The organism is Pseudomonas sp. 22526, from assembly GCF_052044735.1.
Lineage (GTDB): Bacteria > Pseudomonadota > Gammaproteobacteria > Pseudomonadales > Pseudomonadaceae > Aquipseudomonas > Aquipseudomonas piscium.
Window position 1 is genome coordinate 1 of sequence record NZ_JBQENK010000010.1, and the last position, 57,091, is coordinate 57,091.

Here is a 57,091-nt window from a genome sequence, read left to right on the forward strand (position 1 = left end):
CGGTCCGGGCACGGGGTGCCGAGCTGGAACCGGTAGGCGTTGCCCTGGATGCCGTGCTCTTCGAGGATCAGGGCGATGATTTTCGGCGCCGACAGCTGCTGGTAGATGCGCTGGTTGGTACGGTGTTCGAGGTAGGCCAGCTGCGGCACCAGCGACACCTTGTAGCGGGTCAGGCGCTTGCCGGCATCACCCTGGGCCACGCGGTAGATCTGGCCGTGGATGCCACTGCCTTGCGGATCAAACGCTAGAAAAGCCTGCTTGTGCAGCAGTGTCTCCAGGTCCAGGTCGGGGTTCTCGCTGACCAGTTCCAGATCGAAACGGAACGGCTGGCTGATGCCTTCGATCCCTTCGAAAGACAGCACCTGCAAGTCACCCTGGAAGTCGTCGACCGTCAGGCTGAAGTGGGTTTCATTGGAAGGATTGAACATAGCTTGCTCCCTGTTCGATGGTCATCCGTTACGCCGATGGAACCAGCGTTGCAGCCAGGACGAATCCGCGCGCATGGCGTCGCGCAATGCTTGGGCGCAGATGCTGCGTTGCGCCACGTCGAAGGCCAGCGCCGCGCGCAGGGCTGGCCAACAATGTCTGGGAAGATGCCTGGGCGCCTGCAGCGAGCGGTCCAGGCGTTCGTCGCGGGCCTGGGTCGACGGCAACCGGCGATACGGGTGCTTGCCGCAGGCCAGTTCGTAGATCACACAGGCCACCGCGTACAGATCGGCGCTGGCCGACAAGGCGCCGCCCTCCAGCAATTCGGGGGCGGCATAGCCGGGCGTCCAGGCGTTGAAACGGCTGCGGCTCAGCTGCGGCAGGCCGGGCAGCACGCCCTCCTCGGCCTGGCTCAGGCCGAAGTCGAACAACCGCACGCCGTCTTCGCAGAGCATCACGTTGCTCGGCTTCAGGTCGCCGTGCAGCACACCGCGAGCGTGGCTGTACGCCAGGGCATCGAGCAGTGGCCGCACCACATCGCGCAGCTCTTTCCACGGCAGGCCGGTAGGCCGTTCGCAGAGCAGTTTGTCCAGGGTCAGGCCGCGCATCAGCTCCATGGTGATGAAGGCGCGCTGGCACTGGGTGTCCACCTCGAAGCTGTGCAAGCGCACGACGTTCGGGTGGCGCAGGCGTCGGGTCAGGGCGAACTCGCTGTAGAGCAAGGCGCTGGCATCCGGCGTCTCGGAGAATTCTTCGCTCATGACTTTGAGCGCTATGTAAGGGTCGGGGTCGCCGAACTGCTCATGCAGCAGGTCCCGCGCGCGGTAGACCGCGCCCATGCCACCGGCCCCGAGCAGGCGCTCGAGGCGGTAACGTCCAGCCAGCACATCCGGCAGCCCGCCCACAGGGGCCACGGCCTGGGCCTTGGCGCGGGAGCGGTTCCTCGAACGATTGCGGCCCTTGCCCTTGGCCTTGGGCGCCACGGGACGCGGCGCCTCATTGGCTTTGGCGAAGGCGAAATAGGTCAGGTTGCTGGCCTCTTCCTCGCTCATCAGGATGTTATCCAGACCGGATTTGAGATCACTCATTGGCGGATCACCACGGCTGTCAGGTTGTCCCGCGCCGAGCCACGCAGGGCGCCGTCGAACAGACGCTCCAGCGCCACCTGCGGCGAGGCCAGGCTCAAGGCGTTGCCCAGCGCGTCGCTGGTCAGCCCCTGGTACAGGCCGTCGCTGCATAGCAGGAAGGCATCGCCGGGGTAGACCTGCAACTCCAGCACATCCAGGGTCAGTTGCTCGCTGGCGCCCACCGCCCGGGTCAGGGCATTGGCCGCCGGATGGGCCCGCGCCTGCTCGACGCTCATCTGCTGCTCGTCGATCAGTTGCTGTTGCAGCGAATGGTCCTTGGACAGCTGATACAGACGCTGCCCGCGCCACAGGTAACAGCGGCTGTCGCCAGCCCAGATGCACGCCGCGCGGTCGCCTTCCAGCAACAGCGCGACCACGGTACTGCCCATGATGCTGTCGTGGCGTTCGGCAGTGACGGTCAACTCCTGGCCCAGGCGCCGGTTGAGCCAGTGCAGGCACTGGCGCAGGCCCTTGAGCCGCTCGTCGAAACTGTCCTGCGCCGGCAACTCGGCCAGGCTGGCGACGATCAACTGGCTGGCGATGTCGCCACCCTGATGCCCGCCCATGCCATCCGCGACCACCCAGAGCCCCTGCTCCGGACAATCGAGGAAGGCATCTTCGTTGCGCGCCCGAACCTTACCCGGATCGGTGCGCGCAGCGCTGCGCCAGGTACTGGCAACCAGCATCAGAGCTGCACCGGCATGCGGAAGGTGCGCAGCACGCCCATGTCGAACGGGTTCGGCGTGCGCTGGCTCATCAGCAGGTAGTTGGCGCGCAGGCCGCCCAGGTCGGCCTTGAGCACCAGCACGTCACGGCCGGTCAGGTACTCGGTCTGCATCAGGTCGAACAGACGGAACAGCGACCAGGGGCCGGTGTTCTTTTCGATCCCCACCGGGCGCCCGGCCATCTTGTCCAGCACCAGGCTGGTGCGGCCGTCTTCGGCATCGGTCGGCCACTTGAAGGACACCGGCACGATCGGGCCGTGGCGGTACTCCATGGTCTTGTCGCCGAAACGGAACTCGGAACGGCTCACCGCCGGGTCCAGAGTGTAGGGCTCCAGCTTGAACTGCACCTGCGGCTCCGCCGGGTTCTCCGAGAAGAAGCTCTGGCGGATCACCTGGGCCGCGGCCATCTGGTCGAGGTAGACCTTGGACATCGGCAGGCTGTGGCCGTCGATGCTGCGCAGGCGGTAGTTGCCCGGATCGCCGCTGACGAAAGGCCGCATGTAGGTTTCGAAGAAGCGATCGGCGATGCCCTGGGCCTTGAAGAACTCGCGGAAGTCGCTGATGGCGACATCGCTGGTGCTATGGGCGCTGAACGGATAACGCTTGCTGATGGCCTTGCCGTAGAAGCTGTACAGCTCGCTCTGATAACGCTGGTTGAGGTACTGGTAGGAGTCGTTGAGCACCAGGCGCCAGGTGTCTTCCGCCAGCACGTTGAACCACACGCTCACCGGACGCGGCAGGCGCACCGAGGCGTTGCGCAGGTTGCTCAGGGCATCGCGCTGACCGCTCATGCGGGTCTTGGCCATTTCGAACGCTGCCTGCTCGGGCGCGCTGGCACGGGCCAGGCCGGCCAGTTGCAGCTGCAGGTCGTTCAGCGCTTGCAGCGCCGGGGTCAGGTCGGCGGCCGGGCCGTTGTTGTCGTCCAGCAGGCGGTGCAGCGGCTCGAAGCGCCGTTGCAGGGACTTCTTCGCGGTGTCCGGCAGGTTCTTGGCCAGGGCTTCCTGGGCCTTGCCCGCGGCAGCCGCCGCGACCTTGCCCAGCGCCCCACCCTTCTCGGCAGCCTTGTCCGCCGCGGCGGTCACGTCTTCGGCGCTTTCGGCGATGGCCTGGAAGCGGGTGTTTTCACGCACCTCCACCAACAGTTGCAGCACTGGCGAGTTGGCCGAGGTCAGGCCGGCGACCTGATCGGCGCCTTCGCCGGCATCGTTGAACGGCTGCAGGCCGACCTGGCCGACCGCTTCGCTCCAGAAGTTGGCGTAGTCGCGGAAGTACAGCTGCTCCAGCTCCACCATCAGCCGGCGCAGGTCCATGCCGCTGATGCCGCTGCCTTCGCCCAGCACCCAGTTGTCACGCAGGATATCGGTGACCAGCGCCGTGCCCTGGACCGAGAAATACTGCTGGTAACCCTGCTGGGTGTAGAAACCCGGGATCGCGTAGTCGGTGCCGACGAACAGGCTGCCCTGCGGCCCCAGGTGCTGGCTCAGACGGTACTCCGGCAGGCTCCGCGCCTGTTCGCGCAGTACGCGATAGACCACGTTGGCCAGTGACTCGCTGCGCAGCACCTGGCGCGCCTGGGCCACCAGGGTGTCGTTGAGCGGGTAGCTGAACGGCAGCTTGAGCAGGCGTTCGAAGTGCGCGCCCAGGCCGTTCTGCACCGCGGTGTTGCCGGCGTAGCGCGTCGACCAGTCGGTGGCTACCCAATCCTTGAGCCAGGACGGATCGCGACGGTCCTGCATGTTCAGCATCAGGTACGCCCGCAGGCTGTTGAGCAGGCGGTCGCGGTCGCGCATGTTGCTGCGGATCTGCCCTTCCAGCATTTGCGCCACCCGTGGCAGCAGCTGCGCTTGCAGCTCACGCTCGTAGGCACTGAGCACCACCGGGTTGCTTTCCTCGCCCTGGTACAGGCCGAGACGTTCGTGCAGCGATGCATCGTCCTTGGCCGGGAACACCTTGGTGGCTTCGAAGCTGGTGTCGAGGGTCTTGAGCGCCGCCATCGCGTCGTCACGGGCGGTCAGGGCCATGCGCTGCTGGTTCCAGTTCTGCGCCAGGGAGCGCAGGTTTTCCAGGCGCTCGTAGTTGGCGGAGAAACCGCCGGCCCAGAGCAGGCCGAACAAGGCCAGGGCCACCAGCGCGCCAACGTAGAGCGCACGCTGGCCCCAATGGATGCGATTGCGCTCGCGCTTGTCCAGGCCCGCCAGGTCGGCTTCGGGGAAAATCACCCGGCTCAGCAGGTGGTGAATGAAGCGCGAACGACCGCTGCGCAGGGTCGGCAGCACGCCGGCCGCCATGCCCAGGCTGGCGCCGATGCTGGCGGTATCGGGGTCGAGCTTTTCCGTCAGGTGCGGCGCGCTGGTCAGGTAGAAGCCGCGCAGCTGGCTGGCACGCTGGTAGCGGTTGCCTGTGAACGCCATGTCGACGAACAGGCACAGGCGCTCGCCGATCTGGCCCAACTGGTGCGGGAAGTCGAGGATGCGGCCACGGCGCTGGGTGTCGCGCTCCTGGTGCATGCGCATGATCACCTGGCTGTTCAGACGGCGCAGCAGCTCTTCGAACTCCTGGCGCAGCACGGCGACGTCGGTGCCGTTCTGCTCCTTGCGGAAGCTGGTGCCGAGCACCTGATCGCTTTCCTCGCGGCTCAGCTGATCGAAGAACTCGTCGAAGCCCAGCAACTGGTCGGCCTTGCTCAGCACCAGGTACACCGGCACATCGACGTGCAGCTTCTGGTGCACGTCCTGCAAGCGCGCACGTACCTGGCGCGCCAGGGTGTCGAGGTCCTGCTCGTTGCCGCTCAGCAGCAGTTCCACCGGAATGGTCACCAGCACGCCGTTGAGCGGACGCCCGCGACGGCGCTTGCGCAGCAGGTTGAGCAAGGTGCTCCAGGCGCTGCCGTCGACTTCCGCATCGGGCTGGGTCAGGTAGCGGCCAGCGGTGTCGATCAGCACGCCGTGGTCGGCGAAGTACCAGTCGCAGTGCCGGGTGCCGATGGTGTCGCGGGTCAGCTTGCGGTCGATCTTGTTGATCGGGAACTCAAGGCCCGAGAAGTCCAGCAGGCTGGTCTTGCCGCTGCTCTGCGGGCCGATCAGCAGATACCAGGGCAGGTCGTTGCGCCAGCGCTCGCTGCGCCCGCGGTACAGGCTCGAGGTCTTGAGGGTGCGCATGGCTTCCTTGAAGCGGCTGCGCAGCTCTTTCTGTTCCTCGTCGATCAGCTCTTCACGGCGCAGGCGTTCCTGGCCGTCTTCGCTGTCTTCCATTTCTTTCTTGCGGATCCCGGCGCGCCAGCTGACGAAGACCATGGTCAGGCCCCAGATCAGGAACAGCACGCTGATGGTCAGCAGGCGCGAGGTCGCGCTTTCCCAGAATTTATAGTCGTTGACCGCCAGCAGCGGCCCGACGAACCACACCAGCAGTGCCACGAACAGCACCAGCAACAGCGTCCAGACCCACGTCTTGCGCAGGAAGGCGCCGACTTTCTTGAAGAAGTTTTTCATCACACGTCCCTGTATTACTGCTGGGGCTGGACCACGGCCGGGTCAAGCTGCTGATAAGGTTGCAGAACGGTCTCGCGCTGCTCGCCCAGAACCCAGGCGAACCCCGAATACATCACCACCAGGCAGACCACCGTGAACAGCGCGACCATCCACCACGGCACGATGCGCACCAGGCTGCGGCGCTTGTCGTGCAGGCCTTCCCAATGCGGCGACAGCTCGCGCGGCACGTCGCCGCGCAGCTGACGGATCTGCCGGTACAACGCATCGCGGATGCCTTCGAGTTCGAGCATGCCGCGGGCCATGACCCGGTACTTGCCCTCGAAGCCCAGCGACAGGCACAGGTACATCAGCTCCAGCATCGGCAGGTGCTTGACCGGGTTCTTCGACAGCCGATCCAGCAGCTGGAAGAACTTCTCGCCACCAAAGGTCTCGTTGTGGAAGCTGCTGAGCAGGCTCATCTGCGACCACTCGCTTTCATTGCCCCAGGGGGTGGTGACCACTGCCTCATCGACCACGGTGCACAGCACGTAGCGGGCGGCCATGACCTGGCTGCTTTCGGCGCCGTTGTGCAGGGCGCGCACCTCGAACAGTTTCAGGCCCGCGGTCAGCCGCTCGTTGAGCGCGTACAGGTCTTCGCGGGTGTCGCTGTGCTTGAGGCGCACCACTTCCGACAACAGATCGGAGGCCGCCGCCACCAGCGCGTTCAGGCTGATGTTGAAGGCCTCGGCCGGGCGCAGGCGCGCGGCGTAGATCATCCGTTCTTCCAGTTGCTCGAAGCGCGGCGGCGCGGCGAAATCGGTCAGCGGACTCTGCGCCGGGCCATGGCCCTGGCGATCGAGCAGGACGGTCTTGTCGTCCTGGTTGTGTTCCATGTCCTTGATCATGTCGGTCAGTTCCTGATGGCCCAGAATTTCAGTTCAAGCTCGGCGAATTCGCCGGACACGTGGAAGGCGAAACCGCCGGAACGCTCCAGTTGCGCCAGGTCTTCGGAACTGAGTTCGAGGATGAAATAGGTTTTGTTGGAGTGGAACGCGATCTGCCGTGGCGCCACCGGCAAGGGTTTGACCTTGATCCCCGGCAGGTGCAGGTTGACCAGCTGGCGAATGCGCTCCACCGGGCCGACCTTGAGGTGCGCCGGCAAGCGATGGCGCAGTTCTTCGGAGTCGCAGTTGGCGCTGGCGGCCAGCACGAACGAGGCCGAGCCCAGCAGCTTGTGGTCATGCAACGGCGACACGATGATCCCGTACTGGCGTGCCTGCAGCACCAGCTCGATGGCGTGCTGTTCGAGCACCATCGACAGCACCTGGCGGATCGCGTCCATCAACTTGCGGAAGCTCGCGCCCTGGTCGCTGTGCTGGTAGCGGCTGTCCAGGCGCGGCCGCTTGCTGTCGCTGGCGAAGGTCGCCAGATCGCCGAGCATAGTCAGCAGCGTGCGGTACAGCTCTTCCGGATGCACCTGCTCCAGGCCCAGGTAATGGCGCAGCAGCAGTTCGGTGCGGTTGATCAGTTGCAGCATCATGAAGTCGCCGACTTCGGCACCGCCGACCTTGCCGTTGGAACGGATCCGATCGGCAATGGTGTCGCCGCGGTGGCTGAGCATGCTGATCACTTCCTTCAGGCACGACAGCAGGTAGCTCGAGGCATGGGCGTGGATGAAGGTCGGCACGAAGTCCGGGTCGAGGCTGATCACCCCGTCGGGCGTGGTATCGAGGACTTCGCAGAGCTTGAGCTTCACATAGGCCTGGTCGCTCTGTTGCTCGCCGAGCAGCAGGCGGAAGTCCGGCCGGGCGCAACTGACCTGACTGCTGGAATCGTCGCCGGCGTTGGAGTCGGCCACTTCCGCCTCGTAGGCGGTGTAGCGCGCCAGGACGTCGGACTGCTCCGGACGGCGCGACTCGATGTGGTTGCCGGTCACCAGCGGCAAGGCCAGGTAGACCGGGGTATTACCGGTGTTCGGCGGCACGTCGAGGGCCAGCGGCTCGGTGTTGCCACCCAGCTCGAACAGGCTGCCGTCGGGCAGGATGCCGGAGGCCTGGCTGATCACCAGCTTGCCCATGTTGAGGAACTGCAGGTCGATCTCCAGGCTCAGGAAACCCCAGGAATAACTGCCCAGCAACTGGGTGCGGGTTTTCATCTGGTAGTCGTAGTAGCGATCGTTGTGCTGGAAGTGCTGCGGGCGCAGTAACATGCCTTCCTGCCAAATGACTTTATGCACGTTCATGATTACTTGTCCGCCTTGGCGAGCGTTGCGTTGCTGGTGCGGATACCGGCCTGGTCGAGGGTCAGGTCGGCTTCGGTCAGCTCCACCGGAGTGAGCTGCACCACATAGCGCCACTGGGCTTCGGAGATATCGCGGTAGGCCGCCAGCACGCCAACGTAGCGGCTGCCTTCTTCGACGCTGAGCTTGAGTTCCACGGTTTCACCCGGGCGCAGTTCCAGCTCTTCGCTGGCCACCATGTCCGGCGCCAGGGATTCCTTGGCGCGCTCGTAGAGGCTGAAGAAATCGGCGTTCTCGAAGGCCACCGGATGCTTGAGCTCGATCAGCCGCACCACGATCGGCGACGGACGACCGTTGAGGTCCGGATTGAGCTGGTCGCTGGCGGTCAGCTTGAGGTTGAGCTTGGTCATGGTCGAGTACGGCGACAGCGACGAGCAGCCGGCCAGCAACACCAGGGCGGTCAGCGCAGCCAGCGTCTTGAGTAACAGGGTCGAGCAGCGAGACATGCGCATCATCCTTGGTGTTCGGTGTGAAGGGTGGAGATCAGGCGAATCTGTTCTTCATAGGCCTGGGCGAAGTCACGGGCCAACAGGCGTTCGCTCCAGTCATCGTCCTGACGCAGGGCCTGGTGATAGCGGTTGTAGGCTCTCCAGCGGCTGCCGGACGTGGCCAGCAACGGCTTGTTGTCGCGCTCGAAACGCAGGGTCAGCTGCTGCGGCGAGAAATGCTCGAGGGTGCCGCGCACGGCCGCGCGGCTGGCGGTCAGCAGCGCCACCTGGTGCGCCTGCAGATCGCGGAAAGCCCGAGAGATCGCCTGCTCTGCCGGCAACTGGCCGGGCTTGTTGCCCTGCAGCAGGATGCCCAGCGCTTCGCTGGCGTCCACAGCGAATTTCAGTGGGTTCTTGCTGCCGCCCTGGGCGGTGGTCAGGGCCAGGCGCAGTTCGTTTTTCAGCTCGCTGCGGGTGCGCAAGCTCTGCTGCAGGCCGCCGATGCTTTGCTTGAGCAGGCGCGCGGCATCGATCGCCAGGGCTTCGCGGGCGTCGTGATCGAGACCTTTGAGGTCCACCCCCAGCGCCGCGCCGAAATGCTCCCAGAAGCCTTCGCGCTGGCGCTCCACCGGGGCCGGCTCGACGGCGACCGGCGCCTCGGGCTGCGCCACCAGTTCCGGCACCAGCAGGCTTTCCATGTCGATCCGCGCATAGTCCGCGCGCTGCCGTGGTTCCTGGCGCGGCGTGTTGAGCGCAGTCAGCTCGTCGATTTCCGAATACACCCGCTCCTGCTGGTCCAGCGCATTGAGCGGGTCGAGGTCGAGGAATGCGTCATCGGGAATGATGCTGCCAGCGGCTTGCGGACGCCCGACTTCGGTGTCGAAGGTCGCCGGGTCGCGCACCAGGCGCGCGCGGATCTCGAAATCCCCCAGCACATAGACGCTGCCGTGCTCGATACGCTGCGGCTCGCCCTTGCGCAGGCGCGCGCCGCTGTCGCTGGCCTGGATACCGTTGCTGCTGGTATCGGTGAGGAAAAACGTACCGTCGCGGTAGCTGACGATCGCGTGGTGATTGGACAGGTGACGCTTGCGGTCCGGAATGATCCAGTCGCAATCCTCGCCCCGCCCGATCACCCCGCCGGCCTGCTTGAAGGTTTTGCTGCTCAACTCCGTGGGCACGAACTGCTTGGTGTTCAGCATTTCGAAAACCAGTTCCATGATGATGCTCCTTGCGGTCACTTGCCGCGATTGACCGCCTGCGGATCACCCAATGGGCGATAGGTGTTGTCGTTGAATTTGTAATTGCCGCTACAGCCGCCGAGGCCGCTGAGAACGATCAGAGCCAGCAGGGCGGCTTGCCAGTGACGAACAGACATCAGAGGGTCTCCATGGGTAGACAATGCACAAAGCGCCGACCCTTGCGGGCGACGCTTGGCGAAACGAAAAAGGCGCTGGGGGAAGTCATGTCGCGCTAACCCTCGAAGTCGCCAAGATTGATGTTCAGCCGCCCGAGGCGGTACAGCAGCGTGCGCCTGGGCAGCCCCAGTTCGCGGGCCGCCAGGGTCTGGTTGCCGTCGTTCTTGCGCAGGCAATCGAGCAGCAGGTGACGCTCGACCTTCTCCAGGCGTTCGCGCAGGTTCAGGCCGGGCTCTTCCGGCAGCGCTTCGCTGCTCAGGGAGAAATGCTCGGCCAGCAGCTCGCCGCCTTCGCACAGCAGCACCGCCCGTTCCACCAGGCCCTTGAGCTCGCGCACGTTGCCCGGGAAGGTGTAGCCCGAGAGGTGATTGAGGGCGGTTTCCGACCAGCTCACCGGGTCGCGCTGCAGAAAGGCGCAGGCCTTGTCGGCGAAGTGCCGGGCCAGATCGAGGATGTCGCCTTCGCGCTGGCGCAGGGCCGGCAACTCGATCGGGAACTGCGCCAGGCGGTAGTACAGGTCCTCGCGGAACTTGCCTTCGCTGACCAGCACCGCCAGGTCGCGGTGGGTCGCGGCGATGATGCGCACGTCGATCTTGTGGGTGTCGTTGGAACCCAGCGGACGGATCTCGCCCTCCTGCAGCACGCGCAGCAACTTGGCTTGCAGGGACAGCGGCATGTCGCCGATTTCGTCCAGCAACAGGGTGCCGCCATTGGCCGCGTCGAACAGCCCCGGACGGTCGCGATCGGCGCCGGTGAAGGCGCCCTTGCGGTAGCCGAACAGCTCGCTCTCCAGCAGGTTCTCCGGGAACGCCGCGCAGTTCTGCACGATGAACGCCTGGGAGCGCCGCGGGCCGTAGTCGTGGATGGCCCGCGCCACCACTTCCTTGCCGGTGCCGGTCTCGCCGCGCAGCAATACGGTGTAGGGGCTGTGCAGCACCTTGCTGATCAACTGGTAGGTCTGGCGCATGGCTGTGCTGTTGCCGATCAGCCCATAGCCGCTGGCGCTGACCGGGGTGCTGGCCACGGGTGCCGCGTCGCCCACCGGACGACGCAGGCGTTGCAGCAGATGCAATTGCCCGAGTACGAACGAGCCCAGCTGGCCCATGGAATCGGCGAAGCCCTGCAGGTCGATATGTTCGCGACTGGCGCACAGCAGCAGGCCCTCGACAGCCTTTTGCGTGTTCACCAGCGGTACGCACAGCAGCGACTGCCAGGGAGTCTCACGGGCCGGCAGGAAGCTGGTTTCGTGCAGGCTGCCGCTCAGGCCAACCAGGCTCACCACGCGGTTCTGGCACAGGGCGAACTGCAGCAGCTGCTCACCGTTGTAGTCCGCCGGCAGGCTCGCCGCTTCCCGCGGCTGCAGGATGCCGCTCAGGCATTCGGCGCTGAGACCGAGCCGGGTATGGGTGGCATCCAGCAGGTACAGCTGGCTCAGCTCGCAACCGCTGAGCCCGGCCACGCCGCGCACGAAATCGCCCAGCAGCGCGCCACCGTCGGCCGCCCGCGACAGGCTGGCGAACTGCGCCAGCAGCGCCTCGGCGTAGATCAGCGGTTGCGGTACACGAGTGAACATCACACCCACCTCAGGCGAACTCGCAGGTCACACCGCCGCTGCTGTCGAGCGTCGCGTGCACGCGCTTGAGGTTCTCGCCGGTGGCCATGGCCTCCAGCAGACGGTCGGCCACCAGTGGCAGTACGTGCAGGTCGAGCAAGTGGTCGATCAGGCGTGCGCCGCTTTCGCTCTGGGTGCAACGCTCGGCCAAGTGGTCGACCAGGTTCTGGCAGTGAGTGAAATCCAGCTGGCGCCGGTTCAGGCGCTCGCCCAGGCGGCCCAGCTTGATCTCGATCAGCTCGCGCAGCACCGGGCCACCCACCGGGTAGTAGGGCACCACGCGCATGCGCGCCAGCAGCGCCGGCTTGAAGTGCTTGCTCAGGACTGGGCGGATGGTCTCTTCCAGGGTCTCGGCGCTCGGTCGCTCGCCGTTCTCGCACAGCGCGCTGATGCGGTCGCTGGCCAGGTTCGAGGTCATCAGGATCAGCGTGTTGCGGAAGTCGATCTCGCGCCCTTCGCCGTCGTTGGCCACGCCCTTGTCGAAGATCTGATAGAACAGGTTGAGCACGTCCGGGTCGGCTTTCTCGACCTCGTCGAGCAGAATCACCGAATAGGGTTTCTGCCGCACCGCCTCGGTGAGCATGCCGCCTTCGCCGTAGCCGACGTAGCCTGGCGGCGCGCCGATCAGGCGCGACACGGTGTGCTTCTCCTGGAACTCGGACATGTTGATGGTGGTGATGAAACGATCGCCGCCGTACAGCAGGTCGGCCAGGGCCAGGGCGGTTTCGGTCTTGCCGACGCCGCTCGGGCCCACCAGCAGGAACACACCCACCGGGGCATCCGGCTTGTTCAGCCCAGCAGCGGTGGCCCGCATCGAACGATCCAGCGCATGCACCGCCTGTTCCTGACCGCGAATGCGCGCACGCAGGTCGGTGGCGAAGCTCGCCACCTTGGCGTTGTGTTCACGGGCCAGTTGCGTCAGCGGCACACCGGTCCAGGCGCTGATCACTTCGGCCACCAGGCGCGGGCAGACTTCGAAGCTGACCAGGCGTTCCTGGCTCTGGGCATCGCTCAGGGCGCGATGGGTTTCGTTGAGGGCAGCTTCCAGCGCCTCGACGCTCTGCCCCTCTTCCACTTCGGCGGCGAGGGTTTCGATCACCGTGCCTTCGGCGTCTTCTTCCACCGACACCAGCGGCGGCTGGTTCGCCGCGTCGCGGGCCTTGGCCAGTTGCTGGCGCAGTTCGAGCAGACGTTCGGCCAGGGTGCGTTGTTCGCTCCACAGGGTTTCCAGGGCTTGCTGCTCGGCCTCGGCTTCGGCCAGACGGGCCTCCAGCGCGTCCAGGGCTTCCTGGTCGATCGCCAAGCCAGCTTCAGCATCGCGGCGCAGCGCCTGGCGCTGACGGCCACCTTCGGCCAGTTCGCCACGCAGGCGCTCCAGGCTCTCCGGCGCTGCCGCCAGGCTGATGCGCACCCGGGCACAGGCGGTGTCGAGCACGTCCACCGCCTTGTCCGGCAGCTGGCGGCCAGCCAGATAGCGGGCCGACAGTTCGGCCGCAGCCACCACCGCGTCGTCACGCAGGTAGATGCCGTGGCTCTTCTCGTAGACCTGGGCCAGGCCACGCAGGATGGTCACCGCCTCGCTGACGGTCGGTTCGTGCAGCTGCACCGGCTGGAAGCGCCGGGCCAGGGCCGGGTCTTTCTCGAAGTATTTCTTGTACTCGGCCCAGGTAGTGGCGGCGATGGTCCGCAGCTCGCCACGGGCCAGGGCTGGCTTGAGCAGGTTGGCCGCGTCGGAACCGCCCGCGTTGCCGCCGGCGCCGATCAGGGTGTGGGCTTCGTCGATAAATAGAATGATCGGCTTCGGCGAAGCCTTGACCTCGTCGATCACGCCCTTGAGGCGGCGCTCGAACTCGCCCTTCACGCTGGCGCCCGCCTGCAGCAGGCCCATGTCCAGCGACAGCAGTTCGACGCCCTTGAGCACCTGTGGCACTTCACCGGCGGCGATGCGCGAGGCCAGGCCTTCGACCACCGCGGTTTTACCGACGCCGGCTTCGCCGACCACGATTGGATTGTTCTTGCGGCGACGGGCGAGGATATCGACCATCTGGCGGATCGCGCCATCGCGGCACAGCACCGGGTCGAGCTTGCCCTCGCGGGCCTGCTGGGTCAGGTTGTGGGTGAAGCGCTGCAACAGCGATTCGCCCGGCGCCGCTGGCTTGCCGCTGGCCGGCTCTTCCTTCTGCGACAGGGCGAAATCCTTCAGGCGCTCGATATTCAGCTTGGCCAGCAGCGGCTGGTAACGGCTACCGGCGTAGCGCATCGGGTTACGCAGCAGGGCGAGGATCAGCGCCGCCTGCTCGACCTGGCTCTGGCCCAGTTCGAGGTTAGCCACCAGCAAGGCGTCCTGCAGCCACTGCACCAGCTCCGGGGCGAACACCGGGTTGCGCGAAGCACTGTGCTCGACCCGCGATTGCAGTGCCGCGCTCAGCTCGCCGGCATCCACTTCGGCATCCTGCAACGCGCGGGCGAGCAGGCCTTGCGGACGCTCCAGCAGGCCCAGCAACAGGTCTTCAACCAGGATCTTGCTGCCGCCACGGGCGACACAGCGTTCGGCGGAGCTTTCCAGGTCGCGGCGGGTTTCGGCGTCCAGCGCCTGGATCAGTTGCTGCAGGTCTACGTTGATCATGTCATCTGTCCTTAATGAATTTTGCTGCCCAGGGTCACCACGCCGTCCGCGCGTTCGCGGCCGAGCCAACTGGTCCACCCGAGGCGACAGGCGTTCTGCTCACCGATGCGCAGTTCGCGGATTTCTTCCTGGCGCAGGACCAGGCGAATGTCGTAGTCCAGCGGGTCACGCAGGGTGAACCGCACCAGCGCGCACAGCGGCTGGTAGCCGAAACCGATCGGCAGGAATTCGTGGAAGCGTTGCCAGTCGAGCTGGCGGATATGGATGCGGAACTTGCCACTGCGATCGCGCACCCGCTCGCCCAGCACCAGGTCTTCGCCGAGCTGGCTGTTGGCGCGGCCCAGGCGGTTGCGTTGCTCTTCGAGGATCTCCACCCGACGCTCGATGCACTGCTCGATCACCAGGTCCGCATGCTTGAAGTAGTAACGCAGCACGGCCTCGATCAGCGCCGCCGAGTGGGCCCGCAGGCTGAGCAGGCCGAGGTACGGCAGCAGGCGCTTCCAGTTCAGTTCCTTGGCCTTGCGGATGTCTTCGCCGCCGAGGCCGATCAGGGCGAACAGCTGGGCGGAAAACGGGTCGAGCGCGCCGCTCTTGAAGCTGGCGCGGTAGCGGTACTTGCGCCAGATCGGCAGCATCAGCCGCTGCAGGCGATGGTGGAACAGGTCGAGGAAGTTGCGGGTCGGGTTGCCGTCTTCGCTGTCGCCCAGGGCCTGCTCACCGTAGAACGCCGGCAGCGGCGAGCCGGAGCCGAACAGCCCGATCAGGTTGAACCGCAGGCGCGCGCGCATCTGCCCGTGCTCTTCGAAAAACTCCACGCGATCGACGTCGCTGCCAGGGAAACCCAGGCTCGGATTGGCCTGGAATTCCAGCTGGTCGTAGAGATCCTCTTCGCTCAGGCCCGGATGGGAGTCGCGCAGCCGGTCCACCACCAGCAGCACGGCCTGAAACAGCGAGTACTCGCGGATGACCCGGGTCAGCCCGCTTAAAGCAGGGGCTGCAGACCCATACGTGGTGTCCATTGGTACACCTCTCCCTGTGTACTTTTTACCCGCAGCTCGTGGTACGAGTTGAGACTGGCGTAAAGAGCGAAAAACTCGTTGAGAACCGAAGCGAAGACGAACATGTCGCCCTCACCGATATAGCCTTCCGGATCGATGGTCAGCTCGGTGCGCAGACCGCGCAGCGGCAGGCCCCGATGCAGCCGGTCGACATGCTCGTGGCGGATCGACTTGAGCCCGCCCAGCAGGCGCTTGCTGACCTTTTCCAGGTGCTGGTCGTAGTAGCGCGGCAAGTCGTAGGTTTCCAGGATCACCTTGAGCGCATCGACGTTGGCCAGCGACAGATAGTTGAGCGACATGTTGCTGATCAGCTTCCACAGGAAGTCGCGATTCAGCGGTGGCGCGTAGCTCGAGGTGGCCGGGGTGATATTGCGGAAACTGAGGAACTCCGGGGTTTCCTCGCACGCCTGGTTGATCTCGCCGAGCTTGAGCCGGCGCGGCAGGTTCTGGTTGGTGCAGGTCAGCTCGATGGACAGGGTTTCGTGAGCCTCGGTGTGGCGGATGCCGAAGCTCAGGTAAGTGTCCAGGCCGTCGTGCAGCAGCGAGGAGCGCTGGCGGATGCTGTAGTGCGGACGGCTTTGCGGGACGTCGAAACTCGGGTCGTGCTCGAAGGACTCGAACGGCACGTATTCCTGGTAACCCAGGCCGCCGGGCTTCCAGCCGGTGACGGTTTCCACCGAGAACACGCCGCAGTTTTCCAGGTCGTACTCGGCCGGCAGCAGCAGGTACTCGTCCTGCTTGCCATCGAGGCGGATCGGCAGCGCGTCGTGCTTGAACAGGTTGGCGATCGGCGTGCAGTACAGCTTCACGTTGTCCAGGGTCGGCCGCAGGCGCTGGATGCCGCTCTTGCGAATGTCGAAGCGCACTTCCAGGCCGTGCATCTGCTTGAGGGTGTCCTCCGGCAGCGACTTGAGCAGGTCCAGGCCGTTCAGGTCGACGAACAGGAACTTGTCCTGGAAGGCGAAATATTCCTGCAGGTAGCGATAGCCGCGGAAGGTGTTCAGCGGATAGGGGATCAACGCCTCTTCTTCGGCAAAGCCCACCGGCTGCACGCGGTTGCCCGGCATCTTGAACGACATGGCGTCGCCGCTGACGCCGGGGAACGGCTTGCCGTCCATGCCCAGCGGCACCAGCTCGATGCCTTCAAGGTTGCGCAACAGGCTCAGGTAGAGCATCTGGCTGATGTAGCGCTCGCCCGCCAGGTGCAGGCGCAGGCGGCTCAGGTTCAGCTCGCCGAGATGGCCGTCGCAGCTCATCTCCAGGCGCAGGCTGAGCAGCGCGCCGTCGCCTTTCACCGAGTAGTTCAGCGCGGTCAGGTCCAGCGGCAGGACTTCGGTCGGGTAGCAGGTACGGAAGCGGCAGCGCACATCATCGATGGGCTTGCTCTCCACCGGCGTATCACGCTCCACCCGCAGGGCCGGCCCGGACTGCTTCAGCGGGTCGAACTGCAGGATGCTGAACGCCGGCAACGGCCGCATGTAGTTCGGCCACAGCAGGTGCATCAGCGAGTGGCTCAGCTCCGGCAGCTCGTCATCGAGCTTCTGCCGCAGGCGACCGGTGAGGAAAGCGAAACCTTCGAGCAGGCGCTCCACATCCGGGTCCCGCCCGGCCTGGCCGAGAAACGGCGCCAGGGCCGGACTACGCTCGGCGAAACGGCGACCCAGCTGGCGCAGCGCGGTGAGTTCGCTTTGGTAGTAGTGGTTAAAGGACACGGGTTACCTGCCTGGTATTGAGTCTCATGAATAAACCGTCCTGTAGAGCGCAACCGTCAGCCCGGAAACCACGTAGCCCACGATGAGTGCACATGATTACCGGCCCTCCGCTTTTTCAGACGTCATCGCAACGCTGGTCTGCAGATAAAGCGCCCCGCCACCAAATCCGGTGATGGCCGCAGCACTCAGCGGGAAGCCATCTTTACTGTCGTAGCGGATCCAGCCTTCAGCCCAGATGTCCCCATTCTCGTGCCGAATCTCGACGTAATAATCCGGCGCCTCGGCCTTGGCGATTTCGACGAACACGCCACCATCCTCAGCGCCAACCCACAGTGCATTGGGATGAGCGAAGAGTTTTGGCGGGGTATCCCGCTGCCAGGTAAACAGCAGCGCAAACAGCACCAGAATCGCCAGCAATCCGACTGAGCAAAGGAATACGTTGAGGAGCCGCAACGCCTTGCCCTTCATCGAGGGCGCAGCGGTGGTTGGCATCGGCCCGTTAGAACAAGTCACGGGACACCCATTGATTGCAGCGACAAGGTTGGAATTTAGAAAATCTCATAAACAACCCAATCGCCGAACCGGCTCAAACTCACCACGATGAGCACAAACAAAATAAACGGCTCGAACCCACCCCTGAGATCTCGAAACTTGACCAAACGAACTGCACTTTTTACAAAATAATAAAAACCGACAACTATCATCGGAAGATAAAGAAAAATACAAACCACGAAAAAAAATGTATACACCGCCTGAGGGAGCAATAAGCCCATAAAATCGATACTAACCCCCCACGGGGCTTTGGGATCGATAAAGCTCAAAGACAGCATGACAAGAGAAATGAAGATAACGAAATATCGCATCACTTTATCGAAGCCCTTCGTCATAAAGCCGCTTTGCAAGTTCCCGATGCCTTAATTGACCGTCTGCATCATCCCCTGAATAGTAAAAGTGTCCCTGGTTAGTGCCTGACATCTGCCCCGCAAGCTCGGGTGCAACGCCAACCAATGCGGCATCCGTCATCCCGGCATAAATCGGATCGCCCTTATCCGTCAGGTCAATAATGATTGTTTTGATTATTTTCGGATGCCCGGTTACCGCATCCTTCAAGTCCTGATTGATCGGCGCACCGATGAGAACCAAGTGGTCGACGACAATATCCTTGCGCGCATGATACATAGCGCTACGCGCTGCAATTACCGCCCCCCATGAGTACCCGACAATATTGAACTGTCCAGAAGTCGGAATCTTTTTTGATATGCCAATGGCAGCAAGGGAGAAATCCGCAGGTTGGCTTTCTATAACCGGCACAGTGCTTTTAACAGCGACCAAACCATACAAATCGGTTCTTTCTTTTACAACGCCCAACTGATCATATTCAGACTCTGCCGACCGACTACTATCCTGATTGTAAAAAATAACCGCTGATGCGTCGGCGAGCATATCAACCATTGGGTGGACATACTCATCCGCCCCAGTGATCAGGGATGAATAGTTTCCATAAACAGAATTAGCGATGCCTGTCTCGGTAAATGCGTTGATCATGTCGGCGTTATAACCACCAATCATCCCAGCGCCACCCAAAAATACGGTCAACCCTTGCTCAACTACAACCGGCTTAGGGACAAGCGCTTTGGTAGGGGAACTTTGCACCGTAGCGACTTTTTTGAAAGTACCACTTGAAGTGCTGATGGTATCAGTGGCCATTCATCAACTTCCCGCTGCTACGTAGACTTCGACTTTCTCTGCTCGCTCATGTCGAGCAAGCCGATGAGTAAGCCCTGCATCATTGGTAACCCCTTCTTCCTGCATGCCATCTTCGCGAACAAGCAGATATCGGCGATTGGCAATCGGAGCTCCCGCCTCATCTGTCAGCGCAAACTGCTCATCAAATCCAGGAATAATCAGCGGTAATGGAGGAACAAACGGCGCCGCCGAGTGGGAGTCACCGATAATCACCGTCCCCGATCCAGCCGTGACTGTATTGCCGTGAGTACCCACAGAACCAACGGTGGCCGCGGCTTTGCCGTTGATCAGCACCGTGGTCGCCAAGGCGCTGGCCATCGCGCCGCCACAGGCTGAGGCATCGCCTTGGCGGGCAGCCGGAAGTCCGTCGAAGAACACATCGCCGGAACCGGCGGCGATCGGGTTGGTTGCGTGGCCGGGGAGCGGGCAGGCGGTGGGATCGCTGACGCGTGCTGCGGGTTTACCTGACATCGTCCTCTCCTTGCTTAACTGACCTTGACCTGTCCGCTGCCATCCAGGCGCGCGGAAAAACTGACCTGGCGCTTGAACCCGTCCACCTCAAGCAGGCCTTCGATATTGAAAGCCAGCTTGAGCTGGTCGTGATCACGCGGCAGGGAAACGACACGCACATTGCTCAGACGCGGCTCGTAGGCTTCGATGAAGCTTTCGATGGCCAGGCGGGCCTGGCTCAGGGCGTCGTGCAGGCTCAGGCGCATGTCGTTGAGATCGGGCAACCCGTAATCGGACAGCGTCTGCACGCTGCCCGCACGGGTGCTGAGCATCTTGCCCAGATGGGCAGCCACCGACGCCATGGCGGAAACCTCGCGGCTCCAGCCGACACGTTTGTCGGCCTCGCCACTCAGGCGTTCGAAAAGGCTGCCGTATCCGGTCATGACCTTGCTCCTGGTTACTCTTTGTCCAGCTTGCCAACCAGCGACAGGGTGAAATCGGCACCCATGTACTTGAAGTGCGGGCGCACGTTCAGGCTGACGCGGTACCAGCCCGGCTCACCTTCCACATCGCTGACGATGATCTGCGCGGCGCGCAGCGGACGACGGCCACGAACTTCGGCGCTCGGGTTTTCCTGGTCGGCGACGTACTGGCGGATCCACTTGTTGAGTTCCAGCTCGAGGTCGGTACGTTCTTTCCACGAACCGAGTTGCTCGCGCTGCAGCACTTTCAGGTAGTGAGCCAGGCGGTTGACGATCATCATGTACGGCAGCTGGGTGCCGAGCTTGTAGTTCAGCTCCGCAGCCTTGCCTTCCGCGCTGATGCCGAAGAACTTCGGCTTCTGCACCGAGCTGGCGGAGAAGAACGCCGCGTTGTCGCTGCCTTTGCGCATGGTCAGGGAGATGAAGCCTTCCTCGGCCAGTTCGTATTCACGACGGTCGGAAACCAGAACCTCTGTAGGAATCTTGGTCTCGATTTCGCCCATGCTTTCGAAGTGGTGCAGCGGCAGGTCTTCTACCGCGCCACCGCTCTGCGGGCCGATGATGTTCGGGCACCAGCGGAACTTGGCGAAGCTGTCGGTCAGTTTGGTACCGAAGGCGTACGCGGTGTTGCCCCACAGGTAGTGCTCGTGGCTGTTGGCAACGGTTTCCTTGTAGACGAAGGATTTGACCGGATTCTCTTCCGGATCGTACGGGTTGCGCAGCAGGAAGCGCGGTACGGTCAGGCCGATGTAGCGCGAGTCTTCCGACTGGCGGAAGCTCTGCCATTTGGCGAATTGCGGGCCTTCGAAGTGGTCTTTCAGATCCTTCAGGTCCGGCAGGCCGGTGAAGCTTTCCAGGCCGAAGAACTTCGGACCGGCCGCGGCGATGAACGGCGCGTGGGACATGCAGGCAACGCTGGACACGTACTGCATCAGCTTCACGTCTGGCGAGCTTGGCGACATGAAGTAGTTGGCGATGATCGCGCCCACCGGCTGGCCACCGAACTGGCCGTATTCAGCGGTGTAGATGTGCTTGTACAGGCCAGCCTGCATCACTTCCGGCGAATCTTCGAAGTCGTCCAGCAGGTCCTGCTTGGAGACGTTGAGGATTTCGATCTTGATGTTTTCGCGGAAGTTGGTGCGGTCGACCAGCAACTGCAGGCCGCGCCAGGCCGATTCCAGGGACTGGAAGTCTTCGTGGTGAAGGATTTCGTCCATCTGGCGGCTGAGCTTGGCATCGATCTCGGCGATCATGCGGTCAACCATGGCTTTCTTGACCGGCTCGCCATCATTCTGAGGCTTGAGCAGCTCTTCGATGAAGGCCGACACACCGCGCTTGGCGATGTCGTAGGCTTCGTCGTCCGGAGTCAGGCGGGTTTCGGCGATGATGCTGTCGAGAATGCTGTACTCGCCGTTCTCGTTGCTTTTCTGTTGTGCTGCACTAGTGCTCATAGTGTTTGGCTTCCTTGACTGATAGAGACTCAGGCTTCGGTGGCTGCGGCGTTCAGGCCCAGCTCACCGAGTACACGACCGCGCGATTCGTCGTCGGCGAGTACGCCTTCGATGGCTTTACGGAATGCAGGGGCGTTACCCAGCGGACCCTTGAGGGCCACCAGCGCATCGCGCAGTTCCATCAGTTTTTTCAGCTCAGGCACTTGCTCGACCAGGCTGGCCGGGTTGAAGTCCTTCATCGAGTTGACGCGCAGCTTGACCGCCAGCTCTTCGGTGTCGCCCTCTTCCTGAAGACGGTTAGGCACGCTCAGCGTCAGGCTCAGCTCCTGCTTGGCCAGCACTTCGTCGAACGTCATTTTGTCGATGCTGATCGGCTTGCGGTCTTCCACTTTGCGCTCGTCCACGCGCTGGGTGTAATCACCGATTGCCAGTAGCTTCAACGGCAGTTCAATCTCTTCCTGAGCACCGCCGGTGGCGGGTTTGAAGGTGACGTTGATGCGTTCCTTGGGGGCTACCGAGCCTTCTTTGGCCATGGCTTTTCTCCTTGCGGTTGTTGGCCCTGGGGCCTATTCGAGTACCACTTCGAGGTCGAGGTGGCACAGCCTGCGATAAATCTCTTCCTTGCGTTCTCGCACTGCGTGGTTCTGCGGCAACAACTCACAGCAGCTATGCAGGAGGTGCAGCACTTCCAACGCAAGATCCGGCTCCCAGGCATGCAGGCCCGAGCTCAGTAATTCTTGATCGAGGGTTTCGAGCTGGGTCTTGGCCAGCTCGTATTTCTTGGCCATGAAGCACAGCCGCGCCAGGCTGAACTGCCAGAAAAACCGCACCCGCCCGCCATGGGCGTTCTGCAGGCCTTGCTTGAGGATCTGCACGGCGGCCTTGAGGCCGTCCTTGCGCAGGATCGGCAATACCTCTTCGAGGGCTTCTTCCCAGGCCGGCTGGCTGGCGGTCGCTTCGACCTTGCGCGGCGCGCTGGCGCTTTGCAGATGGGGCATGACGTGGGCGCTGATCCAGCTGCGGGTGGCCGGATCGGCGAAAGGCGCGCCGTCGTGGAAACGCAGCTCGACTACGCCCGGCAGGCGCTGCAACAGGAGTGCGAAGTGAAACTCCACCTCGCGCATCGCCTGGTCGGCGTTCAGCCCTTGCAGGCATTCCCAGACCATGCGCTGGCCGTCGAACCAGAACGGCGCCCTGGCCAGGCTGGCTTCGAGCTCCACCAGCAGGTCGGCGTACTGCCCATTGGCAAAACGCTCCTGGTAAGTCTTGAGCTTGTCGGCCGGCAGCCCGCGCAACGCGGTGATCTGCTCGGCATTGCGCTCCGGGACGGCATCGATGGGCAACCACAGCATGGTGCGGTTCAAGCGCAGGGCACGCACATCCGTGGCCTTCTGCTTGAGCCACCAGGCGCTCAGCGGGCGGGCGTTTTCCTGCAAGGCGCGCAGGGCCTTCTGCGCTTCCTTCTCGTTGTCGATAGGCGCGCCGGGCGTAAACAGCTGGGTCGCGGCCTGCTTGACCTGCGCCACCACCGCGCCCACGGCGCCGGGTTCCGGCTGGTTGTCGGCGGCGCGCTGGACCATGGTCGACAGCCGCCGGCAGATCGGCAGCAGCAAGGGCGCATCGTCGCCCAGATGCTCGGTGAGCGCAGCGTCGAGCCCTTCCAGGTGTTCCACCAGGCGGCGGAACAGCGGCAGCTGCTCCTTGATCGCGACGTTTTCCCCCAGCACCTGCTCGAGACGCGGCACCAGCCAGCCGATGGCAGCAGACCGGGTACGCAGTTTGGCGGGGTGGATCTGCGCCCAATGCTGTTCGCACAGGTGCTGCAGAAGACCAAAGCCGGCCAGCAGGCCGGGGAAGGATTCACGCTGATACAAGGCCCAGGTAAGCCAGGCGGCCACCCGCAGATCCTTGGACTGGGTACGCAGCAGCGCTTCACTGTTTTCGAGGATTTTCAGCCAGTCGATCTGACCGCTTTCGTGCATGGATTGGGCTTTGCCCAGCTCACTTTCCAACGCCTCGTATTCGCTGGAGAAGCGAACGTCCTCGCCCGCAAAACTCTCTTTGGAAATAGAGGCCTTGGCGAGTTCGAGGTAATGGGCAGAAAGTTTGCTTGAGTAGGACATCCATGGCCTTTTTCGAGATTACGGTCTATACGCCCGCGAGACATTTTTCGCGTGCTTGACAGTATCAAAGAGCGTACTCATCCAATTGAGCCTGCTCTTTCAAGAGCGCGCATCGTAATCAGTATGATGGCCACTAGCAAGCATCCCCTCAAACAACAAGACGAACTGTCATCGGCTTCTCGTAAGAGATTGCCTTATATATGACAGGGGTTCCCCCTAGACAGCCAGTTGAATCCCTATTTCAACCAGAAACGCCAGGAGCCGCGAGCCAGAGCCTTGCGCGATATGAACCAGAGCACGATTCAATGATTAAGGGACAATGCTATGCCGAGTCGAAAAGTGCCGGATATGGGAATAGTCTTAATTCTGAACTTTTATGAAATAGTGCAGTCCGCGTACAACACCCAACTTCGGAAAGTGCCACTAATATGATGGCACTTGGGACGGTAGTTTGCTATCAAACACTCTGTATGATTTTTGAACAATACAGATGTAGTTCTGGCGAAACTTGCGCTAGGCATTCCTGTTCTTTATATGCGAACAGCCACCCATAAAAAATGGGCATCCGAGTTATCGGCTTGCCCATTTTTCAATACGGTTCTCCCTGCTATCGAGGGAGTTCGCAACAGTTATGGATTGACGCTGTCTTTCAGCGATTTGCCTGGCTTGAAGGCCACGGTGTTGCTGGCCTTGATCTTCACCGGCTCACCGGTTTGCGGGTTCTTGCCGGTACGGGCGCCACGGTGACGCTGCAGGAAGGTTCCGAAACCTACCAGGGTGACACTGTCCTTACGATGCAGGGCGCCGGTGATTTCTTCGAGAACGGCGTTGAGAACGCGGTTGGCCTGTTCTTTGGTCAGATCCGCTTTTTCAGCAATTGCAGCGGCGAGTTCTGGTTTACGCATAGTGAAGCCTCTTTGACGGTTTTTTGTTGTTATGTCCGTGCTGTTCTTCCGGAACAGCGCCCAAGGCGCCGCAGGCTCTACTCTGCGGCAGACGGGTGTGAGGATGGCACGCGGTTAGGAGTGGCGCCAGTCTCTGCGCGACCTTTGTAGTGGCAAACACATGATTATTCCGACAGAACGACCAGTATTTAGGCCAACAAGCCGGGAAGCTCCTTGTTCAGGGCCAGTTTGTCCATGACCGCGGCCCCGGTCAGCGCATAACCCAGCAGTTTGCCGCCGGCATCGCGGCATAGCGCCTTGATGTCGGCGCCCTGCCCTTCGACCGTCCACACGCCTTCCAGGCCGCGTGGCGGTGGCGAAACCACCAGCGGGCAGACCGGGGTTTTCACGGTGATCGGCATTGGGCCGTAGCTGACTGCCGTCGGGTTGCCAGCCAGGGTTTGTGCCAGCGCTCGCGCACAACTCATGAGGGGCATGACGTACAGCAAATTCAGCCCATCGACCTCGGCGCAGTCGCCCAAGGCATAGATGTTGGCGTGGGAGGTCTTGAGATGCCGGTCCACCACCACCCCACGGTTGACCATCACCCCCGCGGCGGCGGCCAGGTCGATGCGCGGACGCAGGCCGATCGCCGACACCACCAGATCGCAGGCAATCACCTCGCCATCGGACAGATGCGCCTCTAGGCCATCTGCCGTGCGCTGCAGGCGATTGAGCACCGGTCCCAGGTGGAAGCGCGCACCCAGGCTTTCCAGCCCGGCCTGTACCGCGGCAGCGGCCGCAGGGTGCAGCAGCGTCGGCATGACCTGCTCGCAAGGTGCCACCAGGTCCACCTCGTAACCGCCGAGGATCAGGTCGTTGGCGAACTCGCAGCCGATCAGGCCGGCGCCCAGCAGCAGTACCCGGCGCTTGCCGGCCGCAGCTGCGCGGAAGCGCGCGTAGTCTTCCAGGTCGTTGATCGGGAAGATCAGATCGCCGGCATCGCCCTCCACCGGTACGCGCACGGTTTCCGCCCCCCAAGCGAGGATCAGGTCGCGGTAGCTCACCGCTTCTTCACCAATCCACAGGCGCTTGTGGCCAGGGTCGATGCCGCTGATGCGGGTATGGGTGCGCACCTCGGCCTTCAGTTGCTCGGCCATGGCGCCGGGTTCGGCCATGCTCAGGCCATCAGCTTCCTTGTTCTTGCCAAAGCCGGTGGACAGCATCGGCTTGGAATAGGAACGTCCGTCATCGGCGGTAATCAGCAGCAGCGGCGTTTCGCTATCGAGCTTGCGAAACTCTCGGGCCAGGTTATAGCCGGCCAGCCCGGTGCCCACGATGACGACAGGTGCGTTCATTCCTTACTCCTTCAGGTTCAGGGGATCACAGGTTGTGATCAGCCGATTTCGATCATTTCGAAATCCATTTTGCCGACTCCGCAATCCGGGCAGAGCCAGTCTTCAGGCACGTCTTCCCAGCGGGTACCGGGCAAGATTCCGTCGTCCGGCCAGCCGTCGGCTTCGTTGTAGATCAGGCCGCAGACCACACATTGCCACTTTTTCATTTACACGTTTCCTCAGGTTCTCAGGCTGTTGCCGGCGGGATGGTCGATGAATCGACTCTGGATGACGCCAGGGGGCGCGTCCGGCCCAGCGCGTTTTGTACTGATGAGCACCGACGGATGCAAGCACGTTCGCTGCGGGCGGCCGCTCCATTGCGGCAAAATCGCTCGTCGCCATGCTAAGCTCGCGGCCTCATTTGCTGCCAATAATGACCCACTGTGCCGCACTCAATCTCTCCATTTTCCACCCCGGACTGGCTCTCGCAAAGCCGGCTGACGCCCCTCCCCGACGCACAAACCCTCGACTGGCTGTTCGATGAAGGTTCGCTGACCCGGCGCCTGACCCGTCTCTCCAATGACGGTTTCAGCGTGACGCCGCTGGTCGAGGGCTGGCAGACCCTGCGCGCCGACGAATGCGTCGCGCTGGACCTGCCGCCGGACAGCCAGGGCTGGGTACGCGAGGTGTATCTGCGCGGTCACGGCCAGGCCTGGGTATTCGCCCGCAGCGTGGCGGCCCGCAGCGCCCTGCAGGACGGCGGGCTGAACATGGACGAACTGGGCAGCCGCTCCCTGGGCGAACTGCTGTTCTGCGACCAGGCCTTTGCGCGCCGCCCCATCGAGGTCTGCCATTACCCACGCCCGTGGCTGCCCGACGAAGTGCAAGCCGACGGCCTCTGGGCTCGCCGTTCGCGCTTCGATCGCGCAACCCTGAGTGTGCTGGTCGCCGAAATCTTCCTGCCGTCCCTGTGGAGCGCCGTCGTCGCCCAGCCGGAGAACCGCTGATGTATCAGAGCCTGCTCAAATCCCTCAACCGCCTGAACCCGCGTGCCTGGGACTTCATCCAGCTGACCCGCATGGACAAGCCGATCGGCATCTACCTGCTGCTCTGGCCGACCCTCTGGGCCCTGTGGATTGCCGGCGAAGGCTCGCCATCGCTGGCCAATATCGTGATTTTCGTCCTCGGCGTGACCCTCACCCGGGCCGGCGGCTGCGTGATCAACGACTGGGCCGACCGCAAGGTCGACGGCCACGTGAAGCGCACCGAACAGCGTCCGCTGGTCAGCGGCAAGATCAGTTCCAAGGAAGCCCTGGTGTTCTTCGCCGTGCTGATGTTCATCAGCTTCCTGCTGGTGCTGTGCACCAACGCGGCGACCATCTGGCTGTCCCTGGGCGGCCTGGCCCTGGCAGCCAGCTACCCCTTCATGAAGCGCTACACCTATTACCCGCAAGTGGTGCTGGGCGCAGCGTTCTCCTGGGGCATCCCGATGGCCTTCACCGCCGAAACCGGCGAACTGCCGGCCACCGCCTGGCTGTTGTACATCGCCAACCTGCTGTGGACCGTGGGTTATGACACCTATTACGCGATGACCGACCGCGACGACGACCTGAAGATCGGGGTGAAATCCACCGCGATCCTGTTCGGCGAAGCCGACCGGGTAATCATTCTGACCCTGCAGGGCCTGGCGCTGGGGTGCCTGCTGCTGGCAGGCGCGCGCTTCGAACTGGGGGGCTGGTTCCATCTGGGCTTGCTGGCCGCGGCCGGCTGTTTTGCCTGGGAGTTCTGGGACACCCGCGATCGCGACCGGATGAAGTGCTTCAAGGCCTTCCTGCATAACCACTGGGCAGGGTTGGCGATTTTCCTGGGGATAGTCGTGGATTACGCGGTGCGCTGAAGATCGTTATCGCGGGCAAGCNNNAGGCTTGCCCGCGATGAAACACTGCGGTCAATCAGGCTTGGCCACTTTCCAGGCGCCATCCATCTTGCCGTCGCCGGTCATGTCACCGGCTTTCTTGTCCATCACGAAGGTGTACAGCGGCTTGCCGTCGTAGGCCCACTGCATGGAGCCGTCGTCACGCTTGATGACGGTCCACTCGCCCATGGCCTTGTCGCCGCTGGCGGCCATCAGCGGCGGCCAGTTGGCGGCGCACTTGTCGTTGCACATGGACTTGCCGCCGGCATCCTTGGCAAAGGTGTACAGGGTCATGCCCTTGTGGTCGACGTACATACCGTCTTTGACCATCGCCGGTTCCGCGGCGAACGCCAGCCCCGGCAGGGCCAGCGCAGCGCTCAGCAACAGGGCTTTGCAGGATTTCGTGAGTTGAGTCATGGAAACCTTCTTTGGTGGTTGTCAGGATTCGGACCCAAAGCTTAGTCCATGAATGCAGCCCTCGCCCCAGCACCTAAAATACTGTCACACGACTGCAATAATTCCGTTATCTAATGCGGCGCAAGACAGTTAAATGACAAGAGGATTAAGCATGGTTGGCAGGAGCATTCTGATCGTTGACGACGAAGCGCCCATTCGCGAAATGATCGCCGTTGCGTTGGAAATGGCCGGCTACGACTGCCTGGAGGCGGAGAACTCCCAGCAGGCCCATGCCATCATCGTCGACCGCAAGCCCGACCTGATCCTGCTCGACTGGATGCTGCCCGGCACTTCCGGCATCGAGCTGGCCCGGCGTCTGAAACGCGATGAGCTGACCGGTGACATCCCGATCATCATGCTCACCGCCAAGGGCGAAGAGGACAACAAGATCCAGGGCCTGGAAGTCGGCGCCGACGACTACATCACCAAGCCGTTCTCCCCTCGCGAGCTGGTAGCGCGCCTCAAGGCCGTGCTGCGCCGCGCCGGCCCGACCGACGGCGAGGCGCCGATCGAAGTCGGCGGCCTGCTGCTGGACCCGATCAGCCACCGCGTGACCATCGACGGCAAACCGGCCGAGATGGGCCCGACCGAATACCGCCTGCTGCAATTCTTCATGACCCACCAGGAACGTGCCTACACCCGCGGCCAGTTGCTGGATCAGGTCTGGGGCGGCAACGTCTATGTCGAAGAGCGCACCGTCGACGTGCATATCCGCCGCCTGCGCAAAGCCTTGGGCGATGCCTACGAGAATCTGGTACAAACCGTGCGCGGCACCGGCTACCGTTTTTCCACCAAGGCCTGAAGCCGGCCCCTTATTCGCCAGACGCTTACAAGGACGCGTGTTAAGTGAACCAAAACTGGCATGGCACCCTGATTCGCCACATGCTGCTGTTGGTCACCGGCTGCCTGCTGGTGGGCCTGATCAGCGGCTTCTACGGCTGGAGCCTGGCCATCGGCCTGGGGATCTATCTGGCCTGGACCCTCAAGCAACTGCTGCGCCTGCACGAATGGCTGCGCCTGCACCAACCCGATGAAGCACCGCCCGATGGCTACGGCCTGTGGGGCGAGGTGTTCGACAGCATCTATCACCTGCAACGCCGCGACCAACGGGTGCGCGGGCGCCTGCAAGCGGTGATCGACCGGGTCCAGGAGTCCACCGCGGCGCTGAAAGACGCGGTGATCATGCTCGACAGCGACGGCAACCTGGAATGGTGGAACCGCGCCGCGGAAACCCTGCTGGGCCTGAAGACCCCGCAGGACAGCGGCCAGCCGGTGACCAACCTGGTGCGCCATCCACGCTTCAAGGAATATTTCGAGCAGGACAATTACAACGAGCCGCTGGAAATCCCCTCGCCGACCAACGACCGGATACGCATCCAGCTGTACATCACCCGCTACGGCAACAACGAACACCTGATGCTGGTGCGCGACGTGACCCGCATCCACCAGCTGGAACAGATGCGCAAAGACTTCATCGCCAACGTCTCCCACGAGCTGCGCACACCGCTGACAGTGATCTGCGGCTACCTGGAAACCCTGCTCGACAACGTCGAGGAAGTGAACCCGCGCTGGAACCGTGCCCTGCAGCAGATGCAGCAGCAAGGCGGGCGCATGCAGACCCTGCTCAACGACCTGCTGCTGTTGGCCAAACTGGAAGCCACCGACTACCCGTCGGACAACCAGCCGGTGCCGATCGACGTGCTCCTGCAATCGATCAAAAGCGATGCCCAGGCCCTGTCCGGGGAACGCAACCAGCGCATCACCCTGGAAGCCGACGCCCAGGTCCAGCTCAAGGGCAGCGAGGCGGAACTGCGCAGCGCCTTTTCCAACCTGGTGTTCAACGCGGTGAAATACACCCCGGCCGAGGGCAACATCCGCATCCGCTGGTGGGGCGACGAGCAAGGCGCGCACCTGAGCGTGCAGGATTCGGGGATCGGCATCGACAACAAGCACCTGCCGCGCCTGACCGAACGCTTCTACCGGGTCGACTCCAGCCGCAACTCCAACACCGGCGGCACCGGCCTGGGCCTGGCCATCGTCAAGCATGTGCTGCTGCGCCATCGGGCGCGCCTGGAGATCAGCAGCGTACCGGGCCACGGCAGCACCTTTACCTGCCATTTCGCCCCGGCCCAGGTGAAAAGATTCCGTGCCGGCACCCTGACCGACCAGCGGTGACAGCCACGCGCCACTAGGCAATCGCCCTGCCAGCCGCTACATTGGCTGGCTTGCGCCTGCCATTGCGCCGCGCATTTCCCTCTTTTTCGAATACACGGAACCCGCAAAACTCCATCATGGACCCTTCCCCTGGTTTTACCCTCGCGTCTCTTTTCGCCGACTTCGGCATGATTCTTTTTGCACTGCTCCTGGTTCTGCTCAACGGCTTTTTCGTAGCCGCCGAGTTCGCCATGGTCAAACTGCGCTCGACCCGGGTCGAGGCCATCGCCCATAAGAACGGCTGGCGCGGGCAGATCCTGCGCACCGTACACAGCCAGCTGGATGCCTATCTTTCTGCCTGCCAGCTGGGGATCACCCTGGCCTCCCTTGGCCTTGGCTGGGTCGGTGAGCCGGCCTTCGCGCACCTGCTGGCGCCGCTGCTCAGCGCCGTGGGCGTGGACTCGCCGGAAGTGGTCAAGGGCGTGTCGTTCTTCACCGCCTTCTTCATCATTTCCTACCTGCACATCGTGGTCGGCGAGCTGGCGCCCAAGTCCTGGGCCATCCGCAAGCCCGAGCTGCTGTCGCTGTGGACGGCGGTGCCGCTGTACCTGTTCTACTGGCTGATGTACCCAGCGATCTACCTGCTCAACGCCAGCGCCAACACCATCCTGCGCATCGCCGGCCAGGGCGAGCCCGGCCCGCATCACGAGCACCACTACAGCCGCGAAGAACTGAAGCTGATCCTGCACTCCAGCCGGGGCCAGGACCCCAGCGACCAGGGCATGCGCGTACTCGCTTCGGCCGTGGAAATGGGCGAGCTGGAAGTGGTGGACTGGGCCAACTCCCGGGAAGACCTGATCAGCGTGGAGTTCAACGCGCCGCTGAAGCAGATCCTCGCCCTGTTCCGCCGCCACAAGTTCAGCCGCTACCCGGTCTACGACAGCGAGCGCAACGAGTTCGTCGGCCTGCTGCACATCAAGGACCTGCTGCTGGAGCTGGCGGCGCTGGACCACATCCCCGAGTCGTTCAACCTGGCCGAGCTGACCCGCCCGCTGGAGCGCGTTTCCCGGCACATGCCGCTGTCGCAGCTGCTGGAGCAGTTCCGTAAAGGCGGTTCGCACTTCGCCCTGGTGGAGGAAGCCGACGGCAAGATCATCGGCTACCTGACCATGGAAGACGTGCTGGAAGTGCTGGTCGGCGACATTCAGGACGAACACCGCAAGGCCGAGCGCGGCATCCTCGCCTACCAGCCCGGCAAATTGCTGGTGCGCGGCGATACCCCGCTGTTCAAGGTGGAACGCCTGCTGGGCATCGACCTGGACCATATCGAGGCCGAAACCCTCGCCGGCCTGGTCTACGAGACCCTGAAACGGGTACCGGAAGAAGAAGAGGTCATGGAAGTCGAAGGCCTGCGCATCATCATCAAGAAGATGAAAGGTCCGAAAATCGTCCTGGCCAAGGTGTTGATGCTCGATTGAGCACGGTCTGAGATCCCATCGCGAGCGATCGAGCGTCGACTGGCTGCTCGCGATCCCCTCCCCGCTGATTGCCCTGTAGCCGCTGCCGCAGGCTGCGATCGACCCNTATCGCAGCCTGCGGCAGCGGCTACAGGCTACTTCTTGCCCAATGCGAAATTCGGCAGGCTGCCGATGGGCTGGTTGAACTGATAGGGAATCGACACCAGCCCCAGGCCGGTATTGCGCTGCACCACGAAGTGCAGGTGCGGGCCGCTGCTGTTGCCGGTATTGCCCGACAGCGCCAGCGGGCTGCCCACCACGACCCGCTGGCCTTCACGCACCCTGACCGAGCCGCGCTTGAGGTGCAGGTACACCCCCATGGTGCCGTCGTTGTGCAGCACCCGCACGAAATTGCCGGAAGGGTCGGTGCCGCGCCCGCTCTGGCGGTTCTCGGTCTTCACCACCATCCCGCCACGCGCCGCGATGATCGGCGTGCCCTCGGGCATGGCGATGTCCATGGCATAACGGCTCTTGGGGCCGAAATGGCTGTACCGGCCATTGGCGCCCTGGGTCAGGCGAAAGGGGCCGCCACGCCAGGGCAGCGGGTAACGATAGGCCTGGGCGGCGCCTGCAGGGTCGCCCAGGGAATAACGGAACTGCGGGACATAGATCAGCGGCTTGCCCGCCTGCACGGCCGTGAGCTGCGCCAGGCGCTGTCGGCTGCGGGCCGGCAGTACCCGGCGAATCGGCTGCCTGGGGGCACTGCGGATGTTCTTCAAGCCGGTAAACCCCAGCTCGATCTCCACCGGCGCATACAGGTCGTTACGCACAAAGACGCTGTCCACGCCCCAGCTCTTCTCGACGTCCAAGCGCACCTGGCGCTCCAGGTGCTCGACCATGCGATCGCGAAACACGAACACCTGGGCGCCCGGCGACGGACGATCGCTGTAGGACACCACGCCGTTGGCGTCGGTGGACTTGTAGATGGTCATGGCCATGGCCGAGGTGGCGGCCAGCAACAGACCACAGGAAACCAGCAGGTGCATGAACATGGGCAAGATTCTGAGGAAAGCCTGAAGTCAGGCTAGCAGCCCGACGTGGACTTTGTATGAATCAACCCTGCACCAGAGGTTCCATTGCCGACGGACTGAAACTGATATCGACGCCCAGTTGCGCAGCGTCGGAGAGGTTGACCAGCGCATCCAGGGAAAACTTGTTGATCTTGCCGCTGAGCACGTCGTTGAGTCGCGGCTGGGTGATATTGAGCCGCCTGGCGGCCTCCTTCTGCGAAACGCCCCAGGCCTTGATGGTCTTGCCCAGCTCCAGCATGAGCTTGGAGCGCAGGCGCATATTGGCGGCTTCCTGGGGCGAACCTTCGAGCGCGTCCCAGACACTGGCGAAACGCTCGGTCTGCATGTGATCGGTCATGGCGTGCACTTATCTCCTGAAGTCTGGCCCGAGCCAGCTCGATGTCCCGCGCTTCGGTCTTGCGGGTGGTCTTGCGCATGGCGTGCAGCACGTAAATGGCCGCGGGCCGGTTGGCCACGTAAAACACCCGAAACGCCCCTGAATCCTCACTGATCCTGATCTCGAACACCCCCGGCCCCACGGTTTTCATCGACCGGCAGTCATAGGGCTGCTCGCCCTGCTGCAACAGATCCAGCTGAAAACCCGCGGCCCTTCGCGCATCCAGCGGAAAAGCCCGGAGGTCCCGGAGCGCGCTCCCGACAAACACCACATCCTTGTGCCTAGGCATCGAACCTCTCCCGTTACTGACCCCAGAGAGGTTAAACAACCCGACCGCCACAGCGCGCGGCCGGGTTGTTTCAAAGCGTGGCCCGGCACAAGAAAAGCCAAAAGCACAGACCACAACCTATATCAGTACAGATATAAATCAACCTGAAAAACCGAGAATCGGACACACGGCATCAAACCACCTCCCCCTCCCCCAACGCCTTGTGCTGCGCGGCCTGCAACACATCACCGCCATCGTCCAACGACAGATACAAGGCCTGGGTGACACGCCCCAGATCACCTTCGTCAGCGTGCAGAAGCGTGGTACAGGAAAGTGTTTGCAGCAGGTTTCGCGCGGCACTCCGACGAAGGGGGTGCAGGGTTTTGAGATCGCTGAAGGCCTTCGGCCTTATCGCAGCCTGCGGCAGCGGCAACAGGGTCGGGGGCAGCGGTCCGGAAGATGCGGTGTCAGCACGGACGCTATCGCGGGCAAGCCTCGCTCCTACAGAAGCGTGGTTGCCCGCGAGATAGTGGTCAGGAACGGGGCTGAGAGGGGCTCAGGCGCCGGGGACGAAGTGTTTCTGCGCCGTGCCGCGGGCGATCAGGCGGGAGATGTAGTCGAGCTTCTGCGCATCCTGGTCGACGAAGCGGAAGGTCAGCTGCAACCACTCGCTGTCCGGCTTCGGCTCATAGGCCACCACCGCGTGCAGGTAGCCGTTCAGGCGCGCCACTTCGGCATTGTCCCCCTGCTCCAGGTCCAGCACGGCGCTGTCGAGCACCTGCGGCAGCGTATCGGTGCGCTTCACCACTAGCAGCGCCTCCTTGATGCTCAGCGCCTTGATCACGCACTGCTGGGTACCGCTGGGCAGGCGCAACTGACCCTGGCCGCGACCACCGGCGGACGCCGCGGCGGCAGGAGCCGGTGCCTTCACCGGCGGGCTGTTGAGCAAACCACGGGACGGGGCAGCAGCGGGAGCAGGCGCAGACACCACGGCAGGCTTGGCAAACGGATTGACCGCCGCAGCCGCCGGCGCGGCGCCGATGACTTCGGCCTTGCCACCGGTCAGGGCACTCAGAGAGTCGTTGCCGAACGCCGAGTTCATCTTGGTCGGCGCGCTGTTCATCAGGGTGTCGAGCTTGCCGACCTTGTTCAGTGCCTGCTTGACCTTGGTCAGCAACTGCTCGTTGGTGAACGGCTTGCTGACATAGCCGGAGACGCCGGCCTGGATCGCCTGCACCACGTTCTCCTTGTCGCCACGACTGGTGACCATGATGAACGGCATGGCCTTCATCGCCTCCTGGCCGCGGCACCAGGTCAGCAGCTCCAGGCCGGACATTTCCGGCATTTCCCAGTCGCACAGGACCAGGTCGAAGGCTTCACGGGCCAGCAGGGCCTGGGCTTTACGGCCGTTGATGGCGTCCTCGATCTTGATGCCAGGGAAGTAGTTGCGCAGACACTTCTTCACCAGGTCACGAATGAACGAAGCGTCATCCACCACCAACACACTTACCTTACTCATCGACCACCCCTTTAAAAATCCCGGCTAGCATAACGCTTTACTGATGGCACTTTGCCAAAACTCTTCAGTCACGCCAGGACTTTTCGTTCGCGGGCGCTGCTTTTCAAGTTCGATCCCCATAAACGAAAACGCCCGGCCAAAAGGGCCGGGCGCTTCTCTCGGGCAACCTTACTTATCGTCAGCTTCACCCGGAACATTAGCGCTTTCGGCGCTTGTGCCTTCAACTTCTTCCTTCATCCGCTTGAGCCCCAGATGGCGCACATCGGTGCCGCGCACCAGGTAAATCACTAGCTCCGAAATGTTGCGCGCGTGGTCGCCGATACGCTCCAGGGAGCGCAGCACCCAGATGATGCTCAGAACGCGCGAGATCGAGCGCGGATCTTCCATCATGTAGGTGGCCAGCTCGCGCAGCGCGGTCTTGTACTCGCGGTCGATGATCTTGTCGTACTGGGCCACCGACAGCGCCAGGTCGGCGTCGAAACGGGCAAAGGCGTCCAGCGCATCGCGCACCATGTTGCGCACCTGGTCGCCGATGTGCCGCACTTCCACATAGCCGCGCGGGGCCTCGCCTTCTTCGCACAGCTGGATGGCGCGACGGGCGATCTTGGTCGATTCGTCGCCGATGCGTTCCAGGTCGATCACCGACTTGGAGATGCTGATGATCAGGCGCAGGTCGGAAGCCGCCGGCTGGCGCCGGGCGAGAATACGCAGGCATTCTTCGTCGATGTTGCGTTCCATCTGGTTGATCTGGTCGTCGATCTCGCGCACCTGCTGGGCGAGCCCCGAGTCGGCTTCGATCAGCGCGGTGACGGCGTCGTTGACTTGTTTCTCGACCAGCCCGCCCATCGCCAGGAGGTGGCTGCGCACCTCCTCGAGTTCGGCGTTGAACTGCTGGGAGATGTGGTGAGTAAGGCCTTCCTTCGAAATCATCTTGTTCGCTCCGCGAAAGTTGCAAGCTTCAAGCTGCAAGCTTCAAGCAGTTAAATATTGATCCGGTGTCGCACCACGTCTGTCTTGCCGCTTGAAGCTTGCGGCCGCTTCCTAGCCGTAACGACCGGTGATGTAGTCTTCGGTCTGCTTCTTCGCCGGATTGGTGAACAGGGTGTCGGTGTCGCCGAATTCCACCAGTTTGCCCATGTACATGAACGCCGTGTAATCGGAGACACGCGCGGCCTGTTGCATGTTGTGGGTCACGATCACGATGGTGAACTTCGATTTCAGTTCGTAGATCAGTTCTTCGACTTTCAGGGTCGAGATCGGGTCGAGTGCCGAGCAGGGTTCGTCGAGCAGCAGCACTTCCGGCTCCACGGCGATGGTACGGGCGATCACCAGACGCTGCTGCTGACCACCGGACAGGCCGAGCGCCGAGTCGTGCAGGCGGTCCTTGACCTCGTCCCACAGCGCCGCGCCCTTGAGGGCCCACTCGACAGCTTCGTCGAGGATGCGCTTCTTGTTGATGCCCTGGATGCGCAGGCCGTAGACCACGTTCTCGTAGATGGTTTTCGGGAACGGGTTGGGCTTCTGGAACACCATGCCCACGCGGCGGCGCAGCTCGGCCACGTCTTCGCCCTTGCGGTAGATGTTGTTGCCGTAGAGGTTGATCTCGCCTTCCACGCGGCAGCCGTCCACCAGGTCGTTCATCCGGTTGAAGGTACGCAGCAGGGTCGACTTGCCGCAGCCGGACGGGCCGATGAAGGCAGTCACGCGCTGCTTGGGAATGTTCATGCTGACGTCGAACAGCGCCTGCTTCTCACCGTAGAACAGGCTCAGGCCCGGGACTTCGATGGCCACGGTTTCCTGGTCCAGGCTCAGGCTCTGCTTGTCGCGGCCCAGGGCCGACATGTTGATGCCGTGGGTATGTGCTTCTTGCTGCATGGGTAACTCCCTACGCTAACAAATTCATTTCAGTGAACCGCTGGCCTCACAGAATGGGCCAGAGGTGTTGCCGTTTTGCAGGAGAGAGGCTTGCCCGCGAAGGCGTCGGCACATTTGACAATGATGCGACTGACAGACAGCTTTCGCGAGCAAGCTTCGCTCCTACAGGGGCGGTGTTAACTATCCAAAGCCTTGTATTTCTCGCGCAGGTGGTTACGAATCCACACCGCCGACAGGTTGAGCGTGGCGATCACCAGCACCAGCAGCAGCGCCGTGGCGTACACCAGCGGCCGCGCGGCCTCGACGTTCGGGCTCTGGAAGCCGACGTCGTAGATATGGAAGCCCAGGTGCATGATCTTCTGGTCCAGGTGCAGGTACGGGTAGTTGCCGTCCAACGGCAGCGACGGCGCCAGTTTCACCACACCCACCAGCATCAGCGGCGCCACTTCACCGGCGGCGCGGGCCACCGCGAGGATCATGCCGGTCATCATCGCCGGGCTGGCCATCGGCAGCACGATCTTCCACAGAGTTTCCGCCTTGGTCGCGCCAAGGGCCAGGGAACCTTCACGCACGGTGCGGGGAATCCGCGCCAGGCCTTCTTCGGTGGCCACGATCACCACCGGCACCGCCAGCAGCGCCAGGGTCAGGGAGGCCCAGAGCAGGCCCGGGGTACCGAAGGTCGGCGCCGGCAAGGCTTCCGGGAAGAACAAGCGGTCGAGGGAGCCACCCAGCACATAGACGAAGAAGCCCAGGCCGAACACGCCGTAGACGATGGCCGGAACGCCCGCCAGGTTGTTCACCGCGATGCGGATCACCCGGGTCAGGGTGTTCTGCTTGGCGTATTCACGCAGGTACACCGCGGCCAGCACGCCGAACGGGGTAACGACCATGGCCATGATCAGGGTCATCATCACGGTACCGAAGATCGCCGGGAAGATACCGCCTTCAGTGTTGGCTTCCCGCGGGTCGTCGCTGAGGAATTCCCAGACCTTGCTGAAGTAGAAGCCCATCTTGGTCAGGGTGCCCATGCCGTTCGGCTGGTAGGCGTGCACCACCTTGCCCAGGCTGATTTCCACTTCCTTGCCGTTGGCGTCGCGGGCGGTGAGGCTGTCGCGGTTGAACTGCGCGTGCAGGTCGCTCAGGCGGGCCTCCACGTCCTGGTAACGGGCGTTCAGCTCGGCGCGTTCGCTTTCCATGTCGGCCTGGGCGGCGGCATCGAGCTTGCCGTCCAGCTCCAGCTTGCGACCGTGCAGGCGGATGCGTTCGAGGCCGGCGTTGATCGCGCCGATGTCGACTTTCTCCAGGGTCTTGAGCTGGGCCGACAGCTTGTTCACCCGCTCGATCCGCGCCTGCAGTTCCGGCCAGGCCGCTTCGCCTTCGGCGATGACCTTGCCATCCTGCTTGACGTTGACCAGGTAGCCGTAGAAGTTGCCCCACTCGCGACGCTCGAGGGCCATCAGCTCCGGCGGCGTGGTCTGGTTGGTCAGCCAGTCGCCGACGATCCAGGTGAAGTCGTTGCCGTTCAGGTCACGGTTGCCGACCTTGATCAGCTCGCGGGTCATGAACTCGGGGCCTTCGTCCGGCACCGGCAGGCCGGCGCTCTTCAGGCGTGCCCGTGGCACTTCTTCCTTCTGCACCACTTCGCCGATGACCAGGTGGTTGGCCTGGCCCGGGACGTCATAGCTGGCGTGCACCAGGTCCGCCGGCCAGAAGTGGCCCAGACCGCGCACGGCGATCACTGCCAGCAGGCCGATGGTCATGATGACCGCGATGGACACCGCGCCACCGCTGATCCAGACGCCCGGGGCGCCGCTCTTGATCCAGTCTTTTAGGGAGTTCTGTTTCACAGACTTCTACCTTTCTTAAAGCGACGAGTATTTCTTGCGCAGACGCTGACGGATCAGCTCGGCGAGGGTGTTCATGACGAAGGTGAACAGCAGCAGCACCAGCGCCGAGAGGAACAGCACGCGGTAGTGGCTGCCGCCGACTTCCGACTCCGGCATTTCCACCGCGACGTTGGCCGCCAGGGTGCGCAGGCCTTCGAACAGGTTCATTTCCATGACCGGGGTGTTACCAGTGGCCATCAGCACGATCATGGTTTCGCCGACCGCCCGGCCCATGCCGATCATCAGCGCCGAGAAGATGCCCGGGCTGGCGGTGAGGATCACCACGCGGGTCATGGTCTGCCACGGGGTCGCGCCCAGGGCCAGGGAGCCCAGGGTCAGGCCGCGCGGCACGCTGAACACGGCGTCTTCGGCGATCGAGTAGATGTTCGGGATCACCGCGAAACCCATGGCCAGGCCGACCACCAGGGCGTTGCGCTGGTCGTAGGTGATGCCCAGGTCGTGGGAGATCCACATGCGCATGTCGCCGCCGAAGAACCAGTTCTCCATGAACGGGCTCATGTACAGCGAGAACCAGCCCACCAGGATGATCACCGGGATCAGGATCGCGCTTTCCCAGCCGTCCGGCACCTTCAGGCGCAGGGACTCGGGCAGGCGGCTCCAGGCGAAACCCGCCACCAGGATGCCGATCGGCAGCAGCATCAGCAGGCTGAAGATGCCCGGCAGATGACCTTCGACATAAGGCGCCAGGAACAGGCCGGCGAAGAAGCCGAGGATCACCGTCGGCATCGCTTCCATCAGCTCGATCACCGGCTTGACCTTGCGGCGCATGCCCGGGGCCATGAAGTAAGCGGTGTAGATCGCCGCGGCAACCGCCAGCGGCGCCGCCAGCAGCATGGCGTAGAACGCTGCCTTCAAAGTACCGAAGGTCAGTGGCGAGAGGCTCAGCTTGGGTTCGAAGTCGGTGTTGGCCGCGGTCGATTGCCAGACGTATTTAGGCTCGTCGTAGTTCTCGTACCAGACCTTGCTCCACAGCGCGCTCCAGGACACTTCCGGGTGCGGGTTGTCGAGCACCAGCGGTTGCAGCTTGCCGCCGGCTTCGACGATCACCCGGTTGGCCCGTGGCGACAGGCCGAACAGGCCTTCGCCCTCGACCACCTGGTCCACCAGCAGGGTGCGGTGCGCGGTGCTGTGGAACACGCCGAGCTTGCCCGAGGCGTCCAGCGCGACGAAGCCTTTGCGGCGCTCTTCAGCGGTGATTTCGATGATCGGCGTGGTGCCCATCTGGAAGGTGCGGATCTGCTTCAGGCGCAGTTCGCCGTCCGTATCGCGGGCCATGAACCATTGGGCCAGGCCGCCCTTGGAGGTACCGATGATCAGCGAGATACCGCCCACCAGCTGGGTGCTGGCCGTCACTTCGGCATTGGCATCCTCCAGCAGCTTGTAGCGACCGTTGAGGCTCTTGTCGCGCAGGCTGAACACGTCGGCCTGGGCACGCCCGTTGATCACGTACAGCCACTGCTGGCGCGGGTCGATGTACATGGCCTTGACCGGTTCGGTCATCTGCGGCAGCTCGATGCGGTTCTGCTCGCTGGTGACTTCGCCAGTCATCATGTTTTCTTCGCGGGTCAGCTGCAGTACATGCAATTGCGCGCCGCTGGAACCGGCCACCACCAGCGCCGAATCGGTGGCGTTGAGGTTGACGTGCTCCAGGGCGCCGCCCTGCTCGTTCAGCACGATCGGGGTTTCGCCGTAGGGGTATTCGATGGCCGGCGAGATGGTTTTCTTGCCGTCCGGGTAGCTGACCTTATAGGTGTGACGGAACACCAGCGCCTGGCCGTTGGACAGGCCAACCACCACCAGCGGGCTGCCTGGCTGATCCTTGCCGATGGCGGTCACGCTGCTGCCAGCCGGGATCGGCAGGTCGACACGGCGCAGCTCGGCACCGTTGTCGATGTCGAAGAACAGCGCCTGGCCCTTGTCGGAAACCCGCATGCCGACCTGGTTCTGCTCTTCCAGGGAGAACATCAGCGGCTTGCCGGCGTCCTGCATCCAGGCGGGGGTCAGCGGGTCCTTGGCGGTCAGGTCGGCGCCCTGGAACAGGGGCAGCACGACATAGGCGAGGAAGAAGAAGATCAAGGTGATCGCGGCCAGCACGGCCAGACCGCCGACGAGGACGTACCAACGGGTCAGGCGATCTTTCAGCGCGCGGATGCGGCGCTTGCGTTGCAGCTCAGGCGTATTGAAGTCAATGCGCTTGGGGGGAGAAGTCGGAGTCATGGTGGAGTTGGCCAGATCATTCATGCGCACACCCTAGCGATCCTGTATGACAGAAAGATGACAATGCAGTGACGCAACAAATCCGCCGCGTAGCAGAGCTGGCAGCGGATCGAAAATTGGGGGGTGTAGGAGCGAGCCCGCTCGCTCCTACAAGGTCCGGGACAGGCCCGGACCTAGGGTGTTACTTCTTTACGACAGCAGAGCCTTCCTGCAGGCCCAGGTCAGCCAGTGCCTTGGCGGCGACTTTGGCTGGCAGTGGGATGTAACCGTCTTTCACTACCACTTCCTGGCCCTGTTTCGACAGAACCAGTTTCACGAACTCGGCTTCCAGCGGGGCCAGAGGCTTGTTCGGGGCCTTGTTGATGTACACGTACAGGAAGCGGGACAGCGGGTACTTGCCGTTCAGGGCGTTTTCTTCGGTGTCTTCGATGAAGTCGCTGCTGCCTTTCTTGGCCAGGGCCACGGTCTTCACGCTAGCGGTCTTGTAGCCGATGCCCGAGTAGCCGATGCCGTTCAGCGAGGAGCTGATGGACTGGACCACCGAAGCCGAACCTGGCTGTTCGTTGACGTTAGGCTTGTAGTCGCCTTTGCACAGGGCTTCTTCCTTGAAGTAGCCGTAGGTGCCGGATACCGAGTTACGACCGAACAGCTGGACCGGCTTGTTGGCCAGGTCGCCGGTCACGCCCAGGTCGCCCCAGGTCTTGACGTCGGCTTTGGCGCCGCACAGGCGAGTCGAGGAGAAGATCGCATCAACCTGTTCCATGGTCAGGTGCTGGATCGGGTTGTCCTTGTGCACGAACACGGCCAGGGCGTCCACGGCAACCGGGATGGCGGTTGGCTTGTAGCCGTACTTCTGCTCGAAGGCAGCCAGTTCGGTGTCCTTCATCTTGCGGCTCATCGGGCCCAGGTTGGAGGTGCCTTCGGTCAGCGCAGGTGGCGCGGTGGCGGAGCCAGCGGCCTGAATCTGGATGTTTACGTTCGGGTATTCTTTCTTGTAGTGCTCGGCCCACAGGGTCATGAGGTTGGCCAGGGTATCGGAGCCGACGCTGGACAGGTTGCCCGACACACCAGTGGTCTTGGTGTAGCTCGGGATAGCAGGGTCAACAGCGGCAACCGCGTGGGCAGTCGCAACGCCAGCAGCGACAAAAGTCATTGCCGCCATCAAACGCTTCAGTTTCATGCCTTACTCCTAGCAGATAGGGTGTGTTAAGTCGGGCCAAGTATCTGTAGGCCGTGTGAACACTCTATGGCTGAAATATGACAATTAGATGAAAGGCCAGCATTCGCGATGGAAGGCTGGCCTTTCTTTATAGAGGGTGCAATTGGCGCTTTTGTAGCCGCTGCCGAAGGCTGCGATCGAGCCGAAGGGTCGCGGCGATCTTCAGCGCGCATAAGGGCCTGCGGCCCTATCGCAGCCTGCGGCAGCGGCTACAGGGGCGTGCGCAAGGCCGGGATTCAGCGACCCTTTTTCCACAGGTACAGGCCGACCAGGATCCCGATGCTGCAAATAATTGCAACATAATAGGCCGGGCCCATCGGGCTCTCCTTGAGCAGCGCGGTCACCACCATCGGCGTCAGGCCACCGAAGATCGCGTAGGCCAGGTTGTAGGAGAACGACAGGCCACTGAAGCGCACCACCGCGGGGAAGGCCTTGACCATCACATAAGGCACCGCGCCGATGGTGCCCACCAGCAGGCCGGTCAGCGCGTACAGCGGGAACAGCCAGTCCGGGTGATCCAGCAGGCTGTGGTAGAAGGTCCAGGAAGTCGCCAGCAGCAGCGCGCTGCCGAACACGAACACCCGACCGGCGCCAAAACGGTCGGCCAGCGCGCCGGACGCCACGCACCCCAGGCTGAGGAACACGATCGCCAGGCTGTTGGCCTGCAACGCGGTGGTCGGGGTGAAGTGATAGACCGTCTGCAATACGGTCGGGGTCATCAGGATCACCACGATGATCCCGGCGGACAGCAGCCAGGTCAGCAGCATCGAGAGAATGATCGCGCTGCGGTGGTCGCGCAGCACCGCGCGCAGCGGCACTTCCTCGGCCAACGCCTTGCGCAGTTGCAGCTCGGCGAACACCGGGGTTTCGTGCAGCCAGCGGCGCAGGTACACCGAGAACAGGCCGAACACGCCGCCCAGCAGGAAAGGAATCCGCCAGGCGTAATCGGCGACTTCGCCCGGGGTATAGATGCTGTTGATCGCGGTGGCCACCAGCGAGCCCAGGAGAATGCCGGCGGTCAGGCCCGAGGTCAGGGTGCCGCAGGCGTAGCCGATATGCCGCTGCGGCACATGCTCGGAAACGAACACCCAGGCGCCCGGCACTTCACCGCCGATGGCCGCCCCCTGGATCACCCGCATCAGCAGCAACAGGATCGGCGCCCACATGCCGATCTGCGCGTAGGTCGGCAGCAGGCCCATGATCAGGGTCGGCACCGCCATCATGAAAATACTCAGGGTGAACATCTTCTTGCGCCCGAGCAGGTCGCCGAAGTGCGCCATGACGATCCCGCCCAGGGGCCGGGCCAGGTAGCCGGCGGCGAAGATGCCAAAGGTCTGCATCAGGCGCAGCCACTCGGGCATGTCCGCCGGGAAGAACAGCTTGCCGACCACCGTGGCGAAGAACACGAAAATGATGAAGTCGTAGAACTCCAGCGCGCCGCCCAGGGCGGACAGCGACAGGGTCTTGTAGTCGTTGCGGGTCAACGGACGAGCAGGTTGCGCGGGCTGCGCGATGCTCGAAGGCACAGTGGTCATGGCAAGGGCTTCTCTTATAGTCGGTTCTGGAAGCCGCAACAGCGCTGGTTGTGGCCTGGCAGGTTCGGCACGATAGCAAATTGTTCGAAAAAGCACATAGATGTGCACAATTGCCGGTCAAAATCAGAACCGGATGGTCGTCGTGGAGCCTGTCGACCGATATACTCGCAGGCATTGGAGCAAAGCCGCCCCGGCAAGGGTTGCTGTGCGAAAACGCCGCTGGGCGCCCCAGGCGCCGACTGGGCCAGCCGATTTCGCAGAGTTTCCCTTTAGTACGCCTTACGAAGAACGTGACGAACGTAGTATGTTCGGGCTGAATCGTTTTTCCTCAAGACGGCTATTCACCTGAAGTACCAATGAAGAGTCACGGGTCAGAGGCACCCCCGGCATGATAGAGCTCGAACAAGAAGATCCGATCCCGCAAGGCGACCTGGCCTTGCAAATCACCGCGCTTCCCCGCGAAACCAACGGCTTTGGCGATATTTTCGGCGGCTGGCTGGTGGCCCAGATGGACCTGGCGGGCACCGCCATGGCCAGTCGCGTGGCCGGCGGGCGTGTCGCCACCGTCGCCATCGACCGCATGGCATTCCTGGTGCCGGTAGCGGTCGGCGCGCAGCTTTCCTTTTATACCCAGACCCTGGAAATCGGTCGCAGCTCGATCCAGATGATGGTCGAGGTGTGGAGCGACGATCCGCTGTCCAGCGAATGGCGCAAGGTCACCGAGGCGGTGTTCGTGTTCGTTGCCATCGACGGCAGCGGCCGCACCCGCTCGGTTCCGCCCAGAGCCCGTTAAATTCGGCGAAGGTTAAACCCGGCGGCCGTTACGTGGTCCATAGCAGCCCTGCTTTTGAACGAGAACAGCACTATGCCTACCCCTCACGTTGAAACGGTGAAACTGGATGAACTGAACTGCTGGCGCATCCGCCACGGTCAGGCCGAACTGCTGGTGGCCCAGCAAGGCGCGCACATCCTCAGCTATCAATTGGCCGGGCAACCGCCGCTGATCTGGCTCAACGACGAGGCGGTGTTCAAGACCGGCAAAAGCATTCGCGCCGGCGTTCCGGTGTGCTGGCCGTGGTTCGGCAATTTCGCGCGCAACCCGCAAAGCGTCCAGGCCATGCGCCAGGGCAACGAGCCGGCCGGGGCCCACGGCCTGGTCCGCGCCACCGACTGGGAACTGCTGGGCATCGAGGCCGATGGCGAAAGCCTGCTGGTGGAACTGCAACTGCCGATCCCCGAGGGCGGGCTGCCAGGCTGGCCGCATCAGGTCGAGCTGAAGCTGAGCATCCGTCTCGACGACCAACTGCACATCAACCTCACCAGCCACAACCTGGGCGACCACAGCGTCACCATCAGCCAGGCGCTGCACAGCTACTTCGCGGTCAGCGATGTGCGCAAGGTGCATGTCGAAGGGTTGGACGGCCTGAATTACATCGAGACCCTGGATGACTGGAAGACCCGGCAGCAGTCCGGCGACCTGCATTTCACCGGCGAGACCGACCGTATCTACCTCGATCCTCCGCCACAGCTGAATATCGTCGACCCGACCTGGGAGCGACGCATCCAGCTGACCAGCAACGGCTCGCGCTCGGCGGTGATCTGGAACCCCTGGATCGCCCGCGCCGAACAGTTCAGCGACATGGCCAACGATGGCTGGCAACGCATGCTGTGCATCGAGACCGCCAACGTGATGGATGACGTGGTGACCCTGGCGCCGGGCGCCAGTCATACCCTGGGAGTGAGCGTTACCAGCGTAGCGCTGTAACGCCGGGTTCTGCCTTCTGTAGGAGCGGCCGGTCGACGCTCGATTGCTCGCGATAGCCGCGCAGCGCCTGATGTATCGCCGCTGCGCGGCTATCGCGAGCAAGCTTCGCTCCTACAGAAGCAAGCATCCCGCCTTACAGATCCGACTCCTGCACCACCCGCACTTTCTGCGCATCCAGCGCATAGGCCGCGTCGGCCAGGTCGTTGTTGACCGTCTCGATCTTCAGGTGGCCGGTCACCCACAGCGGCGTGTAGATATCGTCCAGCTTCACGCCCTTGGGGAAACGCACCAGCACCAGCTGATTGGGCGGCGGCGGCGGCACATGGATGCAGGCGCCCGGGTAGGGCACGAGGAAAAACAGCGTGCTGCGGCCCTTGGCATCGGACTCCAGCGGCACCGGATAACCACCGATGCGGATGTCCTTGCCGTTCATGGCCGGCACGGTCTTGGTCGAATACATCACCGCCGGCAACCCCTTGCTCTGCTTCAGGCCGCCCTTTTCGGTAAAGGTGCCATTGGCTTCGGGGGAGTTGTGATCGATTTCCGGCATTTGCTCGAGGGCTTTCTGGTCCGACTTGGGCATCAGTTCGAGCCAGTCGGTTTCCGGCAGGTCGCCGGCATGGGCCAGGCCTGAGCCCAGCAGAACAAGAGTCAACAGAAGACGGCGCATGAAGGAGCTCGGCAAGAAAGGGACAAGACAACGCCGGGCATTCTAGCCCTCTCTACCTGCGCAGCAGAGAGGGCTTTGTCGCTAAATCAGTTCTTTTTGACCAGGCCGTAGATCACCAGCAGCACGACCGCACCAACCAGCGCGCCGATGAAACCCGCACCCTGGCCCGCCTGGTAGATGCCCAGGGCCTGGCCGCCGTAGGTGGCTGCCAGCGAACCGCCGATACCGAGCAGGATGGTCATGATCCAGCCCATGCTGTCATCGCCCGGTTTCAGGAAGCGGGCCAGCAGGCCAACGATCAAGCCGATAAAGATGGTTCCAATAATTCCCATGGCATTTCCCTCTGTATGAGTTAGGTATGCCAAAGCCTAGTCAGCGCCTTGGCATCCTGCCATCAGAGAACGGCGGCCCCGATTGGTTCCACCGCAGCCCCAGGAAGTTATTCGGCGATCAGCGCTTCGACCTTGAGGATCTGCGCCTCGAGGGTCGCCTTGTCCTTGCAGCGCAGGTTGGCGTGACCGACCTTGCGCCCGACCTTGAAGGCCTTGCCGTAGTGATGCAGGTGGCAGTCGTCGATAGCGATGACTTTCTCCACCGCCGGCACTTCGCCGATGAAGTTGATCATCGCGCTCTCGCCGACCTTGGCGGTCGAACCCAGCGGCAGGCCGGCGACAGCCCGCAGGTGGTTTTCGAACTGGCTGCACTCGGCGCCTTCGGTGGTCCAGTGCCCGGAGTTGTGCACCCGTGGCGCGATCTCGTTGGCCTTGAGGCCACCGTCGACTTCAAAGAACTCGAACGCCATCACGCCGACGTAGTCCAGCTGCTTGAGTACGCGGCTGGAATAGTCTTCGGCCAGGGCCTGCAACGGGTGATCGCTGCTGGCCACGGACAGCTTGAGGATGCCGCTGTGGTGGGTGTTGTGCACCAGCGGGTAGAAGCGGGTTTCGCCATCGCGGGCGCGCACGGCGATCAGCGAGACTTCACCGGTGAAGGGCACGAAGCCCTCCAGCAGGCAGGCTACGCTGCCCAGCTCGGCGAAAGTGCCGACCACGTCTTCAGGGCTGCGCAGGACCTTCTGGCCCTTGCCGTCGTAACCCAGGGTGCGGGTTTTCAGCACGGCCGGCAGGCCGATGCTGGCCACGGCGGCCTCCAGGTCGGCTTGCGACTGGATGTCGGCGAACGCCGGGGTGGGAATCCCCAGGTCCTTGAACATGCTCTTCTCGAACCAGCGATCGCGGGCGATGCGCAGGGCTTCGGCGCTCGGGTAGACCGGGACGAACTGCGACAGGAAGGCCACGGTTTCCGCCGGCACGCTTTCGAACTCGAAGGTCACCAGGTCCACTTCGTCAGCCAGCTGGCGCAGGTGATCCTGATCGCCGTAATCGGCTCGCAGGTGTTCGCCCAGGGCAGCGGCACAGGCATCTGGCGCCGGGTCGAGGAAAGCGAAGTTCATCCCCAGCGGAGTGCCCGCCAGAGCCAACATGCGACCCAGCTGGCCGCCACCGATTACACCGATCTTCATCGTCAAAAACCTCAGGCGACGCGTGGGTCTGGATTGTCCAGGACGCTGTCTGTCTGCTCAGCGCGGAATTTTTTCAGCACGGTATGGAATTGCGGATGCTTGGCGCCGAGGATGCTCGCCGACAGCAGCGCGGCGTTGATCGCGCCGGCCTTGCCGATGGCCAGGGTGGCGACCGGAATGCCCGCGGGCATCTGCACGATGGAGAGCAGCGAGTCCACGCCCGAGAGCATCGACGACTGCACCGGAACGCCCAGCACCGGCAGGTGGGTCTTGGCCGCACACATGCCTGGCAGGTGGGCCGCGCCACCGGCACCGGCGATGATCACCTCGATGCCACGCGATTCGGCCTCTTCGGCGTACTGGAACAGCAGGTCCGGGGTGCGGTGGGCAGAGACCACTTTCACCTCGTAAGGGATGCCGAGCTTTTCCAGCATATCGGCGGTGTGGCTAAGGGTGGACCAATCGGACTTGGAGCCCATGATCACGCCAACCAGTGCACTCATCGTCGTGCCTCTTCTCTCTGGGCGCCCGCGGGCGCGTCAAAAAACAACAAGCCACGCAGTATGCGTGGCTTGTTGTACGAATTAGTTTCGGTCCAGAACTGCCTACGCTCGATCAGGCTGCGTTAAAAACAAACTCGGAATGCTCATTGACTGACGTCAACTCCGCTTCCTCGCTTGTTTTTGCCTTGCCTGATCTTCGCTCGGCGAGTTCTGAACTCGAAACGTGACCGGACGAACCGGCCGAAGGCCGCGCAGTATACCGAAAAAGGTGAGTTAAACGCACTTTTGCCGACCATCTGTCATACACCATGTTTCAGGCGCAAAGCGGCGGTTTTATTGACTTTGGGGTCAGTCAGCATGAGCCAGATTCCTGTAGCCGCTGCCGCAGGCTGCGATCGACGGCGCAGCCGGCGCAAAGGCGGTATTCCCAATCCTTACAGACAGACTGCGTCGCCAGGTTTTGCGGCCCCTGCGGTGCCGAGCGCAGCCTTCGGCAGCGGCTACAGGTCATGCGTTGCCTGTGCCCTGCGCCGCACCACCTTCCAGCTTGCGCCACAACAGCCGGACGTTGGCCTTGCGTACCAGGGCGCAGCGGTACAGGCGGATCTCCAGCGGCACATGCCATTGCGCGCCGCCGCAGACCACCAGTTCGCCCCGGGCCAGTTCGGCACGCACGCTCAGGTGCGGCACCCAGGCAATCCCCAGGCCTTCCAGGGCCATGCTCTTGAGGCTGTCGGCCATGGCGGTTTCATAGACCGTGGTGAACCGCAGGTTGCGCTGGCGCAGCAGCTGGTTCACCGAACGCCCGAGAAACGCCCCGGCGCTGTACGCCAGCAGCGGCACGCTGGCCTCGCCTTCCAGGTCGAACAGCGGCTTGCCGGCGGCATCCGCTGCGCACACCGGCAGCATCTCGGTGTGCCCCAGGTGCAGCGAAGGGAAGATTTCCGGGTCCATCTGCATCGCCGAATCCGGGTCATAGAAGGCCAGCATCAGGTCGCAACCGCCTTCGCGCAGGGCATGCACCGCATCGCCAACGTTGGTCGCCACCAGCCGCGTGGCGATGTTCAGACCTTCGTTACGCAGTTGGGCGATCCAGCGCGGGAAGAAGCCCAGGGCCAGGGAATGCGCCGCGGCGACCTGCATCACTTCGCCCTGCCCGCCTTCGAGGTGATGCAAGTGCCGCAGCACTTCGCCCAGTTGCTCGACCACCGTGCGCGCGGTCACCAGGAACAGCTGCCCCGCCGCCGTCAGTTCGATCGGCGTGCGCGAGCGGTTGACCAGGGTCAGCCCCAGCGCCGCTTCCAGGCTGCGGATCCGCCGGCTGAAAGCCGGCTGGGTCACGAAGCGCCGTTCGGCGGCCTGCGAGAAGCTGCGGGTGGCGGCCAGGGCACTGAAGTCCTCGAGCCATTTGCTTTCCAGATTCATCACGTCCTCCCGGGGAACGCACCATTTTAGGTCACACGCTTGCCACGCAAGCGGCGTCACACGGGCATTATGCCGTTTATGCATAGGCCAGTGTTTAACAGCATTGGCCCAAATTTTCCCGCAGGCCTAGGATTCGCAGCGTTCCGGCACAGACCGGGTCCATATCGAGATGATTTCTATCATGTCCTCCGCTGCATCTTTCCGCACAGAAAAAGACCTGCTTGGCGTACTCGAAGTACCTGCTCAAGCGTATTACGGCATCCAGACCCTGCGAGCGGTGAACAACTTCCGCCTCTCCGGTGTTCCGATTTCGCACTACCCAAAACTGGTCGTGGCCCTGGCAATGGTCAAGCAGGCAGCTGCTGACGCCAACCGCGAGCTGGGTCACCTGAGCGAAGCCAAGCACGCTGCCATCAGCGAAGCCTGTGCCCGTCTGATCCGCGGCGATTTCCACGAAGAATTCGTGGTGGACATGATTCAAGGCGGCGCTGGCACTTCGACCAACATGAATGCCAACGAAGTCATCGCCAACATCGCGCTGGAGGCCATGGGCCACAGCAAGGGCGAATACCAGTACCTGCACCCGAACAACGACGTGAACATGGCGCAGTCGACCAACGACGCCTACCCGACCGCGATCCGCCTGGGTCTGCTGCTGGGCCACGACGCGCTGCTGGCCAGCCTCGACAGTCTGATCCAGTCGTTCGCCGCCAAGGGTGAAGAATTCAGCCACGTCCTGAAGATGGGTCGTACCCAGCTGCAAGACGCCGTGCCAATGACCCTGGGTCAAGAGTTCCGCGCCTTCGCCACCACCCTGAGCGAAGACCTGGCCCGCCTGAAGACCCTGGCGCCAGAAGTGCTGACCGAAGTGAACCTGGGCGGTACCGCCATCGGTACCGGCATCAACGCCGACCCGCGTTACCAGGCCCTGGCCGTTCAGCGCCTGGCCACCATCAGCGGCCAGCCGCTGGTACCGGCCGCCGACCTGATCGAAGCCACCTCCGACATGGGCGCCTTCGTGCTGTTCTCCGGCATGCTCAAGCGCACCGCGGTCAAGCTGTCGAAGATCTGCAACGACCTGCGCCTGCTGTCCAGCGGCCCGCGTACCGGGATCAACGAGATCAACCTGCCGGCGCGTCAGCCAGGCAGCTCGATCATGCCCGGCAAGGTCAACCCGGTGATCCCGGAAGCGGTCAACCAGGTGGCGTTCCAGATCATCGGCAACGACCTGGCCCTGACCATCGCGGCCGAAGGCGGCCAGCTGCAACTGAACGTGATGGAGCCGCTGATCGCCTTCAAGATCTTCGACTCGATCCGCCTGCTGCAACGCGCCATGGACATGCTGCGCGAGCACTGCATCACCGGCATCACCGCCAACGAAGCCCGCTGCCGCGAACTGGTCGAGCACTCGATCGGCCTGGTCACCGCGCTGAACCCGTACATCGGCTATGAAAACGCCACCCGTATCGCCCGCATCGCCCTGGAAAGCGGCCGCGGCGTACTGGAACTGGTGCGCGAAGAAGGCTTGCTCGACGACGCCATGCTCGCCGACATCCTGCGCCCGGAAAACATGATTGCCCCGCGTCTGGTCCCGCTCAAAGCCTGACCAACGCCCGCCCTGGCCACAGGGCACCGCTCACCAGGTCGAGGGACTAGACACCTCTCACCTTTTGAGGGCTTGGAGATTCTTCTCCAAGCCCTTTTTTTTGCCTGCTGGAAACAGCGTGCCGATTTCCCACCGACGCTCTTCGCCCTTGAAATCGCCACGCCCGCTTCGCGGTCGATCGCAGCCTGCGGCAGCGGCTACACCAACGAACTTCATCAGTATTAAGATCGCCACATCCCTCCGGCCGATCCCCCCCGCGCCACCATCGGCCCTGGATCAAGCATTGGCCCCGTAGCCGCTGCCGAGCCTGCGAGGCTGCGATCGCTCTGGGCGGCACTCCGTCGCAGGGGCCGCAAAACCTGACAGCGCAATCTGTCTGGCAAACCCACTCGCTTTAAACAAGCACACTCCCCCGCCGCGGAGGATAATCAGCGTCCCGCCCAATCAGACACCGAGGCACTGCCGTCGATGGACCCGACGCAAATCCAGGCCATACAGCTACTGCGCAGCTTGATCCCCGTGGGCCTGCGCCATGCCCAGGCCTTGCTCGAACGCTGCGCAGGCAACCCCCAGCAAGCCGCCGAACACTACAAGAACGAGTTGCTGCAAGTGCTGGCGAGCAAGTCCGGGCTGTCTCTGGAGCAAGCCCGGGAACCTCTGCACAACGCCGGCTATGACCTGGGCCGCGCCTTGAGCGCTATCGAAGAAGCGCGCTTCACCCTGACCCAGCGCATCCTGCGCAAACATCACCGAGACAAGGGCCGGGCCCTGGACCTGATCGCCCAGGCCATAGAAGTCGCCGAGCAACTACAACGACAGTACTGGCTGGCCTTCGAACAGCTGGAACAACTGGCACCGGCACCGCGCTGCTTCATGGTGCTCCATGAGTGGCTGGCCTTTGAGGACTGGGAAGGCTTTGACAGTGCCCTGCACTTTCACCTGCCCCAGGCCATCGCCCAACTCCGGTACCTGCAACTGGACGCCCTGGCGGACACCCTGGAACAGGCCGACCAGCGACAGAAACACCTGAGGGCGAGCCACGCAGGAAGCGACAGCCCTACCACGCTGGCCGCGCGGGTCAATCAGGACCCGCTCTTCAACAGCCATCAGCACGCCTACGACCGCTACCGACCGCAGCTCGACGAGCGCCTGTTCGAGTGGGTGGAACAGCATGTACGGCAGTTTCCAGCCTGAGCGGCGCGCGCCGGGCGTTGCCCAAACCGCTAGACCACCACCCGCAACCGAACATGGACATCGGATTCAGCCCCACGGAACTGCAGTTCAGCATCACCCCCGCCCACACCGAAATCAGGCCCGCCGAAAGCTGCGGCAGGAAAGGCTCAAGCACGACCAGCAGCAGGCGCGGATCATGGACAGCGTCGCCCACGGGCAGAGCCGCCTGCCCAGCCCCCTGATGCTCGTCCTGTGCCTGGTCGCCGCCGTCCTGGCGATCTATTTCCCCGAGCGGCGCTTCACGCGAGAGAAAGTCGTGGCCCTGGTGCTGTTCGTGCTGATCTTCATCCCGCTAAAGAGCCGGCGCCTGGCGCTGGGCCTCTAGTCCACTACGTAATGGCTACGTAACCGTTACGTAATCGCTACGTAATCGATGCCAGGCAAAGGCTGTATGAATGGTATGTAACCGCTGCCGAGCCCCGCTCGGTAGGCAGCAACGAGTGGTACTACCGGACCAACGTCAACATCGGCTACTACTTCTGAGGCCTGTCGGACCGCACTGGATTCATCGCGGGCAAGCCTCGCTCCTACAGAAACAACCCATTCCCCGTAGGAGCGAAGCTTGCTCGCGATAGCCGCAAAGCGGCGCTCCACCAGCCCCACCGCATCATCGTTGACGCCCAGCGCAGCCCATCGGCCGCGCCTGCGCAAAGCACGCCGAGGCGCTCGCGCAAGAACCGATTCAGCCCCTTTCCCCGCCTGCCATTCCTCGGCTCGACGCGCAACATGCAGACGGCGGGCGCGCGCACCGGTATAGTGCGCCCCCTCTTCACGTGGGCAGCCGTCGGTAACGAGGCTCAACCCCACGGGAAACCCGAACTAATAACAACCCGCGAATTGGAACCGGGACGAACACTCGCCCCACCTGTCGTGCTGCCCGCGCGACGGTGTGTAACTCGATGTTTCGGACCACCCAGCTTCTGCCTTTACAAAAAACAGCGAGGAATAATCCATGCTCGAAGTCATTAACGACTTCCTCTCAGGGAAAGTACTGATCGTGCTCATTGTCGGGCTCGGTAGCTACTTCACGATCCGCTCGCGTTTCGTTCAATTGCGCCACTTTTTCCACATGTTCGCGGTGTTCCGCGACAGCCTCAAAGGCAGCGCCGGACAACTCAGCTCGTTCCAGGCCCTGATGCTCAGCCTTGCCGGCCGCGTCGGCGCGGGCAACATCGCCGGTGTCGGCATCGCCGTGACCCTCGGTGGTCCGGGTGCGGTGTTCTGGATGTGGGTGACCGCACTGGTCGGCATGTCCAGCAGCTTCTTCGAATGCACCCTGGCCCAGGTCTACAAGCGCGCCGATGGCGACGGCCTGTACCGTGGCGGCCCGGCTTACTACATCCAGCACGGCCTCAAGCTCAAAGGCATGGCGGTGGTGTTCTCGATCCTGCTGCTGGTCACCTACGGCTTCGCCTTCATCGGCCTGCAGTCCTACACCGTGACCCACTCGCTGCAGAACGCCTTTGCTTTCGACCCGCAACACACCGGTATCGTCCTGGCAGTGCTGCTGGCCATCACCTTCATCGGCGGCATCAAGCGCATCGCCTCGGTGTCCGACCTGCTGGTACCGATCAAGACCCTGGCCTATATCGGCGTGACCCTGTACGTGATCGGCACCCAGATCGAACACGTGCCAGCCATGCTGGAAACCATCTTCAAGAGCGCCTTCGGTCTCGACCCGGCCTTCGGCGGCCTGCTCGGCAGCGCCATCGTCATGGGCGTGAAACGTGGCGTGTTCGCCAACGAAGCGGGCCTGGGCAGTGCGCCGAACGTCGCCGCCGTGGCCGCCGTAAAGCACCCCGGCGCCCAAGGTGTGGTCCAGGCCTTCAGCGTGTTCCTCGACACCTTCGTGATCTGCACCTGCACCGCGCTGCTGATCCTGCTGTCGGGCTTCTACACCCCGGGCTTCGAAGGTGACGGCATCGTCCTGACCCAGAACTCGCTGGCCGCCGTGGTCGGTGACTGGGGCCGCATGTTCGTCAGCGTCGCGCTGTCGCTGTTCGTCTTCACTTGCATCCTCTACAACTACTACCTGGGCGAGAACAGCCTGCAGTTCCTCACCCGCAACCGCACTGCGCTGATGACTTTCCGCGGCCTGGTGCTGGCGCTGGTGGTCTGGGGTTCGATGCAGGACCTTTCGACCGTGTTCGCCTTCGCCGACATCACCATGACCTGCCTGGCCTTCGTCAACCTGGTGGCCCTGGCCATGCTGTTCAAGGTCGGCCTGCGCGTGATGCGCGACTACGACGAGCAGCGCCGCGCCGGCGTCGACCAGCCTGTGTTCGACTCCAGCAAATTTCCCGATCTGGATCTGGACCTGAAGGCCTGGCCGACCACCCCAAGCCAACCGGCTCCAGGCGAGCAAAGCGCAGCCCAGGGCGTGCCTGCCACGCAACGCTGATCGCCCTGGCGGGNCCGCGACAGACCACAACGAGTGGCGTCCTGCCACTCGACGTGACACACCTTGCGCGCGCAGGCATGCTGCGGCGCAAGGTGCATACGTCCAGGAGACTATCAATGAATTCCGCCTCTTACCCTGCCGCGCAGAACGTCATGGTGCTCTACACCGGCGGCACCATCGGCATGCAGGCCAGTGCCCACGGCCTGGCCCCGGCCTCCGGTTTCGAAGCACGGATGCGCGAATATCTGCACAGCCAGCCTGAGCTGGTCGTGCCGCAATGGCGCTTTCGCGAGATGGCGCCGCTGATCGACAGCGCCAACATGACCCCCGCCTACTGGCAGCGCCTGCGCGAAGCCGTGGTCGATGCGGTCGACGAGGGCTGCGACAGCGTGCTGATCCTGCACGGCACCGACACCCTGGCCTACAGCGCCGCGGCCATGAGCTTCCAGCTGCTGGGCCTGCACGCTCGCGTGGTGTTCACCGGCTCGATGCTGCCGGCCGGCGTGACCGACAGCGATGCCTGGGAAAACCTCGGTGGCGCCCTGGTCGCCCTCGGCCAGGGCCTGGCCCCGGGCGTGCACCTGTACTTCCACGGCGAACTGCTGGCGCCGACCCGTTGCGCGAAAATCCGCAGCTTCGGCCGTCATCCGTTCGCGGCCTTGCAGCGTCAGGGTGGCGGAGCCAAGGCGACGTCGATTCCGCCGCAGCTGGATTACCGCCAGGGCAAGCAACTGGCCAAGGTCGGCGTATTGCCGCTGGTACCGGGCATCGCCGCCGAACAGCTCGACGCCCTGCTGGGCAGCGGCATCCAGGCGCTGGTGCTGGAGTGTTTCGGCAGCGGCACCGGGCCGAGCGACAACCCGCAGTTCCTGGCCAGCCTGCAACGCGCCCAGGAACAAGGCATCGTGGTCGTGGCCATCACCCAATGCCATGAAGGCGGCGTGGCGCTGGACATCTACGAAGCCGGCAGCCGCCTGCGCGGCGTCGGCGTGCTGTCCGGCGGCGGCATGACCCGCGAAGCGGCGTTCGGCAAGCTCAACGCCCTGCTCGGCGCCGGCCTGGACAGCGCCGAAGTGCGGCGCCTGGTGGAGCTGGACCTGTGCGGTGAACTGAGCTGACAACGCGTCATCGTTCACCTCCATCGCGAGCAAGCTCGCTCCTACAGAAGCCCCACAATNCTGTAGGAGCGAGCTTGCTCGCGATAGCCGCAAAGCGGCGATCCAACAACCACCCCACGCCATCGTTGGAATTCGTCGCAGGCGCGGCATACAAATTGCTCCGTTTTCAGCATTCCCCGGGCTGGAAACGGACATGCTGCATTCCCACCTCACCACCCTCAACGCCGTCTCGCTGGTGCTCAATACCTTCAAGGACCAGGGCCAGGACAGCGACGCACTGCTGGCCGGCAGCGGCATCAACGCCGCCGACCTGAGCCGCGCCGACACCCGCATCACCACCAATCAAGAGATGCTGGTGTGCGCCAACGCCGTGGCCCTGCAACGGGATATCGGCCTGGAGCTGGGCCGGCGCATGCACGTCTCCAGCTACGGCATGCTCGGTTATGCCCTGCTCACCAGTGCCACCTTAGGTGACGCTTTGCGCCTGGCGCTGCGTTATCCGGCGCTGTTGGGAACACTTTTCGAGCTGAGCCTGGAAGCGGACGGCGAGCTGATCTGGCTGACCGCCGCGGACTACCGCGAGAACCCGGCGCTGGCGACCTTCAATATCGAGTTCTGCCTGGTGTCGATGAAGGTCATCTGCGACGACCTGCTGGGCCACCCGCTGCCCTTGCGCGGCGCCCACTTCGAGTACCCTGCACCCGATTACCAGAGCCGTTACGCCGAGCGCTTCGACTGCCCGCTGCAGTTCGATGCAGTCTCCAACGCCTTCGCCTTCGACCGGCGCTGGCTCGAACAGCCGCTGCCCCTGGCGGACGCCATCACCCACCAGGCCATGGCCGAACGCTGCCGCAAGCAGAACACCGAATTCACCGGGCGCCAGGCCTGGCTCGGGCGTATCCGCCAGCTGCTGGCGGCGCAACTGGACGCCGCGCCGGGCCTGGAAGGCCTGGCCGAACAGATGAACTGCTCGGCCCGCACTCTGCGCCGGCACCTCAAGGACCTGGGTTGCAGCTATCAGGAACTGCTCGACGAGCTGCGCTTCGAGCGGGCCAAGCAGATGCTCTGCGAGGACGACCTGCCGATCTACCGCATCGCCGAGGCCCTGGGCTTCAGCGAAACCGCGAGCTTCCGCCATGCCTTCGTGCGCTGGAGCGGCGTCGCCCCCAGCCAGTTCCGGCCCTGACACAAACCCCGGCATAAAGCCGCCGATTGCATTACATTGCCGGCCTTTGATACCGGCAAGGGACTGCAATCTTGAAACTCTTCACAGGCGCCGCTGCCAGGCACAACCGCTTTTACGGGATCTGCCTGACGCTGCTGATGCTCGCTGTCGCACCCGCCGCCCAGGCATTCGACCTGGACCTGGCCAAGATCAAATGGTGGCAAGTCTCCCGCGGCATTGTCCTGGACGAGCCGGAAACCGCCACCCTGCAGATCAAGCCGTTCCCCCTGCCCGGCCTTGCGCAGCTTCCGGCGCGGATCGTGCTC

At 63.2% G+C, this 57,091-nt stretch carries 53 protein-coding genes and 1 pseudogene (1 of these 54 cut by a window edge); 14 read left to right on the top strand and 40 right to left on the bottom strand.

All coding sequences use genetic code 11. The features are described 5' to 3' along the window. From ACTJKT_RS16465 to ACTJKT_RS16580, 24 genes are all read right to left on the bottom strand, one after another. The coding region (locus ACTJKT_RS16465; protein WP_440787806.1) for a contractile injection system protein, VgrG/Pvc8 family at positions 1-428 on the bottom strand (428 nt) is incomplete at its 3' end. A 21-nt stretch (positions 429-449) separates the two neighbouring features. Then, positions 450-1,514, bottom strand: coding sequence for a serine/threonine-protein kinase (locus tag ACTJKT_RS16470; protein WP_440787807.1), 1,065 nt, complete (start codon positions 1,512-1,514; stop codon positions 450-452). After that, entirely contained in the window at positions 1,511-2,239 is a 729-nt protein-coding gene (locus ACTJKT_RS16475) for a PP2C family protein-serine/threonine phosphatase (protein ID WP_007930264.1), read from the bottom strand. Before ACTJKT_RS16475 ends, ACTJKT_RS16470 begins: the two co-directional genes overlap by 4 nt. Then, on the bottom strand, positions 2,239-5,766 hold the full coding sequence (tssM, locus tag ACTJKT_RS16480; protein ID WP_440787809.1) for a type VI secretion system membrane subunit TssM: 3,528 nt from the start codon (positions 5,764-5,766) through the stop codon (positions 2,239-2,241). The genes ACTJKT_RS16475 and tssM overlap by 1 nt, the downstream gene beginning before the upstream one ends. Positions 5,767-5,780: 14 nt before the next feature. Next, the gene (icmH, locus tag ACTJKT_RS16485) at positions 5,781-6,650 is read right to left on the bottom strand and encodes a type IVB secretion system protein IcmH/DotU (RefSeq protein WP_025807001.1); all 870 of its coding nucleotides are present in this window, start codon (positions 6,648-6,650) and stop codon (positions 5,781-5,783) included. Positions 6,651-6,655: 5 nt separating this feature from the next. After that, a complete protein-coding gene (tssK, locus tag ACTJKT_RS16490; protein WP_007930267.1) occupies positions 6,656-7,987 on the bottom strand; it encodes a type VI secretion system baseplate subunit TssK in 1,332 nt (443 codons plus the stop codon). 2 nt (positions 7,988-7,989) lie between these two features. Then, on the bottom strand, positions 7,990-8,490 hold the full coding sequence (tssJ, locus tag ACTJKT_RS16495; RefSeq protein WP_025807000.1) for a type VI secretion system lipoprotein TssJ: 501 nt from the start codon (positions 8,488-8,490) through the stop codon (positions 7,990-7,992). A 5-nt stretch (positions 8,491-8,495) separates the two neighbouring features. Next, complete coding sequence (gene tagH / locus ACTJKT_RS16500; protein WP_106698917.1) at positions 8,496-9,689, bottom strand: type VI secretion system-associated FHA domain protein TagH; 1,194 nt, start codon at positions 9,687-9,689, stop codon at positions 8,496-8,498. Positions 9,690-9,706: 17 nt separating this feature from the next. Next, positions 9,707-9,847: a hypothetical protein gene (locus ACTJKT_RS16505; protein WP_007930271.1), complete on the bottom strand. Its 141-nt coding sequence runs from the start codon at positions 9,845-9,847 to the stop codon at positions 9,707-9,709. 95 nt (positions 9,848-9,942) lie between these two features. Next, entirely contained in the window at positions 9,943-11,460 is a 1,518-nt protein-coding gene (locus ACTJKT_RS16510) for a sigma-54 interaction domain-containing protein (protein WP_440787810.1), read from the bottom strand. 10 nt (positions 11,461-11,470) lie between these two features. Further along, on the bottom strand, positions 11,471-14,125 hold the full coding sequence (gene tssH / locus ACTJKT_RS16515; RefSeq protein WP_440787811.1) for a type VI secretion system ATPase TssH: 2,655 nt from the start codon (positions 14,123-14,125) through the stop codon (positions 11,471-11,473). Positions 14,126-14,136: 11 nt separating this feature from the next. Further along, a complete protein-coding gene (gene tssG, locus ACTJKT_RS16520; RefSeq protein ID WP_023967802.1) occupies positions 14,137-15,144 on the bottom strand; it encodes a type VI secretion system baseplate subunit TssG in 1,008 nt (335 codons plus the stop codon). Continuing rightward, entirely contained in the window at positions 15,108-16,895 is a 1,788-nt protein-coding gene (tssF, locus tag ACTJKT_RS16525) for a type VI secretion system baseplate subunit TssF (protein WP_097306462.1), read from the bottom strand. Before tssF ends, tssG begins: the two co-directional genes overlap by 37 nt. A gap of 96 nt (positions 16,896-16,991) precedes the next feature. Further along, positions 16,992-17,363, bottom strand: coding sequence for a hypothetical protein (locus ACTJKT_RS16530; RefSeq protein WP_440787812.1), 372 nt, complete (start codon positions 17,361-17,363; stop codon positions 16,992-16,994). 80 nt (positions 17,364-17,443) lie between these two features. Then, complete coding sequence (locus tag ACTJKT_RS16535; protein ID WP_440787813.1) at positions 17,444-17,797, bottom strand: hypothetical protein; 354 nt, start codon at positions 17,795-17,797, stop codon at positions 17,444-17,446. After that, positions 17,763-18,602, bottom strand: coding sequence for a hypothetical protein (locus tag ACTJKT_RS16540; protein WP_440787814.1), 840 nt, complete (start codon positions 18,600-18,602; stop codon positions 17,763-17,765). Before ACTJKT_RS16540 ends, ACTJKT_RS16535 begins: the two co-directional genes overlap by 35 nt. A 3-nt stretch (positions 18,603-18,605) precedes the next feature. Then, on the bottom strand, positions 18,606-19,112 hold the full coding sequence (locus tag ACTJKT_RS16545; protein WP_440787815.1) for a PAAR domain-containing protein: 507 nt from the start codon (positions 19,110-19,112) through the stop codon (positions 18,606-18,608). A gap of 14 nt (positions 19,113-19,126) precedes the next feature. Then, complete coding sequence (gene tssE, locus ACTJKT_RS16550) at positions 19,127-19,534, bottom strand: type VI secretion system baseplate subunit TssE (protein WP_007930282.1); 408 nt, start codon at positions 19,532-19,534, stop codon at positions 19,127-19,129. A 14-nt stretch (positions 19,535-19,548) separates the two neighbouring features. Then, on the bottom strand, positions 19,549-21,024 hold the full coding sequence (tssC, locus tag ACTJKT_RS16555; RefSeq protein ID WP_007930285.1) for a type VI secretion system contractile sheath large subunit: 1,476 nt from the start codon (positions 21,022-21,024) through the stop codon (positions 19,549-19,551). Between the two features lie 29 nt (positions 21,025-21,053). Beyond that, entirely contained in the window at positions 21,054-21,557 is a 504-nt protein-coding gene (gene tssB / locus ACTJKT_RS16560) for a type VI secretion system contractile sheath small subunit (protein ID WP_007930286.1), read from the bottom strand. Positions 21,558-21,590: 33 nt separating this feature from the next. Beyond that, entirely contained in the window at positions 21,591-23,147 is a 1,557-nt protein-coding gene (gene tssA / locus ACTJKT_RS16565; RefSeq protein WP_440787816.1) for a type VI secretion system protein TssA, read from the bottom strand. Between the two features lie 629 nt (positions 23,148-23,776). After that, a complete protein-coding gene (locus ACTJKT_RS16570) occupies positions 23,777-24,052 on the bottom strand; it encodes an HU family DNA-binding protein (protein WP_003213368.1) in 276 nt (91 codons plus the stop codon). A gap of 188 nt (positions 24,053-24,240) precedes the next feature. Then, positions 24,241-25,389: an NAD(P)/FAD-dependent oxidoreductase gene (locus tag ACTJKT_RS16575; protein ID WP_053276695.1), complete on the bottom strand. Its 1,149-nt coding sequence runs from the start codon at positions 25,387-25,389 to the stop codon at positions 24,241-24,243. Between the two features lie 38 nt (positions 25,390-25,427). After that, a complete protein-coding gene (locus tag ACTJKT_RS16580) occupies positions 25,428-25,595 on the bottom strand; it encodes a rubredoxin (protein ID WP_007930291.1) in 168 nt (55 codons plus the stop codon). A gap of 216 nt (positions 25,596-25,811) precedes the next feature. On the opposite strand from ACTJKT_RS16580, the gene ACTJKT_RS16585 reads away from it, so the two are divergent. Together ACTJKT_RS16585 and ubiA are read left to right on the top strand one after the other, a co-directional pair. Beyond that, positions 25,812-26,375, top strand: coding sequence for a chorismate--pyruvate lyase family protein (locus ACTJKT_RS16585; RefSeq protein WP_440787817.1), 564 nt, complete (start codon positions 25,812-25,814; stop codon positions 26,373-26,375). Continuing rightward, positions 26,375-27,265 (top strand): 4-hydroxybenzoate octaprenyltransferase, encoded by an 891-nt coding sequence (gene ubiA / locus ACTJKT_RS16590; protein ID WP_063433416.1) that lies wholly within the window; start codon positions 26,375-26,377, stop codon positions 27,263-27,265. Before ACTJKT_RS16585 ends, ubiA begins: the two co-directional genes overlap by 1 nt. Positions 27,266-27,316: 51 nt before the next feature. On the opposite strand, the gene ACTJKT_RS16595 is transcribed toward ubiA, so the two are convergent. Continuing rightward, on the bottom strand, positions 27,317-27,700 hold the full coding sequence (locus ACTJKT_RS16595; protein WP_053276698.1) for a COG4315 family predicted lipoprotein: 384 nt from the start codon (positions 27,698-27,700) through the stop codon (positions 27,317-27,319). A gap of 151 nt (positions 27,701-27,851) precedes the next feature. Here ACTJKT_RS16595 and phoB point away from each other — a divergent pair, with 151 nt between their 5' ends. The 3 genes from phoB (at position 27,852) to ACTJKT_RS16610 (ending at position 31,371) form a co-directional block, all read left to right on the top strand. Then, the gene (phoB, locus tag ACTJKT_RS16600) at positions 27,852-28,541 is read left to right on the top strand and encodes a phosphate regulon transcriptional regulator PhoB (protein WP_007896474.1); all 690 of its coding nucleotides are present in this window, start codon (positions 27,852-27,854) and stop codon (positions 28,539-28,541) included. An 80-nt stretch (positions 28,542-28,621) separates the two neighbouring features. Beyond that, positions 28,622-29,914 (top strand): phosphate regulon sensor histidine kinase PhoR, encoded by a 1,293-nt coding sequence (gene phoR / locus ACTJKT_RS16605; protein ID WP_440787985.1) that lies wholly within the window; start codon positions 28,622-28,624, stop codon positions 29,912-29,914. Positions 29,915-30,030: 116 nt separating this feature from the next. Continuing rightward, a complete protein-coding gene (locus tag ACTJKT_RS16610) occupies positions 30,031-31,371 on the top strand; it encodes a hemolysin family protein (protein ID WP_009051600.1) in 1,341 nt (446 codons plus the stop codon). A 134-nt stretch (positions 31,372-31,505) separates the two neighbouring features. Here ACTJKT_RS16610 and ACTJKT_RS16615 read toward each other — a convergent pair whose 3' ends face one another. The 10 genes and pseudogenes from ACTJKT_RS16615 to ACTJKT_RS16660 all read right to left on the bottom strand — a co-directional run bounded on the left by ACTJKT_RS16615 (position 31,506) and on the right by ACTJKT_RS16660 (position 43,357). Beyond that, positions 31,506-32,402, bottom strand: a complete 897-nt coding sequence (locus tag ACTJKT_RS16615) for a peptidoglycan DD-metalloendopeptidase family protein (RefSeq protein ID WP_440787819.1) — start codon at positions 32,400-32,402, stop codon at positions 31,506-31,508. 61 nt (positions 32,403-32,463) lie between these two features. Beyond that, entirely contained in the window at positions 32,464-32,778 is a 315-nt protein-coding gene (locus ACTJKT_RS16620; protein ID WP_440787820.1) for a helix-turn-helix domain-containing protein, read from the bottom strand. 7 nt (positions 32,779-32,785) lie between these two features. Beyond that, a pseudogene (locus ACTJKT_RS16625) lies at positions 32,786-33,106 on the bottom strand (type II toxin-antitoxin system RelE/ParE family toxin); the annotation flags it as partial. 535 nt (positions 33,107-33,641) lie between these two features. Next, positions 33,642-34,604: a response regulator gene (locus tag ACTJKT_RS16630; RefSeq protein ID WP_053263131.1), complete on the bottom strand. Its 963-nt coding sequence runs from the start codon at positions 34,602-34,604 to the stop codon at positions 33,642-33,644. A gap of 168 nt (positions 34,605-34,772) precedes the next feature. Further along, complete coding sequence (gene phoU / locus ACTJKT_RS16635) at positions 34,773-35,534, bottom strand: phosphate signaling complex protein PhoU (RefSeq protein ID WP_007928528.1); 762 nt, start codon at positions 35,532-35,534, stop codon at positions 34,773-34,775. A 111-nt stretch (positions 35,535-35,645) separates the two neighbouring features. Then, a complete protein-coding gene (pstB, locus tag ACTJKT_RS16640; RefSeq protein WP_440787822.1) occupies positions 35,646-36,479 on the bottom strand; it encodes a phosphate ABC transporter ATP-binding protein PstB in 834 nt (277 codons plus the stop codon). A gap of 176 nt (positions 36,480-36,655) precedes the next feature. Continuing rightward, positions 36,656-38,326, bottom strand: a complete 1,671-nt coding sequence (gene pstA / locus ACTJKT_RS16645) for a phosphate ABC transporter permease PstA (RefSeq protein WP_440787823.1) — start codon at positions 38,324-38,326, stop codon at positions 36,656-36,658. Between the two features lie 15 nt (positions 38,327-38,341). Next, a complete protein-coding gene (locus ACTJKT_RS16650; protein ID WP_189635974.1) occupies positions 38,342-40,375 on the bottom strand; it encodes an ABC transporter permease subunit in 2,034 nt (677 codons plus the stop codon). A 409-nt stretch (positions 40,376-40,784) separates the two neighbouring features. After that, positions 40,785-41,783 carry a phosphate ABC transporter substrate-binding protein PstS family protein gene (locus tag ACTJKT_RS16655; protein ID WP_016703125.1) on the bottom strand — a complete coding sequence of 333 codons (999 nt, stop codon included), beginning with the start codon at positions 41,781-41,783 and terminating at the stop codon, positions 40,785-40,787. A 275-nt stretch (positions 41,784-42,058) separates the two neighbouring features. Beyond that, complete coding sequence (locus tag ACTJKT_RS16660) at positions 42,059-43,357, bottom strand: MFS transporter (RefSeq protein ID WP_025806979.1); 1,299 nt, start codon at positions 43,355-43,357, stop codon at positions 42,059-42,061. A 388-nt stretch (positions 43,358-43,745) separates the two neighbouring features. Here ACTJKT_RS16660 and ACTJKT_RS16665 point away from each other — a divergent pair, with 388 nt between their 5' ends. Both ACTJKT_RS16665 and ACTJKT_RS16670 read left to right on the top strand, forming a co-directional pair. Then, positions 43,746-44,150 carry an acyl-CoA thioesterase gene (locus tag ACTJKT_RS16665; RefSeq protein ID WP_003229628.1) on the top strand — a complete coding sequence of 135 codons (405 nt, stop codon included), beginning with the start codon at positions 43,746-43,748 and terminating at the stop codon, positions 44,148-44,150. A 72-nt stretch (positions 44,151-44,222) separates the two neighbouring features. Beyond that, a complete protein-coding gene (locus ACTJKT_RS16670) occupies positions 44,223-45,122 on the top strand; it encodes a D-hexose-6-phosphate mutarotase (protein WP_440787824.1) in 900 nt (299 codons plus the stop codon). Between the two features lie 133 nt (positions 45,123-45,255). Here ACTJKT_RS16670 and ACTJKT_RS16675 read toward each other — a convergent pair whose 3' ends face one another. From ACTJKT_RS16675 to ACTJKT_RS16695, 5 genes are all read right to left on the bottom strand, one after another. Further along, entirely contained in the window at positions 45,256-45,792 is a 537-nt protein-coding gene (locus ACTJKT_RS16675) for a DUF3299 domain-containing protein (protein WP_440787825.1), read from the bottom strand. 86 nt (positions 45,793-45,878) lie between these two features. Then, positions 45,879-46,124, bottom strand: a complete 246-nt coding sequence (locus tag ACTJKT_RS16680; RefSeq protein ID WP_007928514.1) for a GlsB/YeaQ/YmgE family stress response membrane protein — start codon at positions 46,122-46,124, stop codon at positions 45,879-45,881. Positions 46,125-46,231: 107 nt separating this feature from the next. Next, positions 46,232-47,314 carry a 5-(carboxyamino)imidazole ribonucleotide synthase gene (locus tag ACTJKT_RS16685; protein WP_025806976.1) on the bottom strand — a complete coding sequence of 361 codons (1,083 nt, stop codon included), beginning with the start codon at positions 47,312-47,314 and terminating at the stop codon, positions 46,232-46,234. Positions 47,315-47,325: 11 nt separating this feature from the next. Further along, positions 47,326-47,817 carry a 5-(carboxyamino)imidazole ribonucleotide mutase gene (gene purE, locus ACTJKT_RS16690; protein WP_009051611.1) on the bottom strand — a complete coding sequence of 164 codons (492 nt, stop codon included), beginning with the start codon at positions 47,815-47,817 and terminating at the stop codon, positions 47,326-47,328. A gap of 507 nt (positions 47,818-48,324) precedes the next feature. Continuing rightward, a complete protein-coding gene (locus ACTJKT_RS16695) occupies positions 48,325-49,242 on the bottom strand; it encodes a LysR substrate-binding domain-containing protein (RefSeq protein ID WP_097306445.1) in 918 nt (305 codons plus the stop codon). A 181-nt stretch (positions 49,243-49,423) separates the two neighbouring features. Between ACTJKT_RS16695 and aspA the strand changes: the two genes are divergently transcribed. The 7 genes from aspA to ACTJKT_RS16730 all read left to right on the top strand — a co-directional run. Next, a complete protein-coding gene (aspA, locus tag ACTJKT_RS16700) occupies positions 49,424-50,848 on the top strand; it encodes an aspartate ammonia-lyase (protein ID WP_097306444.1) in 1,425 nt (474 codons plus the stop codon). A gap of 468 nt (positions 50,849-51,316) precedes the next feature. After that, on the top strand, positions 51,317-52,042 hold the full coding sequence (locus ACTJKT_RS16705) for a hypothetical protein (RefSeq protein ID WP_440787826.1): 726 nt from the start codon (positions 51,317-51,319) through the stop codon (positions 52,040-52,042). A gap of 175 nt (positions 52,043-52,217) precedes the next feature. After that, the gene (locus tag ACTJKT_RS16710; RefSeq protein ID WP_440787827.1) at positions 52,218-52,406 is read left to right on the top strand and encodes a hypothetical protein; all 189 of its coding nucleotides are present in this window, start codon (positions 52,218-52,220) and stop codon (positions 52,404-52,406) included. 627 nt (positions 52,407-53,033) lie between these two features. After that, positions 53,034-54,482, top strand: a complete 1,449-nt coding sequence (locus ACTJKT_RS16715) for an alanine/glycine:cation symporter family protein (RefSeq protein ID WP_440787828.1) — start codon at positions 53,034-53,036, stop codon at positions 54,480-54,482. A 116-nt stretch (positions 54,483-54,598) separates the two neighbouring features. After that, positions 54,599-55,600 carry an asparaginase gene (locus tag ACTJKT_RS16720; protein ID WP_440787829.1) on the top strand — a complete coding sequence of 334 codons (1,002 nt, stop codon included), beginning with the start codon at positions 54,599-54,601 and terminating at the stop codon, positions 55,598-55,600. Between the two features lie 193 nt (positions 55,601-55,793). Next, a complete protein-coding gene (locus ACTJKT_RS16725) occupies positions 55,794-56,786 on the top strand; it encodes an AraC family transcriptional regulator (protein WP_440787831.1) in 993 nt (330 codons plus the stop codon). 71 nt (positions 56,787-56,857) lie between these two features. Next, a protein-coding gene (locus ACTJKT_RS16730; RefSeq protein WP_440787832.1) for an ankyrin repeat domain-containing protein crosses the window boundary here: on the top strand, positions 56,858-57,091 show its 5' end (the start). Its footprint extends 1,686 nt past the window's final position; only the first 234 of its 1,920 coding nucleotides appear in the window; its start codon is at positions 56,858-56,860; the stop codon falls past the right edge of the window.

Coding starts and splice junctions, on each gene's coding strand:
- ACTJKT_RS16650 (WP_189635974.1), bottom strand. CDS start 40,375: ATGCAGGACGCCGGCAAGCCGCTGATGTTCTCCCTGGAAGAGCAGAAC.
- tssA (WP_440787816.1), bottom strand. CDS start 23,147: ATGTCCTACTCAAGCAAACTTTCTGCCCATTACCTCGAACTCGCCAAG.
- ACTJKT_RS16505 (WP_007930271.1), bottom strand. CDS start 9,847: ATGTCTGTTCGTCACTGGCAAGCCGCCCTGCTGGCTCTGATCGTTCTC.
- icmH (WP_025807001.1), bottom strand. CDS start 6,650: ATGATCAAGGACATGGAACACAACCAGGACGACAAGACCGTCCTGCTC.
- ACTJKT_RS16570 (WP_003213368.1), bottom strand. CDS start 24,052: ATGCGTAAACCAGAACTCGCCGCTGCAATTGCTGAAAAAGCGGATCTG.
- phoB (WP_007896474.1), top strand. CDS start 27,852: ATGGTTGGCAGGAGCATTCTGATCGTTGACGACGAAGCGCCCATTCGC.
- tssE (WP_007930282.1), bottom strand. CDS start 19,534: ATGACCGGATACGGCAGCCTTTTCGAACGCCTGAGTGGCGAGGCCGAC.
- ACTJKT_RS16615 (WP_440787819.1), bottom strand. CDS start 32,402: ATGTTCATGCACCTGCTGGTTTCCTGTGGTCTGTTGCTGGCCGCCACC.
- ACTJKT_RS16540 (WP_440787814.1), bottom strand. CDS start 18,602: ATGGCCACTGATACCATCAGCACTTCAAGTGGTACTTTCAAAAAAGTC.
- aspA (WP_097306444.1), top strand. CDS start 49,424: ATGTCCTCCGCTGCATCTTTCCGCACAGAAAAAGACCTGCTTGGCGTA.
- tssM (WP_440787809.1), bottom strand. CDS start 5,766: ATGAAAAACTTCTTCAAGAAAGTCGGCGCCTTCCTGCGCAAGACGTGG.
- ACTJKT_RS16680 (WP_007928514.1), bottom strand. CDS start 46,124: ATGGGAATTATTGGAACCATCTTTATCGGCTTGATCGTTGGCCTGCTG.
- tssB (WP_007930286.1), bottom strand. CDS start 21,557: ATGGCCAAAGAAGGCTCGGTAGCCCCCAAGGAACGCATCAACGTCACC.
- ACTJKT_RS16695 (WP_097306445.1), bottom strand. CDS start 49,242: ATGAATCTGGAAAGCAAATGGCTCGAGGACTTCAGTGCCCTGGCCGCC.
- ACTJKT_RS16470 (WP_440787807.1), bottom strand. CDS start 1,514: ATGAGTGATCTCAAATCCGGTCTGGATAACATCCTGATGAGCGAGGAA.
- tssJ (WP_025807000.1), bottom strand. CDS start 8,490: ATGTCTCGCTGCTCGACCCTGTTACTCAAGACGCTGGCTGCGCTGACC.
- ACTJKT_RS16510 (WP_440787810.1), bottom strand. CDS start 11,460: ATGTTCACTCGTGTACCGCAACCGCTGATCTACGCCGAGGCGCTGCTG.
- tssK (WP_007930267.1), bottom strand. CDS start 7,987: ATGAACGTGCATAAAGTCATTTGGCAGGAAGGCATGTTACTGCGCCCG.
- ACTJKT_RS16475 (WP_007930264.1), bottom strand. CDS start 2,239: ATGCTGGTTGCCAGTACCTGGCGCAGCGCTGCGCGCACCGATCCGGGT.
- tssC (WP_007930285.1), bottom strand. CDS start 21,024: ATGAGCACTAGTGCAGCACAACAGAAAAGCAACGAGAACGGCGAGTAC.
- ACTJKT_RS16710 (WP_440787827.1), top strand. CDS start 52,218: ATGGACAGCGTCGCCCACGGGCAGAGCCGCCTGCCCAGCCCCCTGATG.
- ACTJKT_RS16610 (WP_009051600.1), top strand. CDS start 30,031: ATGGACCCTTCCCCTGGTTTTACCCTCGCGTCTCTTTTCGCCGACTTC.
- phoU (WP_007928528.1), bottom strand. CDS start 35,534: ATGATTTCGAAGGAAGGCCTTACTCACCACATCTCCCAGCAGTTCAAC.
- ACTJKT_RS16665 (WP_003229628.1), top strand. CDS start 43,746: ATGATAGAGCTCGAACAAGAAGATCCGATCCCGCAAGGCGACCTGGCC.
- ACTJKT_RS16530 (WP_440787812.1), bottom strand. CDS start 17,363: ATGAAGGGCAAGGCGTTGCGGCTCCTCAACGTATTCCTTTGCTCAGTC.
- ACTJKT_RS16575 (WP_053276695.1), bottom strand. CDS start 25,389: ATGAACGCACCTGTCGTCATCGTGGGCACCGGGCTGGCCGGCTATAAC.
- pstB (WP_440787822.1), bottom strand. CDS start 36,479: ATGCAGCAAGAAGCACATACCCACGGCATCAACATGTCGGCCCTGGGC.
- ACTJKT_RS16670 (WP_440787824.1), top strand. CDS start 44,223: ATGCCTACCCCTCACGTTGAAACGGTGAAACTGGATGAACTGAACTGC.
- ACTJKT_RS16630 (WP_053263131.1), bottom strand. CDS start 34,604: ATGAGTAAGGTAAGTGTGTTGGTGGTGGATGACGCTTCGTTCATTCGT.
- tagH (WP_106698917.1), bottom strand. CDS start 9,689: ATGGAACTGGTTTTCGAAATGCTGAACACCAAGCAGTTCGTGCCCACG.
- ACTJKT_RS16720 (WP_440787829.1), top strand. CDS start 54,599: ATGAATTCCGCCTCTTACCCTGCCGCGCAGAACGTCATGGTGCTCTAC.
- ACTJKT_RS16705 (WP_440787826.1), top strand. CDS start 51,317: ATGGACCCGACGCAAATCCAGGCCATACAGCTACTGCGCAGCTTGATC.
- ACTJKT_RS16545 (WP_440787815.1), bottom strand. CDS start 19,112: ATGTCAGGTAAACCCGCAGCACGCGTCAGCGATCCCACCGCCTGCCCG.
- ACTJKT_RS16675 (WP_440787825.1), bottom strand. CDS start 45,792: ATGCGCCGTCTTCTGTTGACTCTTGTTCTGCTGGGCTCAGGCCTGGCC.
- phoR (WP_440787985.1), top strand. CDS start 28,622: ATGCTGCTGTTGGTCACCGGCTGCCTGCTGGTGGGCCTGATCAGCGGC.
- ACTJKT_RS16715 (WP_440787828.1), top strand. CDS start 53,034: ATGCTCGAAGTCATTAACGACTTCCTCTCAGGGAAAGTACTGATCGTG.
- ACTJKT_RS16655 (WP_016703125.1), bottom strand. CDS start 41,783: ATGAAACTGAAGCGTTTGATGGCGGCAATGACTTTTGTCGCTGCTGGC.
- ACTJKT_RS16580 (WP_007930291.1), bottom strand. CDS start 25,595: ATGAAAAAGTGGCAATGTGTGGTCTGCGGCCTGATCTACAACGAAGCC.
- ACTJKT_RS16725 (WP_440787831.1), top strand. CDS start 55,794: ATGCTGCATTCCCACCTCACCACCCTCAACGCCGTCTCGCTGGTGCTC.
- ACTJKT_RS16660 (WP_025806979.1), bottom strand. CDS start 43,357: ATGACCACTGTGCCTTCGAGCATCGCGCAGCCCGCGCAACCTGCTCGT.
- ACTJKT_RS16620 (WP_440787820.1), bottom strand. CDS start 32,778: ATGACCGATCACATGCAGACCGAGCGTTTCGCCAGTGTCTGGGACGCG.
- ACTJKT_RS16595 (WP_053276698.1), bottom strand. CDS start 27,700: ATGACTCAACTCACGAAATCCTGCAAAGCCCTGTTGCTGAGCGCTGCG.
- ACTJKT_RS16685 (WP_025806976.1), bottom strand. CDS start 47,314: ATGAAGATCGGTGTAATCGGTGGCGGCCAGCTGGGTCGCATGTTGGCT.
- ubiA (WP_063433416.1), top strand. CDS start 26,375: ATGTATCAGAGCCTGCTCAAATCCCTCAACCGCCTGAACCCGCGTGCC.
- tssG (WP_023967802.1), bottom strand. CDS start 15,144: ATGGACACCACGTATGGGTCTGCAGCCCCTGCTTTAAGCGGGCTGACC.
- purE (WP_009051611.1), bottom strand. CDS start 47,817: ATGAGTGCACTGGTTGGCGTGATCATGGGCTCCAAGTCCGATTGGTCC.
- tssH (WP_440787811.1), bottom strand. CDS start 14,125: ATGATCAACGTAGACCTGCAGCAACTGATCCAGGCGCTGGACGCCGAA.